At 64.2% G+C, this 57,457-nt stretch carries 49 protein-coding genes and 1 riboswitch (2 of these 50 cut by a window edge); of the genes, 35 read left to right on the top strand and 14 right to left on the bottom strand.

Annotated elements, in window-relative coordinates; all coding sequences use genetic code 11:
- Positions 1-2,271: the 5' portion of a trifunctional transcriptional regulator/proline dehydrogenase/L-glutamate gamma-semialdehyde dehydrogenase gene (gene putA, locus JKP78_RS06950; RefSeq protein ID WP_186684389.1), read on the bottom strand. The gene continues 1,683 nt to the left of window position 1, outside the view; only the first 2,271 of its 3,954 coding nucleotides appear in the window; its start codon is at positions 2,269-2,271; the stop codon falls past the left edge of the window.
- 357 nt (positions 2,272-2,628) lie between these two features.
- Here putA and putP point away from each other — a divergent pair, with 357 nt between their 5' ends.
- The 9 genes from putP (at position 2,629) to JKP78_RS06905 (ending at position 13,505) form a co-directional block, all read left to right on the top strand.
- On the top strand, positions 2,629-4,107 hold the full coding sequence (gene putP / locus JKP78_RS06945; protein WP_186684391.1) for a sodium/proline symporter PutP: 1,479 nt from the start codon (positions 2,629-2,631) through the stop codon (positions 4,105-4,107).
- 185 nt (positions 4,108-4,292) lie between these two features.
- Positions 4,293-5,129, top strand: a complete 837-nt coding sequence (locus JKP78_RS06940; RefSeq protein ID WP_200626351.1) for a 23S rRNA (adenine(2030)-N(6))-methyltransferase RlmJ — start codon at positions 4,293-4,295, stop codon at positions 5,127-5,129.
- A gap of 236 nt (positions 5,130-5,365) precedes the next feature.
- A complete protein-coding gene (locus JKP78_RS06935) occupies positions 5,366-7,123 on the top strand; it encodes a carbamoyltransferase family protein (protein ID WP_186684395.1) in 1,758 nt (585 codons plus the stop codon).
- Positions 7,107-8,237: a glycosyltransferase gene (locus JKP78_RS06930; RefSeq protein ID WP_200626349.1), complete on the top strand. Its 1,131-nt coding sequence runs from the start codon at positions 7,107-7,109 to the stop codon at positions 8,235-8,237. Before JKP78_RS06935 ends, JKP78_RS06930 begins: the two co-directional genes overlap by 17 nt.
- A complete protein-coding gene (locus JKP78_RS06925; RefSeq protein WP_170033086.1) occupies positions 8,237-9,133 on the top strand; it encodes an antimicrobial resistance protein Mig-14 in 897 nt (298 codons plus the stop codon). The genes JKP78_RS06930 and JKP78_RS06925 overlap by 1 nt, the downstream gene beginning before the upstream one ends.
- Positions 9,130-10,533 carry a PIG-L deacetylase family protein gene (locus JKP78_RS06920; protein WP_186684401.1) on the top strand — a complete coding sequence of 468 codons (1,404 nt, stop codon included), beginning with the start codon at positions 9,130-9,132 and terminating at the stop codon, positions 10,531-10,533. The genes JKP78_RS06925 and JKP78_RS06920 overlap by 4 nt, the downstream gene beginning before the upstream one ends.
- 46 nt (positions 10,534-10,579) lie before the next feature.
- Complete coding sequence (locus JKP78_RS06915; protein ID WP_200626347.1) at positions 10,580-11,536, top strand: glycosyltransferase family protein; 957 nt, start codon at positions 10,580-10,582, stop codon at positions 11,534-11,536.
- A gap of 66 nt (positions 11,537-11,602) precedes the next feature.
- Positions 11,603-12,376: a glycosyltransferase family 2 protein gene (locus tag JKP78_RS06910; RefSeq protein ID WP_200626344.1), complete on the top strand. Its 774-nt coding sequence runs from the start codon at positions 11,603-11,605 to the stop codon at positions 12,374-12,376.
- Between the two features lie 37 nt (positions 12,377-12,413).
- Positions 12,414-13,505, top strand: a complete 1,092-nt coding sequence (locus JKP78_RS06905; protein ID WP_200626342.1) for a glycosyltransferase — start codon at positions 12,414-12,416, stop codon at positions 13,503-13,505.
- Positions 13,506-13,508: 3 nt separating this feature from the next.
- On the opposite strand, the gene JKP78_RS06900 is transcribed toward JKP78_RS06905, so the two are convergent.
- A complete protein-coding gene (locus JKP78_RS06900; protein WP_200626340.1) occupies positions 13,509-14,114 on the bottom strand; it encodes a toluene tolerance protein in 606 nt (201 codons plus the stop codon).
- Positions 14,115-14,215: 101 nt separating this feature from the next.
- Between JKP78_RS06900 and JKP78_RS06895 the strand changes: the two genes are divergently transcribed.
- The 3 genes from JKP78_RS06895 (at position 14,216) to hldE (ending at position 18,767) form a co-directional block, all read left to right on the top strand.
- Complete coding sequence (locus JKP78_RS06895) at positions 14,216-15,391, top strand: O-antigen ligase family protein (protein ID WP_200626338.1); 1,176 nt, start codon at positions 14,216-14,218, stop codon at positions 15,389-15,391.
- A gap of 15 nt (positions 15,392-15,406) precedes the next feature.
- Positions 15,407-17,215: a lipid A export permease/ATP-binding protein MsbA gene (gene msbA / locus JKP78_RS06890; protein ID WP_200626336.1), complete on the top strand. Its 1,809-nt coding sequence runs from the start codon at positions 15,407-15,409 to the stop codon at positions 17,213-17,215.
- Positions 17,216-17,345: 130 nt separating this feature from the next.
- Positions 17,346-18,767 (top strand): bifunctional D-glycero-beta-D-manno-heptose-7-phosphate kinase/D-glycero-beta-D-manno-heptose 1-phosphate adenylyltransferase HldE, encoded by a 1,422-nt coding sequence (hldE, locus tag JKP78_RS06885; RefSeq protein ID WP_170033072.1) that lies wholly within the window; start codon positions 17,346-17,348, stop codon positions 18,765-18,767.
- A 138-nt stretch (positions 18,768-18,905) separates the two neighbouring features.
- On the opposite strand, the gene JKP78_RS06880 is transcribed toward hldE, so the two are convergent.
- The 4 genes from JKP78_RS06880 to JKP78_RS06865 all read right to left on the bottom strand — a co-directional run bounded on the left by JKP78_RS06880 (position 18,906) and on the right by JKP78_RS06865 (position 22,622).
- Positions 18,906-19,874 (bottom strand): metal ABC transporter ATPase, encoded by a 969-nt coding sequence (locus tag JKP78_RS06880; RefSeq protein WP_186684409.1) that lies wholly within the window; start codon positions 19,872-19,874, stop codon positions 18,906-18,908.
- A 52-nt stretch (positions 19,875-19,926) separates the two neighbouring features.
- Positions 19,927-20,739, bottom strand: coding sequence for an aldo/keto reductase (locus JKP78_RS06875; RefSeq protein ID WP_186684411.1), 813 nt, complete (start codon positions 20,737-20,739; stop codon positions 19,927-19,929).
- On the bottom strand, positions 20,736-21,911 hold the full coding sequence (locus JKP78_RS06870; RefSeq protein WP_170033066.1) for an NAD(P)/FAD-dependent oxidoreductase: 1,176 nt from the start codon (positions 21,909-21,911) through the stop codon (positions 20,736-20,738). Before JKP78_RS06870 ends, JKP78_RS06875 begins: the two co-directional genes overlap by 4 nt.
- 378 nt (positions 21,912-22,289) lie before the next feature.
- Positions 22,290-22,622 (bottom strand): DMT family transporter, encoded by a 333-nt coding sequence (locus JKP78_RS06865; RefSeq protein ID WP_170033064.1) that lies wholly within the window; start codon positions 22,620-22,622, stop codon positions 22,290-22,292.
- 86 nt (positions 22,623-22,708) lie between these two features.
- Between JKP78_RS06865 and JKP78_RS06860 the strand changes: the two genes are divergently transcribed.
- The gene (locus JKP78_RS06860) at positions 22,709-23,599 is read left to right on the top strand and encodes a LysR family transcriptional regulator (protein ID WP_186684413.1); all 891 of its coding nucleotides are present in this window, start codon (positions 22,709-22,711) and stop codon (positions 23,597-23,599) included.
- An 11-nt stretch (positions 23,600-23,610) separates the two neighbouring features.
- Complete coding sequence (gene waaA / locus JKP78_RS06855) at positions 23,611-24,882, top strand: lipid IV(A) 3-deoxy-D-manno-octulosonic acid transferase (RefSeq protein ID WP_200626334.1); 1,272 nt, start codon at positions 23,611-23,613, stop codon at positions 24,880-24,882.
- A gap of 165 nt (positions 24,883-25,047) precedes the next feature.
- Here waaA and JKP78_RS06850 read toward each other — a convergent pair whose 3' ends face one another.
- Positions 25,048-26,481, bottom strand: a complete 1,434-nt coding sequence (locus JKP78_RS06850) for a TolC family outer membrane protein (protein ID WP_200626332.1) — start codon at positions 26,479-26,481, stop codon at positions 25,048-25,050.
- A 159-nt stretch (positions 26,482-26,640) separates the two neighbouring features.
- A riboswitch (TPP riboswitch) is annotated at positions 26,641-26,747 on the top strand.
- A gap of 155 nt (positions 26,748-26,902) precedes the next feature.
- Between JKP78_RS06850 and thiC the strand changes: the two genes are divergently transcribed.
- Both thiC and cytX read left to right on the top strand, forming a co-directional pair.
- Positions 26,903-28,783 carry a phosphomethylpyrimidine synthase ThiC gene (gene thiC, locus JKP78_RS06845; RefSeq protein ID WP_170033056.1) on the top strand — a complete coding sequence of 627 codons (1,881 nt, stop codon included), beginning with the start codon at positions 26,903-26,905 and terminating at the stop codon, positions 28,781-28,783.
- Positions 28,784-28,958: 175 nt separating this feature from the next.
- Positions 28,959-30,242: a putative hydroxymethylpyrimidine transporter CytX gene (gene cytX, locus JKP78_RS06840; protein ID WP_186684419.1), complete on the top strand. Its 1,284-nt coding sequence runs from the start codon at positions 28,959-28,961 to the stop codon at positions 30,240-30,242.
- On the opposite strand, the gene JKP78_RS06835 is transcribed toward cytX, so the two are convergent.
- A complete protein-coding gene (locus tag JKP78_RS06835) occupies positions 30,211-30,957 on the bottom strand; it encodes an RsiV family protein (protein ID WP_170033052.1) in 747 nt (248 codons plus the stop codon). The two genes, cytX and JKP78_RS06835, sit on opposite strands and share 32 nt — an antisense overlap.
- Before the next feature lie 184 nt (positions 30,958-31,141).
- Between JKP78_RS06835 and JKP78_RS06830 the strand changes: the two genes are divergently transcribed.
- The 9 genes from JKP78_RS06830 to JKP78_RS06790 all read left to right on the top strand — a co-directional run bounded on the left by JKP78_RS06830 (position 31,142) and on the right by JKP78_RS06790 (position 40,462).
- Entirely contained in the window at positions 31,142-31,759 is a 618-nt protein-coding gene (locus tag JKP78_RS06830) for an NUDIX domain-containing protein (RefSeq protein ID WP_200626330.1), read from the top strand.
- Entirely contained in the window at positions 31,750-32,202 is a 453-nt protein-coding gene (locus tag JKP78_RS06825) for a DUF1249 domain-containing protein (protein ID WP_114170587.1), read from the top strand. The genes JKP78_RS06830 and JKP78_RS06825 overlap by 10 nt, the downstream gene beginning before the upstream one ends.
- Before the next feature lie 85 nt (positions 32,203-32,287).
- A complete protein-coding gene (gene cpdA, locus JKP78_RS06820; RefSeq protein WP_186684422.1) occupies positions 32,288-33,088 on the top strand; it encodes a 3',5'-cyclic-AMP phosphodiesterase in 801 nt (266 codons plus the stop codon).
- A 176-nt stretch (positions 33,089-33,264) separates the two neighbouring features.
- Positions 33,265-33,873 (top strand): YqiA/YcfP family alpha/beta fold hydrolase, encoded by a 609-nt coding sequence (locus JKP78_RS06815; RefSeq protein WP_186684423.1) that lies wholly within the window; start codon positions 33,265-33,267, stop codon positions 33,871-33,873.
- Between the two features lie 34 nt (positions 33,874-33,907).
- The gene (gene parE / locus JKP78_RS06810; protein ID WP_170033045.1) at positions 33,908-35,812 is read left to right on the top strand and encodes a DNA topoisomerase IV subunit B; all 1,905 of its coding nucleotides are present in this window, start codon (positions 33,908-33,910) and stop codon (positions 35,810-35,812) included.
- Positions 35,809-36,795: an esterase-like activity of phytase family protein gene (locus JKP78_RS06805; protein ID WP_186684424.1), complete on the top strand. Its 987-nt coding sequence runs from the start codon at positions 35,809-35,811 to the stop codon at positions 36,793-36,795. Before parE ends, JKP78_RS06805 begins: the two co-directional genes overlap by 4 nt.
- Complete coding sequence (locus JKP78_RS06800; RefSeq protein WP_186684425.1) at positions 36,792-37,310, top strand: retropepsin-like aspartic protease family protein; 519 nt, start codon at positions 36,792-36,794, stop codon at positions 37,308-37,310. Before JKP78_RS06805 ends, JKP78_RS06800 begins: the two co-directional genes overlap by 4 nt.
- Before the next feature lie 10 nt (positions 37,311-37,320).
- A complete protein-coding gene (parC, locus tag JKP78_RS06795) occupies positions 37,321-39,579 on the top strand; it encodes a DNA topoisomerase IV subunit A (RefSeq protein ID WP_186684426.1) in 2,259 nt (752 codons plus the stop codon).
- A gap of 172 nt (positions 39,580-39,751) precedes the next feature.
- Entirely contained in the window at positions 39,752-40,462 is a 711-nt protein-coding gene (locus tag JKP78_RS06790) for a PqiC family protein (RefSeq protein ID WP_170033037.1), read from the top strand.
- Positions 40,463-40,664: 202 nt separating this feature from the next.
- Here JKP78_RS06790 and JKP78_RS06785 read toward each other — a convergent pair whose 3' ends face one another.
- Complete coding sequence (locus tag JKP78_RS06785; RefSeq protein ID WP_186686436.1) at positions 40,665-42,122, bottom strand: AhpA/YtjB family protein; 1,458 nt, start codon at positions 42,120-42,122, stop codon at positions 40,665-40,667.
- A 133-nt stretch (positions 42,123-42,255) separates the two neighbouring features.
- Between JKP78_RS06785 and serB the strand changes: the two genes are divergently transcribed.
- Positions 42,256-43,470 carry a phosphoserine phosphatase SerB gene (gene serB / locus JKP78_RS06780; protein ID WP_200626328.1) on the top strand — a complete coding sequence of 405 codons (1,215 nt, stop codon included), beginning with the start codon at positions 42,256-42,258 and terminating at the stop codon, positions 43,468-43,470.
- A 148-nt stretch (positions 43,471-43,618) separates the two neighbouring features.
- On the opposite strand, the gene asd is transcribed toward serB, so the two are convergent.
- The 3 genes from asd to JKP78_RS06765 are packed head-to-tail and all read right to left on the bottom strand — an operon-like array spanning position 43,619 to position 46,881.
- Positions 43,619-44,482: an archaetidylserine decarboxylase gene (gene asd, locus JKP78_RS06775; RefSeq protein ID WP_186686439.1), complete on the bottom strand. Its 864-nt coding sequence runs from the start codon at positions 44,480-44,482 to the stop codon at positions 43,619-43,621.
- A 9-nt stretch (positions 44,483-44,491) separates the two neighbouring features.
- Positions 44,492-45,301, bottom strand: coding sequence for a rhodanese-like domain-containing protein (locus tag JKP78_RS06770; RefSeq protein WP_186686442.1), 810 nt, complete (start codon positions 45,299-45,301; stop codon positions 44,492-44,494).
- A 44-nt stretch (positions 45,302-45,345) separates the two neighbouring features.
- A complete protein-coding gene (locus JKP78_RS06765; protein ID WP_186686444.1) occupies positions 45,346-46,881 on the bottom strand; it encodes an HDOD domain-containing protein in 1,536 nt (511 codons plus the stop codon).
- 130 nt (positions 46,882-47,011) lie between these two features.
- Between JKP78_RS06765 and motA the strand changes: the two genes are divergently transcribed.
- Together motA and motB are read left to right on the top strand one after the other, a co-directional pair.
- Positions 47,012-47,863, top strand: a complete 852-nt coding sequence (gene motA / locus JKP78_RS06760) for a flagellar motor stator protein MotA (RefSeq protein WP_186686446.1) — start codon at positions 47,012-47,014, stop codon at positions 47,861-47,863.
- Positions 47,864-47,866: 3 nt separating this feature from the next.
- The gene (gene motB / locus JKP78_RS06755) at positions 47,867-48,880 is read left to right on the top strand and encodes a flagellar motor protein MotB (protein WP_200626326.1); all 1,014 of its coding nucleotides are present in this window, start codon (positions 47,867-47,869) and stop codon (positions 48,878-48,880) included.
- A gap of 176 nt (positions 48,881-49,056) precedes the next feature.
- Here motB and rsgA read toward each other — a convergent pair whose 3' ends face one another.
- On the bottom strand, positions 49,057-50,088 hold the full coding sequence (rsgA, locus tag JKP78_RS06750; protein ID WP_170033024.1) for a small ribosomal subunit biogenesis GTPase RsgA: 1,032 nt from the start codon (positions 50,086-50,088) through the stop codon (positions 49,057-49,059).
- 145 nt (positions 50,089-50,233) lie between these two features.
- Here rsgA and orn point away from each other — a divergent pair, with 145 nt between their 5' ends.
- Positions 50,234-50,776, top strand: coding sequence for an oligoribonuclease (gene orn, locus JKP78_RS06745; protein WP_170033023.1), 543 nt, complete (start codon positions 50,234-50,236; stop codon positions 50,774-50,776).
- A gap of 100 nt (positions 50,777-50,876) precedes the next feature.
- Positions 50,877-51,488, top strand: a complete 612-nt coding sequence (locus JKP78_RS06740) for a trimeric intracellular cation channel family protein (protein ID WP_170033022.1) — start codon at positions 50,877-50,879, stop codon at positions 51,486-51,488.
- Positions 51,489-51,627: 139 nt separating this feature from the next.
- Here the strand turns inward: JKP78_RS06740 and queG are convergent, their stop codons facing one another.
- A complete protein-coding gene (gene queG / locus JKP78_RS06735; protein WP_170034311.1) occupies positions 51,628-52,692 on the bottom strand; it encodes a tRNA epoxyqueuosine(34) reductase QueG in 1,065 nt (354 codons plus the stop codon).
- A 65-nt stretch (positions 52,693-52,757) separates the two neighbouring features.
- Here queG and JKP78_RS06730 point away from each other — a divergent pair, with 65 nt between their 5' ends.
- The 5 genes in view from JKP78_RS06730 to miaA are tightly spaced (at most 11 nt apart) and all read left to right on the top strand, a layout consistent with a single transcriptional unit that may run on beyond the window.
- A complete protein-coding gene (locus tag JKP78_RS06730) occupies positions 52,758-53,618 on the top strand; it encodes an NAD(P)H-hydrate dehydratase (protein ID WP_170033021.1) in 861 nt (286 codons plus the stop codon).
- A 2-nt stretch (positions 53,619-53,620) separates the two neighbouring features.
- A complete protein-coding gene (gene tsaE / locus JKP78_RS06725; protein WP_189665780.1) occupies positions 53,621-54,079 on the top strand; it encodes a tRNA (adenosine(37)-N6)-threonylcarbamoyltransferase complex ATPase subunit type 1 TsaE in 459 nt (152 codons plus the stop codon).
- Between the two features lie 11 nt (positions 54,080-54,090).
- Positions 54,091-55,521, top strand: a complete 1,431-nt coding sequence (locus JKP78_RS06720; protein WP_200626324.1) for an N-acetylmuramoyl-L-alanine amidase — start codon at positions 54,091-54,093, stop codon at positions 55,519-55,521.
- The gene (mutL, locus tag JKP78_RS06715; RefSeq protein ID WP_200626322.1) at positions 55,518-57,416 is read left to right on the top strand and encodes a DNA mismatch repair endonuclease MutL; all 1,899 of its coding nucleotides are present in this window, start codon (positions 55,518-55,520) and stop codon (positions 57,414-57,416) included. The genes JKP78_RS06720 and mutL overlap by 4 nt, the downstream gene beginning before the upstream one ends.
- Position 57,417: 1 nt before the next feature.
- On the top strand, positions 57,418-57,457 hold the beginning of the coding sequence (gene miaA, locus JKP78_RS06710) for a tRNA (adenosine(37)-N6)-dimethylallyltransferase MiaA (RefSeq protein WP_200626320.1). It continues 932 nt past the right edge of the window; 40 of the gene's 972 nt are visible here — the first part of the coding sequence; it begins with the start codon at positions 57,418-57,420; the stop codon falls past the right edge of the window.

Raw genomic sequence — 57,457 nt, 5'->3', positions numbered from 1 at the left:
GTTGCGTGCCTGCACCGCGTAGTAGCGCAGGAAGTCTACCGCTTCACGCACTTCGGCAATGGCGTTGGCGAAGGTCTTGCCGGCTTCGCGGATGAGCAGGCCCATCAGCGGCTGAATCTCGGCTTCCATCAGGTCGGCGGTGCGTTCCAGGATGGCAGCACGTTCGGCTGGCGGGGTGGCCTGCCAGATCGGTGCGGCATTCAATGCGCACTGGATGGCGTTGTCGACGTCGGCGACAGTGGCTTCCTGCACATGGCCGACCACGTCGCGGTGGTCCGCCGGGTTCAGCACGGCGACGGCAGCGCTCTCGCTGGCGGCGCAGGCCAGCAGCGGGGCGGCTTTCCAGTCGTTGTGGGCAGTGGCCAGCATGGCGCAGGACAGCGACGCCAGGCGGTGTTCGTTGGCCATGTCGATGCCGGCCGAGTTGGCCCGCTCGCTGCCATATAGCTCACGCGGCAGCGGGATGCGCGGGTGCGGCAGGCCGATGCTGCCTTCCTGGGTGCCCATGCGCTCGATGCTGGCGACCGGGTCGGCGACCAGCTCCTGGATGGAGATCGAATGGTCGGCGATGCGGTTGACGAACGAAGTGTTGGCGCCGTTTTCCAGCAGGCGACGCACCAGGTAGGCCAGCAGCGTTTCGTGGGTGCCGACCGGTGCATAGACACGGCACGGGCGGTTCAGCTTGCCTTCGGAAATCTTGCCGACCACCTGCTCGTACAGCGGCTCGCCCATGCCGTGCAGGCACTGGAACTCGTACTGGCCCGGGTAGTAGTTCTGCCCGGCAATGTGATAGATGGCCGACAGGGTGTGGGCGTTGTGGGTGGCGAACTGCGGGTAGATGGCTTCAGGCACGGCCAGCAGCTTGCGGGCGCAGGCCACGTAGGACACGTCGGTGTACACCTTGCGGGTGTAGACCGGGTAGCCTTCCAGGCCTTCGACCTGGGCGCGCTTGATCTCGCTGTCCCAGTAGGCGCCTTTTACCAGGCGAATCATCAGGCGGTGGCGGCTGCGCTTGGCCAGGTCGATGACATAGTCGATCACGTAAGGGCAGCGCTTCTGGTAGGCCTGGATGACGAAGCCGATACCGTTCCAGCCGGCCAGCGAAGGTTCGAAGCACAGGCGCTCGAGCAGGTCGAGCGACAGCTCCAGGCGGTCGGCTTCCTCGGCGTCGATGTTCAGGCCGATGTCGTACTGCTTGGCCAGCAGGGTCAGCGACAGCAGGCGCGGGTACAGCTCTTCCATCACGCGCTCGTACTGGGCGCGGCTGTAGCGCGGGTGCAGGGCCGACAGCTTGATCGAGATGCCCGGGCCTTCATAGATGCCACGGCCATGGGAGGCCTTGCCGATCGAGTGGATGGCCTGCTCGTAGGACGCCAGGTACTTCTGCGCGTCATGCTCGGTCAGTGCGGCTTCGCCGAGCATGTCGTAGGAATAGCGGAAGCCCTTGGACTCGAAGCGGCTGGCGTTGGCCAGGGCTTCGGCGATGGTTTCGCCAGTGACGAACTGCTCGCCCATCAGGCGCATGGCCATGTCGACGCCCTTGCGGATCATCGGCTCGCCGCTCTTGCCGATAATACGGGTGAGCGAGGCAGTGAGGCCGGATTCGTTGTGGGTGGAGACCAGCTTGCCGGTCAGCAGCAGCCCCCAGGTGGCGGCGTTGACAAACAACGACGGGCTGTTGCCCAGGTGTGGCTGCCAGTTGCCGGTGCTGATCTTGTCGCGGATCAGCGCGTCACGGGTGCCCTTGTCGGGGATGCGCAGCAGGGCTTCGGCCAGGCACATCAGTGCCACGCCTTCCTGGGACGACAGCGAGAACTCCTGCAGCAGGCCCTGGACGATACCGGCACGGCCACCGGCGCTCTTCTGGTTACGCAGTTTTTCCGCAAGGCCGGCGGCCATCTTGTTGGTCGCCTCGGCCAGCGGGGCGCTCAGGCGAGCCTGCTCCAGCAGCATCGGCACCACTTCCTGTTCGGGGCGGCGGTAGGCGGCGGTAATCGCCGAGCGCAGCACCGACTGCGGCAGGATGCTCTCGGCGAACTCGAGGAAGCACTGGTGGCTGTGGTCGGGCTGGATTTCGCCGGCGTCGTCGGCCAGGTTGCTGGCGTGACCGTTGAGTTCGGTCAGGGTGGCACCACCCTCGAGCTTCTCCAGGTAGTTGAAGATCGCTTGCTTGATCAACCAGTGCGGCGTGCGGTCGATGGACTGCGCAGCTGCCTTGAGTCGCTCACGGGTCGGGTCATCGAGTTTGACCCCAAGGGTGGTCGTCGCCATTTCTTATCCTCGTTATTGCCACGGCTGTGGCCTAAGCTGGCGCCAAGAGTAGCTGTAGGACAATTCGGGTGCAACCAGGTGCAACCCTAATTTTCGATGAAAAAGGTGCAACTCGTCAGCTGCTCGGCCGTGCCCGCTGAAAAGGCGTGTTTTCGGTGCGTTTTATTCTGAAAAACGCCCTCATTGCTCCAAAAAGGAGCAAAAAACGGGCTTTATCGGAAAATGCGCTGGCAGGTGCAACTTGCAGGTGAAAAATGGTTGCACCCGCTTCGCGTTGTTGCATAGCATTCGCCGCCTGGGTGCAACCGCCATGGCTGCGGTTGTGCATGAGATAAAAACAAACGCCAGGGCACACATATGGGCAACCCACTAACGATCACGTTCGTGATCTACATCGCGGCAATGGTGCTGATCGGCTTCGCGGCCTATCGCTCCACCAAGAACCTTTCCGACTACATCCTTGGCGGTCGCAGCCTGGGCAGCGTGGTTACCGCGCTCTCCGCCGGTGCTTCCGACATGAGCGGCTGGCTGCTGATGGGCCTGCCAGGCGCCATCTACTTCGCCGGTTTGTCCGAAGCCTGGATTGCCATCGGCCTGACCGTCGGCGCCTACCTGAACTGGCTGTTCGTCGCTGGCCGCCTGCGCGTGCAGACCGAGCACAACGGCGATGCACTGACCCTGCCGGACTACTTCTCCAGCCGTTTCGAAGACCACAGCGGCCTGCTGCGGATCATTTCGGCCATCGTGATCCTGGTGTTCTTCACCATCTATTGCGCTTCCGGCATCGTTGCCGGTGCCCGCCTGTTCGAAAGCACCTTTGGCATGTCCTACGAAACCGCCCTGTGGGCCGGTGCGGCGGCGACCATTGCCTACACCTTCATTGGTGGCTTCCTGGCGGTGAGCTGGACCGATACCGTGCAGGCATCGCTGATGATCTTCGCGCTGATCCTCACCCCGGTTATCGTGCTGATTTCCACCGGCGGCTTCGATCAGACCTTCGCCGCTATCGAGGCGGTGAACCCGGCTCACTTCGACATGTTCAAGGGCGCGACCTTCATCGGCATCATTTCGCTGATGGGTTGGGGGCTGGGCTACTTCGGCCAGCCGCACATCCTGGCGCGCTTCATGGCCGCCGATTCGGTGAAGTCGATCGCCAAAGCTCGTCGCATCTCCATGACCTGGATGATCCTGTGCCTGGCCGGTACCTGTGCCGTGGGCTTCTTCGGCATCGCCTACTTCTCGGCTCACCCTGATCTGGCTGGCCCGGTCACCGAGAACCACGAGCGTGTGTTCATCGAGTTGGCCAAGATCCTGTTCAACCCGTGGGTCGCCGGTGTGCTGCTTTCGGCCATCCTGGCCGCCGTCATGAGTACCCTGAGCTGCCAGCTGCTGGTGTGCTCCAGCGCCCTGACCGAGGACTTCTACAAGGCCTTCCTGCGCAAGAACGCTTCGCAGGTCGAGCTGGTGTGGGTCGGTCGCCTGATGGTGCTGGCCGTGGCCCTGATCGCCATCGCCATGGCCGCCAACCCGGAAAACCGCGTGCTGGGCCTGGTGGCCTACGCCTGGGCCGGTTTCGGTGCCGCATTCGGCCCGGTGGTGCTGATTTCGGTGCTGTGGAAAGGCATGACCCGTAACGGCGCGCTGGCCGGTATCGTGGTCGGTGCGCTGACCGTGATCCTGTGGAAGCACTTCGACACCCTCGGGCTGTACGAGATCATCCCGGGCTTCCTGTTCGCCAGTATCGCCATCGTCTTGGTGAGCAAGCTGGGCAGCCCTTCGAAAGCGATGGTACAGCGCTTCGAAACGGCTGATGCGGCGTATCACGCTGACAAGTAATACCGGTTGAATCGGCGGCGCCTGCTTCGCGGGCCTGCCCGCTCCCACAGGAACTCCACAGCATTTGAGATCTGTGCAGGCCGTGTGGGAGCGGGCAAGCCCGCGAAGCAGCCCCCGCCGATCGACAGTCAGGCCTGACTCCGCCTGCAAGGCAAGGTAAACTTGCCACCCCCGCAGGAGTTGCCATGAATTATCGTCACGCCTTCCACGCCGGCAACCACGCCGACGTCCTCAAGCACATCGTGCTGACCCGCCTCATCGCCCTGATGTCGCGCAAGGAGCAGCCGTTCGCCTACATCGATACCCACGCAGGGCTCGGCTTGTACGACCTGCAAGGTGACCAGGCAACCCGCACCGGTGAATACCTGGAAGGGGTGGCCCGCCTGTGGAATCGCGATGACCTGCCGGCCATGGCTGCTGACTACCTGCGCATCATCAAGCGCCTGAATGCTGATGGCGAGCTGCGCTATTACCCTGGTTCGCCCGAGCTGGCCCGCCGCCTGATGCGCCAGCAGGACCGCGCCCTGCTCAACGAGAAGCACCCTGAGGACGGGCCGCTGCTCAAGGACAACATGAAGAAGGACCCGCGCGTGGTCGTGCACCTGGGCGAAGGTTGGCATGTGCCGCGCGCCCTGCTGCCGGTGCAGGAAAAGCGCGCGATCATGCTGGTCGACCCGCCGTTCGAACAGGCTGATGAATTGAAGCGCTGCACCACGGCGATGAAAGAAGCGATCAGCCGCATGCGCCAGACGGTCGCGGCCATTTGGTATCCGATCAAGGACCAGCGCTCGCTGATCCGTTTCTACCAGGACCTGACCAGCACCGGCGCACCGAAACTGCTGCGGGTCGAACTGTACGTGCACCATCAGGACAGCCCGCAGGGCCTCAATGGTTCCGGCCTGGCCATCGCCAACCCGCCGTGGGGGCTGGAGGACGAGCTGAAAGAGCTGCTGCCCTGGCTGGCCAAGGAGCTGGCGCAGACCGCCGGCAGCTTCCGCATGGACTGGCTGATCGCCGAGTAGGCTGCACCGCGATCCCTGTAGGCGCGGCCTCGTGTCGCGATGGGCCGCAACGCGGCCCTGGCAGTTTTTGCTGCGAAGCTGAAAAACTTGGGGCCGCTTTACGGCCCATTCGCGACACAAGGCCGCTCCTACAACGACCGCGCAGTTCGTGATGTTTGCGTTATAATCCCGCCCTTTAGCCGCCACCCGCCCAATGGGCCGCTGGCGCATTTCTACCGAATGAAGAGGCTGATCCCTTGGCATTGACGATTCTTGGCCTGTCCGGCGCCCTTAGCCATGACCCTTCCGCGGCCCTGTACATTGACGGCAAGCTGGTTGCCGCCGCCGAAGAAGAGCGCTTCGTGCGTGACAAGCATGCGAAGAACCGCATGCCCTACGAGTCGGCGAAGTTCTGCCTGGAGCAGGCCGGCATCAAGCCATCCGATGTCGACGTGGTAGCCATCCCGTTTGCCCCGATCAGCCTGTTCGGCAAGGCACGCTGGCACTACGCCAAGCGTTACTGGTACGCCCCGGACCGGGCCCTCGACGCCATCCTGATGGGCAACCGCCGCTACAAGCGCTACCGCAAGAAGATCGTCTGGTGCCTGGAGCAGCTGGGCTTCGACCCGAAAAAGGTCAAGATCGAGCCGGTCGAGCACCACCTGGCCCACGCCTCCAGCGCCTACCACTGCTCGGGCTTCAAGGAAAAGACCGCGATCCTCGGCATCGACGGTAAAGGCGAGTACGCCACCACCTTCTTTGGCTACGGCGAAAATGGCAAGATCCACAAGATCAAGGAATTCTTCGATCCGGATTCGCTGGGTGGCCTGTACGGGGCAATCACCGAGTTCCTCGGCTTCGAGATGCTCGACGGCGAGTTCAAGGTCATGGGCATGGCGCCGTATGGCGATGCCAGCAAGTACGACTTCTCGCGCCTGGCCAGCTTCGAAAACGGCGAACTGGTGATCAACACCGAGTACGCCAACGTGATCGGCCTGCGCCGCTATAAAGAGAAGGGCAAGGGCTTCTACTTCTCGCCGAAGCTGATCGAATGGCTGGGCCCCAAGCGCGAAGGCGACATCGCCGACGAGCCCTACATCCATTACGCGGCCAGCATGCAGGCGCTGTTCGAGAAAATCGCCCTGCAGATGATCGACCATTACCTGGGCGACACCCTGCGGGAAACCGGCAAGCTGGCCTTCGCTGGCGGCTGCGCGCTGAACGTCAAGCTCAACCAGAAGATCATCGCCCGTTCCGATGTGAAGGAACTGTTCGTGCAGCCGGCCTCTGGTGACGCCGGTACTGCCGTGGGCGCTGCCGCCTACGTTTCCCACGCCCGTGGCGTGCCGGTCGAGAAGATGGAACACGTCTACCTCGGCCCGTCGTACTCCAACGAAGACGTGATCGCCGCCTGTGCCCGCCACCCGAACGCGCCGAAGTGGCGCAAGCTCGACGACATGCCGCAGCGCATCGCCCGGATCATGGTCGATGGCAACCCGGTAGCCTGGTTCCAGGGCCGTATGGAGTTCGGTCCGCGTGCCCTGGGTGGCCGTTCGATCATCGGTTGCCCGAGCGTGCCGGGCGTGGCCGACCGCATCAACGAGCAGATCAAGTTCCGCGAGCGCTGGAGACCTTTCTGCCCGTCGATGCTCGACACCGTCGCCCCGCAGATGATCAAGGTCGACCACCCGGCACCGTTCATGACCTTCACCTTCGAAGTGGCTGAAGAGTGGAAGACCCGCGTACCGGAAGTCGTTCACGAGGATGGCACGTCGCGGGCCCAGGTGCTCAAGCGCGAATACAACCCGCGCTACTATGACATGATGAAGGCGTTGGAAGACCTCACTGGCAACGGCGTGTCGCTCAACACCTCGCTGAACCGCCGTGGTGAACCGATGATCTGCTCGCCGACCGACGCCTTGAACATGTTCTTCGGCTCGGACCTGCAGTACCTGATCATGGAAGACATCCTGGTTGTGAAGGACGGTGCGGCCGCGTATGACCAGCCGCTCTGAACCGCGCATCCTGCAGTTCTGCCATGGCTATGACGGGCCGTTCCTGGACTGTGCCCGTCAATACGCCAGCCTGTTCCAGGGGCATGGCTACCAGGTGACCACGGTGTTCCTCACCGGTACTGCCGACCCGCAAGTGGCGGCTGGCTGTGCGTCGGACGAGGTACTGTTCCTCGAGTTCAGCTCCAAGGCCGTGCGTGGCCTGAAGCTCGGCGCTATCCGCGCGTTGCGGCGGATAGCGGCCGAGCGCAACTTCGCCTTCTGCATTGCCCATCGTTTCAAGCCGATCTATGTGGCGCTGCTCGGTACCAGCCTGCCGGTGATTGGCGTGCACCATGCCTTCGGCGACTATCAGCGCAAGGGCCGCCGGCTGTTCGCCAACCTGTTCAGCAAGCGCTTGAGCCTGCTCGGGGTGTCGGACGCCGTGCGTGATGACATGCGCCGCTGTCTGCCGCAGTGGCCGGCAGAGCGTATCCAGACCTTGTACAACCGCATCGATATCGACGCCCTGCAAGCGGCCCTGGCGCCGCGCGCCGAGGCTCGCCAGGCCCTGGGCCTGGATGCGCAGGCGTGGATTGTCGGCAATGTCGGGCGCCTGCACCCGGACAAGGACCAGGCCACCCTGTTGCGTGGCTTTGCCGAAGCGCTGCCGGGGCTGCCGACTGGCGCACGCCTGGCGATCCTCGGCAAGGGCCGCCTGGAGGCCAGGCTCAAGGCGCTGGCCGCCGAGCTGGGCATTGCCGGGCAGGTCGATTTCCTTGGCCAGGTGCCGGACGCGCGCCGTTATTTCCAGGCGTTCGACGTGTTCGCCCTCAGTTCCGACCATGAGCCGTTCGGCATGGTCCTGCTCGAGGCCATGGTTGCCGGTGTTCCAGTGCTGGCCACGGCCTGTGGCGGTGCGCGCGAAGTGGTCGAAGGGGTTGGCGTGCTGTTCCCGCTCGGCGATGCCGGGCAGCTGGCCCAAGGCCTCAAGCACCTGGCCGTGCTCGATGTGGCGCAGCGCCAGGCCTGTGCCGAACACATGCTGCAGCGCCTGCGTGAGCGTTTCTCCGACCAGGCGGTGCGCGAGGCCTTCTGGCAACTGCCACAGGTCCGCTCACTGGTAGGGAAGGCCTGATGCTCAACCGTATCCAGGCTTTCCGCGAGCGCGGTTGGCAAGCCATCGACGCCACGGCCTACGCCGAGGCATGGGCGCGCTTTGGCGGCAGTGTCGCCACCCATCCGCGGGTCGTCGAACAGTTGGCCGACCTGGCGCAGATCCCGGTGCGTTATCTCGGCTGGTACCAGGCCGGCGAGCTGAGGGCTGCCATCCCGACCTGGGGGCGCCACCTGGCGCTATCCAAGGAGGTGCTCAAGCGTGCCGGCAAGAAAGCCCTGTTCGACCTGGGCAATGCCGAGATCATCCTGCCGGCGGCGGCCGATGCCGCGGCGCCGTTGCGCCATGCGGCGCGCTACCTGTCCGAACTGAACCAGGGTCGTTTCAGTGGCCTGAAGGTGCAGAAGGAACAGCTGGCCATGGCTCGCGCCCCGGAAGACCTGTCGAAGAAGTTCCGCTACAACCAGCGCCGCGAGCTGCGCCTGCTGGAGGAGGCGGGCGGCGTGGTGCGCCCGATCAGCGACTTCACCGCGCAGGAAATTGCCAGCATGTACTGCGAGCTGTTCCAGCGCCGCTGGGGCTTCCCGGCCACCGGTGCCGAGCGCATGGCTGACGTACTGGAACGCCTGCACGAGCTGCTGATCGGCTCGGTGCTGCTGCTGGACGGCAAGCCGATTGCGATCCAGCTGGTATACCGTGTCGAAGCGCCGGAGTGGCTCAGCGTGGAGTACATCAATGGTGGCGTCGACCCGGAAACCAAGGCCTTCAGCCCTGGCAGCGTACTGAGCTTCCTCAATACCCAGGCCGCCTGGGAGGACGCCCGTGCGCGCAACAAGCCGCTGCGGTTCTCGTTCGGCCGTGCCGATCGCGAATACAAGGACCGCTGGTGCAACCCAGTGCCGGTGTATCAGGCGTGAGCCGCAAGCAGCAGTTGCTCAAGCGCCATCGGCGCAACAAGCGCCTGGGCTTGCTGGTGGGCCTGGTCGCGCTGGTTGCGCTGGGCGCGTTCACCTGGTGGTGGCTACCGCTGCTGCTGTTGCCGCTGTTGTGGGCGGGTCATGAAGCCTGGTTTGCCGACCATCTGTTCTATGCGCCTGGCGAGGATTACGCCTACGACTTCGGCGATCAGGCCCGGGCGGTTGCCGCCAGCCTGGACGCTGGCCTGCTCAAGGCCGATTGCGCGCTGCAGGGCAACGAAACCTTGGTCCTCGAATTGCACGTGAAAAGCACCTGGCTGGGGCGCTTCTTCGACCCGTGGGTCGAACTGCTGGCTACCGGGCAGGACGACCGGCAAACTTTCGAGCGCGGTGTCGATGGCCTGCGCTTTCTCAACCTGAGCGGCCTGGCCGCGCCCCTGCAAGCCGGTTCGTTGCGCCTGCGTGGCCGTCATTGCCGGTTGCAAGGCCAGCCGCGCCTGTGGATAACCCCGCCGGTCGAACTGCAACGGCGTCGGGTCATGGTGATCGCGCCGCATGCCGATGATGCCGAGCTGGCCGCTTACGGTCTCTACAGCCAGGCCGACGAAGCTTGGGTGGTGACACTGACCGCCGGTGAAATCGAGGCTGAGCACTACCAGCAGATGGGCCTGGCCAAGGCCGAGGCTGCGCGATTGAAGGGCCGTCTGCGGGCCTGGGACAGTATCGCCGTGCCACGCTGGGCCGGTGTGCCGCAGTCGCGTTGCGTGCAACTGGGCTATTTCTGCCTGCAACTGCCTGCCATGCAGGCCGCGCCAGACCAGCCGGTTGCCTCTCGTGAGGCCGAGCTCGCCGATGTCCGTGTATTCCGCCAGTTCAACCCGTTCCCGCTGCCGGCCGACGCTGATGGTGCACCGACCTGGCAAAACCTGCTGGCCGACCTGCGGGCCGTGCTGGAAATGGCCAGGCCGCAGGTGCTGGTGATGCCACACCCGCAGCTCGACCCGCACCCTGACCACATCTGCGCCCAGGCGGCAGTGCTGGAGGCCTTGCAAGGCCTGGCCTGGCAGCCGCAAACCGTGCTTTGCTACGCCAACCACCTGCATGACAACGACCGCTGGCCGATGGGCAACAGTGGCGATGGCGTTGCCTTGCCACCGCAGTTGCGCACTGATCAGGCCTGGGCACCCTGCAGCCTGGTGCTGGACCTGCCGACCCAGCGTGACAAGGCCATGGCCTTGGGCATGATGCACGACCTGCAGCCGCCAGCGCCGTTCAAGCGCCGTGTGCGCCGCTTGTTGCAACGCTGGCTGGCCGGGCGGCGGCCATCGCCTTATGGGGAGAACGAATTCTTCCGCAAGGCCGTGCGCCGACATGAACTGTTCTGGCGGCGTGAGCTGTAGCTTCCCCATGGTTGACCGCGATGGCGCAGAGCGCCCAAGGAAAGCAATGAAAGTCCTATTTCTGGTGCAGAAGGAACAGCGGGCGATTCTTGACCGCCTGTACGATGGCGTCGCGGCCAACTGCGAATGCGACCTGCGCTGGCTGACCAGCGAAGACCAGCGCAACCTGCGCCGCTATTTCAAGCGGGAAGTGCAGGTCGAGCGCTATGACCGCATCGTGTTCTTCCTGCGTTTCAAGCAGGAGATTCGCCAGGCGGCGTTCATCCGCACGGTGCCGAACCTGGTCATCCTCGAGCATGACGCCTACCAGAACTACATCCCGTGCAAATACACCGGCAAGTTCAGTGCGCACTACCGTAAGCTGCCATGGGCGCGAGTGATCAGCTCTGGCTACATGGTCAGCGAGCGCCTGCGCCAGGAAGGTTTCGATGCCGTGTTCGTGCCCAAGGGCTACGACGAGCAGTTGCTGAGTGACCAGGGGCGTGAGCGTGACATCGAACTGGCCTTTGTCGGCAGCACCAACAGCGTGGCCTACAGCGGCCGCAAGGCGTTGCTGGACGAGCTGGGCCGGGTCGAGAACCTGGTGGTGACCCGCACCAAGTCGGGTGAGGACTACTGCAACACGCTCAACCGCATCCGCTTCTTCGTCAGTGCCGACGTCGGCATGGGCGAATACATGATCAAGAACTTCGAAGCCATGGCCTGTGGCTGTGTGTTGCTGGCATATGACCAGGGCGAGCAAGAGAACCGCGCGCTGGGCCTGCAGGACATGCACAACGTGGTGTTCTATGACAGCATTCCGACCTTGCAGGAAAAGCTCCGCCGCTTGCGCGCGGAACCTGAACTGGCCCGGCGGATTGCTGAAAATGGCCGCCATCTGGCGGTTTCCCGTTTTAGTTTCGCCGCAGTTGGACGTAGCATCGTCGACCATATGCGTCCGGCGCTCAGGCCTCACCCGCCGTTGTCTGCATGGCAGCGGTTGCGCCTGAAGCTGGGCATCTAACATAAGAGCTTTCGCACCTACGGAGCGGGTGTTGAAAGTTGATAGTCGCAAGGCGGAGGGAGTCCGGTGCGCTTTTCAAATGAGAGTGACGTCACGCTCGTCGTGACCAGTTGTGGGCGGTTCGATCTGCTCAAAGATACCCTTGAGAGTTTCGACCGCTGCAACACTGCGCCGATTCGTGAGGTATTCATCACCGAAGACTCCGGTGACGATGCCGTGCATGCCGCTGTGCCGGAGCACTGGAAACCGCACTGCAAGGTGTTCGTGAACCGGCCCAAACGCGGCCAGTTGCCGTCTATCGACCTGGCCTACAGCCATGTCAAGACGCCCTATATCTTCCATTGTGAGGACGACTGGCATTTCTATCGCCAGGGTTTCGTCGAAGATTCCCAGGCCATTCTGGATGTCAGCCCTGAGCTGTTACAGGTCTGGTTGCGCAGCCATGCTCATGATCTGGCCATCCATAGCCCATACATTCACCTTGGTGATCGCCAAGTGATCGCCGGTGTGCCTTGTTACCCGTTGCTCTCCGATAAGGCCGAGTGGCAGGCGTTTTCGCTTAACCCCGGGCTGCGTCGTTTGAGCGATTACCAGCGCTGCGCACCATTTGCCGCCTATGCTGGAGAAAAGGCACTTTCTCGACGTTACGCTGAACTAAATCTGACAGCGGTCACCTTGGAGGGTGACGCAGTATTGCACACTGGATTTGGTAATCATGTGACCTTGCCCATTGAAGTGGAGCGCAAGACCAAACGCCGTAAACGTGATCGCATAAAGTTGGCATTGACGCTGGTGGCGGGTGCCGTGATCGGCATGGGAATCACCATTCTTGTTCAATGAAGTCGCTGTCCCACCTGACGTGAGCGGGAGAGGGCCCATGAACATCGTCAATATGATGTGGGCGGGTGGAACGCCGTACCTGTCCATCCACAAGGTACATCGGCAGGTGCTGGCGCATGCAGGCGTCGATGCCCGGATCAGTAACTGGCTGCTGCTGGGTAGCGGCCTCTGCTGTGGACTCGGTTCTACCCGGGAGTGGCACATGCCGTCGCGGGCATTGAAGGGGCGCCATCTCTGGCGCCTGTTGCGCCCATGGTTGCGCATGCGCTTGCGCAGGGCATTGTACGAGGCCCAGGCGGAAGTCGTGCTGCTCGACGGTGTCGGAGTGGCACGGCTGGTGCTGCCGTTGTTGCATCAGGTTACGCACCTGCGTGCCAAGGTGCTGTTTCATGGCAAGACGCGCCTGAGCGCCAGCGATTTGCGCTTACTGCGCAGTTTTCCGACAGAGCGGCTGAGCATCGCTGCCGTTTCGCAGACGCTTGCCACATCGCTCGAGCATGAGCTTGGCAGGCCGGTGCAGACTTTGCGCATGGCCCTTGATCCGCTGGCTTTCGCCGAGCTGCTTTTGAGCCGGGAGGCTGCCAGGCAGGCCTTGCAGTTGCCACAGGCAACCGGGGTGACGCTGGGCGCGGTGGGGCGGCTGGTTGAGAGCAAAGGCTTCGAGATGTTGATCGAGGCGTTCGCCAAGGCCAGTGTGGGCCGGTCGGACCTGCAATTGGCAATCATCGGCGAAGGTCCCCAACATGCCCTGTTGCAGGCCCGTATCGACGCACTGGGTCTGGCCGGGCGTGTTCATCTCAGCGGGCACCGCGACGACCTGCAGCAGTTGTACCGGGCATTCGATTGGCTTTTGGTGCCTTCACGTTCCGAAGGCCTGGGGCTGGTGGTGCAGGAGGCTGTCATGGCCGACGTGCCGGTGATATGCAGCGACCTGCAGGTGTTCCGCGAACAGTTGCAGGATACCGGCGGTTATTTGCCCATTGCCAATGAAGACGCCTGGGCAGAGGCAATCGAGCGTTGTACTGCGCTCAATGCCTCGGCGGTAGCTGCCCGGCAGCGTAAGGCGTTGGCTCCGGAGCAGGCCTGGCAGGCGTTCCGCAACGGATCGCAGAGCCTGCTGCGCAGTTAACCCTCAGCGCACCAGCAGGGCTGCCTCGAAGGCAGCTAGGGGGAAGCGGTCACCGAGATTCTCTCGTTCGATATAGCGCACCATGTGCTGGACGTTGCGCCGAATCATGCGCCCTGACAGCGGCGGACGCAGGAAGCGCATGTCAGCCACGTCGATCAGCCCCAACTGCTGGTCGGGCGTGACCACTACATTGCCCAGGTGCAACGAGCGGAAGTACACCCCGCTGCGGTGCAGTTGGTGAACCAGTTCGATCAGCTGCGGCAGATAAGCGTCCCAACTGAACCCTTCATCACGCGACATCTGCAACAAGGTGCGTCCTGGCAGCGGCCGATACAGCACGGCGGTACGGCCAGGCAGGTCGAGCTTGTGCTGGCTGATCACCTGCAAGGTGGGAATACCCATTTGCGCCAGGCGCGCGGCGTTGTCGACGAAGCGTTGCGAGTATGGACGCAGCAGTGCAGATGAAATCAGTCGCTTCCTGCGAAAAACCTTGAGGAAATTACCATCCGCGAGCAGGTAGACTTTGGCGCCATGGCTATCCGCCTCTAGCACCTGGGCGCCTAGTGTCAGCTGATCGAAGTCGACCTGGTTGAGCCGGGAGCATTGCATGAAAAGAGCCTTGTCATCGGGCGAACGAAATGACCGGCAATAATGCCGAAAATAATGTTGTTGCACCATTGGATGGTGTATTTGATTCATCGGGGGAAAGGATGTTGTATCAGAAAAGCTGGGCGAAGGCCTGGTTGGGCTTTGGTCTGGTCTGGTTCCTGGCAGCGATTGCCCTGGCGCCGAGCAACAAGGTCTATCAGCAAGGCCTGGTGTTGTTCCTGTGGTTGCCGACGCTGGTCCTGGCATGGTCTGCCAGGCAGGTATTGGTGCAGGCCTGGAAGCTTCAGCCCGCTTTATGGGGGAATGTGCTGTTGCTGTTGGCGTGGAGCGCGCTGAGCCTGGCATGGTCGGTGGGCGAAGAGCCGGGACGTGAGGCCAAGCGCCTGCTCTACATTCTGGTCTTCCTGTTGGCGTTTCCGTTGCTCGCGCAGCTTGGCCAGGCACGCATTCGCCAGTTGTTGTTGGTCGGTAGCGCGTTGCTGGCCGTTGCCGCGCTGGTTTCGGTAATTCGTTTCTACGGCATGCAGGGCTACCCTTTGCTGGCTCGCCTGCAAGGCATCGGCGAAATATCGCACCCGATCCTGGGCGCCTACGTCATCGGTTCGGCGGTGTTATTCCTGCTTTATCAGCCGCCGCAGCAGCGCGGCTTGCAGCTATTGTGGCTCCTGGCACTGGCTTGCCTGGGCTTTTTTGTCATGCTTAGCCAGAGCCGTGGGGCGGTCCTGGCTCTGGTACTCACGGTGATCTTGGCCCCGCTGTGGTTCCGTGACCGTAATAGTCGAATATTTTCCATCCTGGCGGCTATCGCCACCGGCCTGGCCTTCTATTTCATCTATGACCTGATTGCCGAGCGCGGCTCCTCCTACCGGCCGGAAATCTTCCATTCCGCGATCGACATGATTGCCGCGCATCCCTGGACCGGCCTCGGCCTGGGTGCAGCCTACGAGGTAACCGCCGTGGGCAAGCACTTCGACCATACACACAATATGTTCACCCATGTCGCTGTTGAGCTGGGCCTGCCCGGCATGCTGCTGTGGGTCATGGTATGGCTGTACACGCTGGGTGAAATCGTGCGGGCACGTGGCACCCTGTTCGGCAAGGTCCTGCTCGGTTTCTGGGTGTACTCGACGCTGGCCATGCAATTCGATGCCGCCAGCCTCACCGGTACGCCGCGTGCCGAATGGTTCATCAGCTGGCTGCCGGTGGGCCTGGTCATGTTGCTGCCATGGGGGCGTGCCGAAAATGATGCCTGTGGTAAAATTTCCGGTTCAACCTGAACAGCGAGCTCGATAATGGCCGAAACACCGCGACCGGCGGAACACACCTCCAGCCTGAAGATCTACTTCCGGCTGTTGAGCTATGTGAAACCCTATGTCGGCATTTTCCTGCTGAGCATCATTGGTTTCGTGATCTTTGCCTCGACCCAGCCCATGCTGGCCGGCATCCTCAAGTATTTCGTCGATGGGCTGAGCAACCCCGAAGCGGTGTTGTTCCCCAACGTCCCCTACCTGCGCGACCTGCAACTGTTGCAGGCGGTGCCGCTGCTGATCATCCTGATCGCCGCGTGGCAGGGCCTGGGTTCGTTCCTCGGCAACTACTTCCTGGCCAAGGTGTCCTTGTGCCTGGTGCACGACCTGCGCGTGGAGTTGTTCAACAAGTTGCTGGTACTGCCCAACCGCTACTTCGACAACCACAACTCCGGGCACTTGATCTCGCGCATCACCTTCAACGTGACCATGGTCACCGGTGCGGCCACCGATGCGATCAAGGTGGTGATCCGTGAAGGCCTGACGGTGGTGTTCCTGTTCGCCTACCTGCTGTGGATGAACTGGCACCTGACCTTGGTGATGGTTGCCATCCTGCCGGTGATCGCGGTAATGGTCAGCGTCGCCAGCAAGAAATTCCGCAAGCAGAGCAAGAAGATCCAGGTGGCCATGGGCGACGTGACCCATGTTGCCTCGGAAACCATCCAGGGCTATCGCGTGGTCCGCAGCTTTGGCGGCGAAGCCTACGAGGAGCAGCGTTTCGCCAAGGCCAGCCAGAGCAACACCGACAAGCAGCTGCGCATGACCAAGACCGGCTCGCTGTACACGCCGATGCTGCAACTGGTGATCTACTCGGCCATGGCTGCGCTGATGTTCCTGGTGCTGTTCCTGCGCGGTGAGTCCACTGCCGGTGACCTGGTGGCCTATATCACCGCCGCCGGCCTGCTGCCCAAGCCGATTCGACAGCTTTCCGAGGTCAGTTCGACCATCCAGAAGGGCCTGGCCGGTGCCGAGAGCATCTTCGAGCAACTGGACGAAACGCCTGAAGTGGACACCGGTACCGTCGAGAAGGAGCGGGTGGAAGGGCGCCTGGAAGTGCGCAACCTGAGCTTCACCTACCCCGGCACCGAGCGCGAAGTGCTCAGCGACATCAGCTTCGTCGCCGAGCCTGGGCAGATGATCGCCCTGGTCGGCCGCTCGGGCAGCGGCAAGTCGACCCTGGCGGCGTTGATCCCGCGCTTCTATCATCACGACCAGGGGCAGATCCTGCTCGATGGCGTGGAGATCGAGAACTACCGCCTGCGCAACCTGCGGCGCCACGTTTCGCAGGTGACCCAGCACGTCACCCTGTTCAACGATACCGTGGCCAACAACATCGCCTACGGCGACTTGGCCGGGGCACCGCGCGCCGACATCGAAGCTGCTGCGGCCGATGCCTATGCCAAGGAGTTCGTCGACCGCTTGCCGAAAGGCTTCGATACCGAAGTGGGCGAGAATGGCGTACTGCTCTCCGGCGGCCAGCGCCAGCGCCTGGCCATCGCCCGGGCATTGCTGAAAAACGCACCGCTGTTGATCCTCGACGAAGCCACCTCGGCGCTGGACACCGAGTCCGAGCGGCATATCCAGGCTGCCTTGGACCATGTGATGCAAGGCCGTACCACGCTGGTGATCGCCCACCGCCTGTCGACCATCGAGAAGGCCGACCAGATCCTGGTAATGGATCAGGGCCGTCTGGTCGAGCGCGGCACCCATGCCGAGTTGCTCGCGGCCAATGGCCATTATGCCCGCCTGCATGCCATGGGCCTGGATGAGCCGGCCAAGGCCGATATCACCTGAACCTTCGTTGATCGGGGCCGTCACGGCCCCGATTGTCACGGGAATTTTCCTGGGCTGATATGGCCGTAAAGCCGTCGCCAACCCTGTGCTAATATCCTGCCCCTGTTCATTATTTTCATATGGGTTGCCCATGAAGTTGTCCATGCCGCGTTTCGATCAAGCCCCGGTACTGGTGGTCGGCGATGTCATGCTCGACCGCTACTGGCATGGCGGTACTTCGCGTATCTCGCCTGAAGCGCCGGTCCCGGTGGTCAAGGTCGATCAGATCGAGGATCGCCCCGGCGGCGCGGCCAACGTTGCCTTGAACATCGCCGCCCTGGGTGCACCGGCGGCGCTGATCGGCGTTACCGGCCAGGACGAGGCTGCCGACAGCCTGGCCAACAGCCTGCAGGCTGCCGGTGTGCGCTCGGTGTTCCAGCGCATCGCGCACCAGCCGACCATCGTCAAGCTGCGGGTCATGAGCCGTCACCAGCAGCTGCTGCGCATCGATTTCGAAGAACCGTTCGCCACCGACCCGCTGTCGCTGGGGGCCGAGGTCGACAACCTGCTCGAAGGCGTCAAGGTGCTGGTCCTGTCCGACTACGGCAAGGGCGCACTGAAAAACCACCAGAGCCTGATCGAGGCGGCACGGGCCAAAGGCATTCCGGTGCTCGCCGACCCCAAGGGCAAGGACTTCTCCATCTACCGTGGCGCGAGCCTGATCACCCCGAACCTCAGCGAGTTCGAGGCCATCGTCGGCCGTTGCGCCGATGAGGCCGACCTGGTCGCCAAGGGCCTGCAACTGTTGCAGGATCTGGACCTGGGCGCCTTGCTGGTGACCCGTGGCGAGCACGGCATGACCCTGTTGCGCAGCGGCCAGCCGGCGCTGCACCTGCCGGCGCGGGCGCGGGAAGTATTCGACGTGACCGGTGCCGGCGATACCGTCATCTCCACCCTCGCGGCAGCCATCGCTGCCGGTGAGGACCTGCCGCACGCGGTGGCCCTGGCCAACCTGGCGGCGGGCATCGTGGTCGGCAAGCTGGGTACGGCGGCAATCAGCGCCCCTGAACTGCGCCGGGCCATCCAGCGTGAAGAAGGCTCCGAGCGCGGTGTGCTGGGCCTGGAGCAACTGCTGTTGGCGATCGACGACGCGCGGGCGCACAAAGAGAAGATCGTCTTTACCAACGGTTGCTTCGACATCCTGCATGCCGGGCATGTCACCTACCTGGAGCAGGCCCGTGCGCAGGGCGACCGCCTGATCGTCGCGGTCAACGACGATGCCTCGGTCAGCCGCCTGAAAGGGCCGGGCCGGCCGATCAACAGCGTCGACCGGCGCATGGCCGTACTGGCCGGGCTGGGCGCGGTGGACTGGGTGATCAGCTTCCCGGAGGGTACCCCGGAGAACCTGCTGAGCCAGGTCAAGCCGGATGTGCTGGTCAAGGGTGGTGACTACGGCATCGACCAGGTGGTTGGCGCCGATATCGTCAAGGCCTATGGCGGTACCGTGAAGGTGCTGGGGCTGGTCGAGAACAGCTCGACCACGGCGATCGTCGAGAAGATCCGCAAGCACTGACCTGCCCTTGGGGGTCGCTTCGCGGCCCATCGCGACACAAGGCCGCTCCTACAGCAGGCAGCGCAACGCCCAGGTTTGCGCGGTCCCCTGTAGGAGCGGGCTTGTGTCGCGATGGGCTGCGCAGCAGCCCCCTGGATCCTACTTGTGCAGCGAAGTGCGCGCCCGCTCCAGCAGCGCCCGCGCCTTGTCTCCAAAGCGCTGCAGGTGCGAGGCCCGCACCGGCTTGCTTTCCACCAACCCCTGCTGCTTCACCCAATCCTTCCAGCGCACCCGCTCTTCCTTCACCACCCAACCCTCCTGGTGAGCAAAACTCTCAGCCAGGTGTATCCCCCGCGTGCTTGCCGGTACCAGCTCATCCTTTTTCAGCGTATACAGCTCGGCCAGTGGCTGGCCGTCCTGCAAAGGCATCAGGTACAGGTCCGGCCGTTTGCGGTTGAGCCGCGCCACCAGTTGGTCACCTTCGAGCCGCTCATCGACGTGGAACAGGCTGAGCTTCTTGGCCTCCCGAGGTACCTGCAGGCGCATGTCATAGATCAGCTGCAACGAAGCGGTAGGCAGGTGTACATAGGCTCGTGGCCGCTCCAGCAGCATCAGTTTGCCGCAATGCACCGGGCGCGCAGCACCGGACTGCGGCGTCAGCACAAAGTGTGGGTTTTCGCGGTAGTGCAGGGCAGCGGCGTAGGGCACTGGCAGCCAGGTATCGTTGAAGCGCCCGCCCAGCCAGCCTTCCGGGGTTTCCAGCAGGCATTCCTCGGCCACTTCCTGCACCGCAGTGTGCAACGGCAGGTTCAGTTCCTGCGCCGGCACGTAACCGGAAATCAGCTTCAGCACCACATCGCCTCGGTCCTGCCGGCGCTGGCGTACCAATACCCAGTAGTCACGGTTCTGCCAATGCAAGGTCAGTCGCACCGACACGCCCAGGTTGGCCAGTTCCACCACGAAGCGCTGCGCGTCGGGCAACTGGATGGCCTTGCGCCGCTGTTGGGTCTGGGCGAAATTCAGCGGCATGCCGATGCTCTGGTAGATCAGCCCCTCGGGCGTGGCCTCGACATGCAGCGGCAGGGTCTTGAAGTTGCTCGGGTTCTTGCGGATCAGCGTACGCGCCACGAGGCTCCTCCTTGCGTCGGGTCAGTCTCCAGGCCAGTAGGCCAGGGGCAACTCAATGCCGGCCCAGAATACGGGCGACGGTCGCCACGTTATGGGCCAGGTGCAGCGGATTGATGGTGCCGACGATAGCACTGCTGACACCCGGATGGGCAAACAGCAGCTCGAAGCTGGCTTGCACCGGGTCCACCCCTGGGGCCAGGCAGATATGCCCGCTGGCCAAGGCCTTCTTCACCAGAATGGCCTTGCCGTGCTCGGCAGCGTAGTCCAGCACCGGGCGTTCTGCCTGCTCGTTGAGGTTGTAGGTGACCATGGCGCAATCGCCTTGCTCCAGCGCCTTCAGGCCGCCGGCGACAGTCTTGCCGGACAGGCCATAGCCGAGGATCTTGCCCTCCTGCTTGAGCTCGGCGAGGGTCTGGTACACCTCCTGCTGTTCGAGTATGGCCAGGTCGTTGCCGTCGGAGTGCACCAGCACCAGCTCGATGCGGTCGGTTTCCAGGCGCTGCAGGCTGCGCTCGACCGAACGGCGGGTGTGGGCAGCACTGAAGTCGAAGTGTGACTGGCCGTTGTCGAATTCTTCGCCAACCTTGCTGACGATCACCCATTCATCACGCTGGCCGCGCAGCAGCGGGCCCAGGCGCTCTTCGCTGCGGCCGTAGGCAGGTGCGGTGTCGATCAGGTTGATACCCAGCTCGCGGGCCTGGGCCAACAGCAGGCGGGCGTCGTCATCATCGGGGATGGTGAAGCCGGTGGGGTACTTGACGCCCTGGTCGCGGCCCAGCTTGACCGTGCCCAAGCCCAGCGGCGAAACCTTGAGGCCAGTGCTGCCCAAGGGGCGGTGGAAGTCGTGCAGGGTTGGCAGGCTCATGGCAGCAGTTGCTCCCAGGCCGGTACGCCCAGTGGTGGGCGTGGCAGGTCGGGCAGGTCCGCCTGGGCCTGTGGGTGGATGCCGTCACGCTCCAGGTGGGCGATTACCCGGTCGCTGAAGTCCGGCGCCAGGGCCAGCTTGGTCGGCCAGCCGACCAGCAGGCGTTGCTGGTCGGCGAGGAAGGCGTTGTCGGGGCGCACCAGGCCAGATTGTGCTGGTTCCGCGCGGCTGACCCGCAGGGTGGCCCAGCGCACCTGGCTCTGGTCGACCCATGGCAGCAGGCTGGCGATTTCCTTCTGTGCCGCCGCGATTTGCGCCGACGGCTCGCGGGCGACGCCATCGGCCTCGGCCAGGTCGCCGCCCAGGTACCAGACCCACTGGCCATCGGCGGCCGGATGGGTGGTGACGGTCACCCGCGGCTTCGGCCCGCCACCCAGGCAGTGGGCATAAAGCGGCTTCAGGTTGGCGCCTTTGGCCATGACCATGTGCAGTGGGCGGGTCTGCATGGCTGGCTGGTTCAGGCCCAGGGCATGCAACAAGTCTTCGGTGCCGGCGCCAGCGCTGAGCACGATGCGCTGGGCGCGGATGTCGCGGCCATCCACGCACAGGCCGACCAGCTCGTCAGCCTCGCGCAACGGTTCGATGCGCTCGCCGGCCAGCAGGCTGTCACCCGCCAGTTCGGCCAGGTTGGCCAGCAGGCTGGGCACGTCGACGACCAGTTCGGCCAGGCGATAGACCTTGCCCTTGAAGGCGCGGTCCTGCAGTGCCGGTGGCAATTGCTCGCCCTTCACCTGATCGACCCGGCCGCGCACGGCCTTGCTGGCGAAGAAGCTGGTGAGGTTGCCGGCCAGGGTGCCTGGCGACCACAGGTAGTGGGCGTCGGACAACAGGCGGGTATGGGTAAGGTCCAGCTCGCCGCTGCCATTCAGCGCTTCGCGCCAGCGGCGCGGCATGTCGGCGATGGCTTCCGAGGCACCGGTGAGGGCGCCGTGCAGGGCGTATTTGGTACCGCCATGGATGATGCCCTGGGACTTGATGGTCTGCTCGCCGCCAAGGCTGGCGCGCTCCACCAGCACTGTCGAATAGCCCAGGCGACGCAGGCGGGCATTGAGCCAGAGGCCTGCGACCCCGGCGCCGACGATCAGCACGTCAGTGGAAATGGCGGATGGCATGGCGGTACCTCGAAGTCTGGGACAGCTGGCAAGTATACAGGGTCGGGCACAAGGGGGGCTGCTGTGCAGCCCTATCGCGACACAATGGGCGTGTACAGCCTCGGGGTTTTCTGAAATTGCCTTGAATGGCTGGCCGGAATGAGGATGGTCGAGACGATACTCGATGGCATCGAGTAGCCGTCTGAGCCGCAGAAGAAGGTGTCAGGCTGGGGGGCTTGGCTGGGATTGTGTGAGGGCTGACAGGGGCCCGCCTTGATGCTTGCTGCGCCTGTGAAATCGAGCGCCGCCCGCGCGGCGCTCGATCTACGCGACACCATAAAAATCAAGGCAAGCACCTGGCAGCTCTGACCCAACCTCCCGCCAGGCACAAGGCAACCATCAATGCCCAGCCGTCTTCGAAAACAGCTGGATCACCACCACCCCACCCACGATCATCGCCATGCCCAGCATGGCCGGCACATCCAGCTTCTGCCCATAGATCACCAGCGCCGCTACACTGATCAGCACGATCCCCAACCCAGACCAGATGGCATAGGCGATCCCTACCGGAATGCTACGGACTACCAGGGTCAGCATCCAGAACGCGATGGCGTAGCCAATCACCATCAGCAACAGCGGCAGCGGCGTGCTCAGGCCTTTCACCGCTTTCATCGAGGCGGTGGCAATGACTTCGGCGCAAATGGCGATGGCGAGGTAGGTGTAGGCATTCATGACGGGATCCTCCGGTAACAGGCCGCAGATTCTAGACTCACCCTGGATGGGGTAAAGTCATTACCTATCAACAGTGGAGATAGGTGATGGCCGAACAGTGGAACCTCGAACAGTTGCGCACGTTCCTGCGGGTCGCCGAATTGCGCTCGTTCTCGGCCGTGGCCCGCGAACAGCGCAAAGCCCAGTCGGCGATCAGCAGTGCGATTGCCATGCTTGAAGCCGACCTCGGGGTCACCTTGTTCGAGCGCAGCAGTGGGCGCCAGCCCAAGCTGACCGAAAACGGTAGCGCTCTGCTGCAAGACGCCCGTGAACTGTTGCGCCAATGCGAGCGCCTGGATGGGCGCGCGCTGGCGCTGATGCGCGGGCAGGAGGCCTTGCTGCGGGTGGCCCAGGACGAAGCCATGCCCTACCAGCCGGTCATCGACAGCCTCGACGAACTGGCCAGCCGCTACCCGTTCCTGGAAGTGCAACTGGCCAGCGGCGCGCAAGGCGATGTCGCGCGCAAACTGGTGGAGCGACGTGCCGACCTGGGGCTGTTTTTCAATCACGAAAGCATCCCGGCCTCGTTGGACCGGCGTGCCTTGGGCAGCGTGGAAATGGTTACCGTGTGCGCGGTCGGCCACCCGCTGGCAGGCGAAGGCCGGGTCACCCGCCAGCAACTGGCCCGCCACCGGCAGTTGCTGATCACCCCGCAGCAAAGTGGCTACCCGGGCGGTGAGGCGATCAGCCCGCAGGTGTGGCGCGCCGACAGCTTCTACGCCATGGCCGAACTGTTGATGCGCGGGCTGGGCTGGGCCTGGCTGCCGCGACACGTGGTGCAATACCCGACCTACCAGGCGCACATGGTCGAACTGGACAGCGAGTGGCGACCGCCGGCCCTGGTGGCGGAACTGGCCTGGCGCCGTGACGCGCCCTTGGGCCCGGCCGCACAGTGGTTGGCCGAGCGCTTTGCAGTGCACCTGCGCGCGATCGGGTAAACTCCGCCGCCATGAACAGAACACTCTATACCTTGCTGTTTCACCTGGGCCTGCCGCTGGTTGCGCTGCGCCTGTACCTGCGCGCGCGCAAGGCGCCGGCCTATGGCCAGCGCATCGGCGAGCGCTTTGCCTGCAAGCTGCCGGCCATGCACCGGGGCGGCATATGGGTACATGCCGTTTCGGTGGGCGAGAGTATCGCTGCGGCGCCGATGGTGCGTGCCTTGCTCAAGGCCTACCCTGGGCTGCCGATTACCCTGACCTGCATGACGCCCACCGGTTCCGAGCGTATTCGCGCCCTGTTCGCCGACGAACCACGCGTGCAGCATTGCTACCTGCCGTACGACCTGCCTTGGGCGGCGGGGCGTTTCCTCGACCATGTGCGGCCGAAGCTGGGCATCATCATGGAAACCGAGCTGTGGCCCAACCATATCCACCAGTGTGCCCGGCGTGGCATCCCGGTGGCCTTGGCCAACGCGCGTCTTTCCGAGCGTTCGGCCCGTGGCTATGGGCGCTTCGCCAAACTGACCCGGCCGATGCTGGCCGAGATGAGCCTGATCGCCGTGCAGACCGAAACCGAGGCCCAGCGCTTCCGTGAGCTGGGCGCGCGCCCCGAGTGCGTGCAGGTCACCGGTTCGATCAAGTTCGACCTGAAGGTCGACCAACAACTGCTGCCACGGGCCAGGGCATTGCGTGAACAGTGGGGGGCCGAGCAGCGACCAGTGTGGATCGCCGCCAGCACCCACGAAGGCGAGGATGCCTTGATCCTGCAGGCGCATCGGCAGTTGCTGCAGGTACATGGTGATGCGTTGCTGATCCTGGTACCGCGTCACCCCGAGCGGTTCGCTGCGGTGCACGCGCTGTGCAGCGAACAGTTCACCAGCGTGCGTCGCTCGGCCGGTACCCCGGTCGATGCGCAGACGCAGGTATTGGTCGGCGACACCATGGGCGAGTTGCTGTTCCTCTATGCACTGGCCGACATTGCCTTCGTTGGCGGCAGCCTGGTAGCGACCGGTGGGCACAACCCGCTGGAGCCCGCAGCGCTGGCCTTGCCGGTGCTGATGGGGCCGCATGTGTTCAACTTCCTCGAGATCAGCGCCATGCTGCGCGAGGCGGGGGCGTTGCAACAGGTGGACGATGCCGACGGTTTGGCCGAGGCCGTGCGCCGGTTGATTGAGCTGCCGCAGGATGCCCAGCGCATGGGCGAGGCGGGCAGGGCGGTGATGCGAGCCAATCAGGGGGCGTTGCAGCGGCTGCTCGATGGCCTTGGCAATCTCATCAACTGATTTCCAGATAGATCCTCACAGCGAAGCGATTCCTGTAGGAGCGGCCTTGTGTCGCGATGGGGCGCGCAGCGGCCCCGAGTACAGCAAACCCGGTCCATCTCAACGACCGAATGTGCTTTCCCAGGGCCGCTGCGCGCCCCATCGCGACACAAGGCCGCTCACGCTTCAGGGGCGCCGTTCGAAGTTCTTCGCCGCCGCCGCAGCCAGGTCCGGCGGCAGGAAGTCCTTGTCCGGGTTGTAGTCCGGTTTCAGGTACTGCTTGAGGTCCTGCAGGTCCTGCGGGCTCAGGGTGCCGGCCGCCTGCTTCAGGCTCAGGTTGTCGAGGATGTAGTCATAGCGGCTGTTGTTGTAGTCGCGCACCGAGGTATACAGCTGGCGCTGGGCGTCGAGCACGTCGACGATGTTGCGGGTACCCACCTGGTAGCCGATTTCGGTGGCTTCCAGTGCGCTCTGGTTGGAGATGATCGACTGCTTGCGCGCCTGCACCTGTTCCACATCGGTGTTCACCGCGCGATGCAGGTTGCGGGTGTTCTCCACCACCTGGCGGCGCAGGCTCTCGCGTTGCTGCTCGCTCTGGCTCAGGCGCTGGTAGGCCTCGCGCACCTGCGAGCTGGTCAGGCCGCCGCTGTAGATCGGGATATTCAGCTGCAGGCCGACGCTGGTCTGCTCGACATCACCGCTGTAATGCACCCCTGGCAGGGAAGGGTTGGTGAAACCGAGGCTGTCGTTATCACCTTTCTGGTACTTGGCCACCGCATCCAGCGTCGGCGCATGGCCGGCCTTGCGCTGGCGCAGCGTCTCCTCGGCAGCGGCAACCGCATAGTTGGTCGCCAGCAGGTTGAGGTTCTGGCGCCCGGCAGTCTCGACCCAGGCCTTGGCGTCGTTCGGGGTAGGTACCTGCACCGGCAATGTGTGGACCACGCCCTGGATCGACGTGTAATCACGGTTGGTCAGCGTCACCAGGGCCTCGAAGGCATCCTGTACCTGGCGTTCGGCAATGATCCGGTTGGCGCGTGCAGTGTCGTAGCTGGCCTGCGACTGGAGGACATCGGTCTTGTCCGACAGGCCCACATCGAAGCGTTCGTTGGATTGGTCCAGCTGGCGCTTGAACGCGGCTTCCTCGGCCTTGGTGGCGGCCAGGTTGTCCTGGGCCCGAAGGACGGCGAAGTAGTTCTGCGCAGTTTGCAATATCAGGTTCTGCTCGGTGGCCGACAGCTCCAGTGCCGCTTGTTCGTTGACGGCTTCGGCGGCCTGCAACTGGAACCAGCGGTCAGCGCGGAAGATCGGTTGGGCCAGGGTTGCGCTCCAGGCGTTGCCGCTGCGGTTGGAGGTCATCGATGGCTCATCCAGCTTGGTGCGGGTGTTCATCATCTCGGCACCGGCCGACAGGTTCGGCAGCAACCCCGCACGCGCCTGCGGCACCACTTCGCGACGGGCGCCGTAATCGGCGCGGGCGGCGGCCAGGTCAGCGTTGTTGTCCACCGCTTCCTGGTAAACGCTGACCAGGTCGGTTTTCACTGTAGAGGGCACGTCCGCTGCCCAGGCCACTCCGTTGGACGCACAAGACACGGCTATTGCCAGTGAGAGTTTGCGCAGCATAGAGGCAATCCTTGTACGAAGTTTAATTACTGAACTGTTGAGTATCGAGCGACGGGCCAGTGTAGTGCCATGCGCACCCGGCAACAATGCTCGGCGTACCTTTCATCATCCGCGCATTTACCCGCTTGGCTTTGCCGACCACTCCAGTCTAGACTGCGCATGTTCTTGTCGGGGTGCCTTGAAGCAAAGGCTGAGATCGCAAAGTTGCGGATCCCGTTGAACCTGATCAGGTTAGCGCCTGCGTAGGGAACAAGATTGCTCGCCTTCCCGGCCAGCCTCTTGTGCCAGGTCCGGGAATGTCACAGCTGCGTGCAGCTTCAGGCACCCCCATATCCGGCACTGCACCCGTAAAGGGGTGCGTCCGCGCCTTTCAGGTTCACCCCGACATTCCACTGCCCGGAAGCCGTCTGGAGAGCCTGTGATGACCAAACAAGAAAAAGCGATAAACCTCAGCGAATCGGCACAAGTCGATCAGCAGTCCGTACAACCGTTCCCGCGCTCGCGCAAGGTATATGTCGAAGGCTCGCGCCCTGACATCCGCGTACCTATGCGTGAAATCAGCCTGGACGATACCCCGACCGATTTTGGTGGCGAAGCCAATGCCCCGGTGCTGGTCTACGATACTTCGGGCCCGTACACCGACCCCAACGTGGTCATCGACGTGCGCAAGGGCCTGGCCGATGTGCGTTCGGCGTGGATCGAAGCACGCGGTGATACCGAACGCCTGGACGGCCTGAGCTCCAACTTCGGGCAGCAGCGCCTGAACGATGCCGAGCTGGCCAAGCTGCGTTTCGCCCACGTGCGCAACCCGCGCCGTGCCAAGGCCGGCGCCAACGTCTCGCAGATGCACTACGCCCGCCAGGGCATCATCACCGCCGAGATGGAATATGTGGCCATCCGTGAAAACATGAAGCTGCAGGAGGCCCGCGCCGCTGGCCTGCTGAACGAGCAGCACGCCGGCCACAGCTTCGGTGCCAATATCCCCAAGGAAATCACCCCCGAATTCGTTCGCCAGGAAATCGCTCGTGGCCGCGCGATCATCCCGGCCAACATCAACCACCCGGAACTGGAGCCGATGATCATCGGCCGCAACTTCCTGGTGAAGATCAACGGCAACATCGGCAACAGTGCCCTGGGTTCCTCGATCGAGGAAGAAGTGGCCAAGCTGACCTGGGGCATCCGCTGGGGTTCGGACACGGTCATGGACCTGTCCACCGGCAAGCACATCCATGAAACCCGCGAGTGGATCATCCGCAACTCGCCGGTGCCGATCGGCACCGTGCCGATCTACCAGGCCCTGGAAAAGGTCAATGGCGTGGCCGAAGACCTCACCTGGGAGCTGTTCCGCGACACCCTGATCGAGCAGGCCGAGCAGGGTGTGGACTACTTCACCATCCATGCCGGCGTGCTGCTGCGTTATGTGCCGCTGACCGCCAAGCGCGTCACCGGTATCGTCAGCCGCGGTGGCTCGATCATGGCCAAGTGGTGCCTGGCGCATCACAAGGAAAACTTCCTGTACACGCATTTCGAAGAGATCTGCGAAATCATGAAGGCCTACGACGTCAGCTTCTCGCTGGGCGACGGCCTGCGCCCGGGCTCGATTGCCGACGCCAACGATGCTGCGCAGTTCGGTGAGCTGGAAACCCTCGGTGAACTGACCAAGATCGCCTGGAAGCACGACGTGCAGTGCATGATCGAAGGCCCCGGCCACGTGCCGATGCAGTTGATCAAGGAAAACATGGACAAGCAGCTGGAGTGCTGCGACGAGGCGCCGTTCTACACGCTCGGCCCGCTGACCACCGATATCGCCCCAGGCTACGACCACATCACCTCGGGCATTGGGGCCGCGATGATCGGCTGGTTCGGTTGCGCCATGCTCTGCTACGTCACGCCCAAGGAGCACCTGGGCCTGCCGAACAAGGATGACGTGAAGACCGGCATCATCACCTACAAGATCGCTGCGCATGCTGCCGACCTTGCCAAGGGCCATCCGGGCGCGCAGATTCGTGACAATGCCTTGTCCAAGGCGCGCTTCGAGTTCCGTTGGGAAGACCAGTTCAACCTGGGCCTGGACCCGGACACCGCCCGTGCCTTCCACGACGAGACCCTGCCGAAGGAATCGGCCAAGGTCGCGCACTTCTGCTCGATGTGCGGGCCGAAGTTCTGTTCGATGAAGATCACCCAGGAAGTACGTGAATACGCTGCCAAGATCGAGACCGTGGACGTGACGGTCGAGCAGGGCATGCGCGAGCAGGCCGAGCGGTTCCGCCAGGAAGGCAGCCAGCTGTACCACAAGGTCTAAGCCGCAGCGCTAACCCTGTAGAAGCGGCCTTGTGTCGCGATGGGCCGCAAAGCGGCCCCGGCAATTTCAGTCGCGAAGCTGAAAACCCGGGGCCACTTTGCGGCCCTTTCGCGACACAAGGCCGCTCCTGCCACGACCGCGTCCAATCAAACTACCTTGCCGAGAGCCTGCAAGCATGACATCACCCAGCCAATTCTCCCCCGAACACCCGGTCCCCACCGCCCAGCGCATCTTCGGCGCCCGCGACCTGTTCTCGCTGTGGTTCTCCCTGGGCATTGGCCTGATGGTGTTGCAGGTCGGCGCCATGCTGGCGCCTGGCCTGGGCCTGGCCAGCGCGATGCTGGCGATTGCCCTGGGCACTGCTGTCGGGGTGTTGTTGCTGGGCGCCGCCGGGGTCATCGGTAGCGATACTGGCCTGTCGGCCATGGGCACCCTGAAACTCAGCCTGGGTGGCTACGGCGCGCGCTTGCCGGCGCTGCTGAACCTGTTGCAGCTGGTAGGCTGGGGCGCGTTCGAAATCGTCGTCATGCGCGATGCCGCCAGCCTGCTGGGCGCGCGCGCATTCGGCGACGCCAGTGCCTGGAACAGCCCGATGCTCTGGACCCTGTGCTTTGGCGCCCTGGCCACCTTGCTCGCGGTCAGCGGGCCGCTGGCGTTCGTGCGCAAGGTGTTGCGCGCCTGGGGTATCTGGCTGCTGCTGGGCGCCTGCCTGTGGCTGACCTGGAACCTGTTCGCCAAGGCCGACCTGACCGAGTTGTGGCAGCGTGCCGGCGACGGCTCGATGTCGCTGGCGGTGGGCTTCGACATCGTCATCGCCATGCCGTTGTCCTGGCTGCCGCTGATCGCTGACTACTCGCGCTTCGCCCGCAACGGCAAGCATGTGTTCGGCGGCACGGTAGTGGGCTATTTCATCGGCAACACCTGGCTGATGAGCCTGGGTGTGGCCTACACCCTGGCCTTCGCCGCCAGTGGCGAAGTCAACGCCTTGCTGCTGGCCCTGGCGGGCGCAGGCATGGGCATTCCACTGCTGCTGATCCTGCTGGACGAGGCGGAGAAGGCCTTCGCCGACATCCACTCGGCGGCAGTCTCCACAGGCGTGCTGGTGCGCCTGAAGGTCGAGCACCTGGCGCTGATCATTGGCGTGCTGTGTACCCTGATCGCCCTGCTGGCGCCACTGGCACAGTACGAGAACTTCCTGTTGCTGATCGGCTCGGTGTTCGCACCGCTGTTCGGCGTGGTGCTGGTGGACCATTACCTGATCCGTCGTCGGCGCCTGCCGGTACAGGTGCGCAACCTGCACTGGCAGGCGTTGCTGGCGTGGGTGGTGGGCGTGGCGGCATATCATGTGATCGCCGCACAGGCGCCGGACCTGGGGGCGACCCTGCCGGCATTGCTACTGGCAGGGCTGGTGCATGGGCTGCTGGGTTTCAGCCGCGGCCGGGAAACAGCTCAGGCTTGAGTACGCCATTCAGGCGCGGGTAGGGGATTTTCAGTTCCACGTGGCCCATGGAGTAGGGCGCGATGGCGTAGACCTCGTACTTCACCACCACCGCGCCGTAGGTCAGGGCGATGTGCGGCGAGTGCTTGAATGGCCAGGTCTTGATGAATTCGGCGTCCTTGTCCATGCCCACGCTCATCAGCCAGGCACGGTGCGATTCCTCGACGGTTTTCCAGAAGGTGTCTTCCTGGCCGGGCAGCAGCATGTCCTGCAGGGTCAGTACCTTGTCGAGCTTGCGCGAATAGTTGATGAAGCCGCGACCGGGCATGCCGTGGGCGCCGCCGCTGTCCAGGTAGCTGGACAACTCGATGATCACCAGTCCGTCATGCTGTTCACGTACCTTGGCCTGCAGGTAGCTGCTGTTGCGCTTGTCGGCAGTGGCCAAGTATTGCTGCTCGTAGGCTTGCAGGGTAGTCGGCGTGTTGCCGTGCTGGTTGTCTTCGGTCAACTGCAGCAGGCGTTTTTCGACGATGCCATCGAGTTTGGGCAGGGCTGGGAAGTGGATGGTGTCGATGTTCACCAGCGGGCAGTCACTTTCGCTGCAGCCGGGTTTGACATGCTCCCAGGCATCGCGCTTGACCTCGAGCGGCGCCCGGTAATTGGGCGTGAACAGGCTCTGGCAGGCGCCCAGGGCCAGGGCCAGCACGGCCACGGAAGTCAGTTTGACAAGTGTCATGGTGATCCTTGCAGAACAGGGAAAGTCGGCCTTTGACCGTCTGCGCGGCCTTCAGTTCGCCACTAAGCTAACAGAGAGCGAGCGCGCTGTCCCGACTGCGCGAACGGTAACCGGAAAGGGGTGAAACCCGCTGGCGTGCGGAGTAGGATGGCGCGATGCTGTAAACGAGGTAATGAGGATTTCCATGTCAGACACGTTGAACTCAGTGCCCAAGGCGATCGAGATCGTCAAGCGGGATAACTGCTTCCAGGGCTTCTACCGGCTCGACAAGGTGCACCTGCGCCACGAGTTGTTCGCCGGGGGCATGGGCCGCGAGATCAGCCGCGAACTGTTCGTGCGCCATGATGCGGTGTGCGTGCTGCCCTATGATCCGCAACGCGATGAAGTGGTGCTGATCGAGCAGTTCCGGGTAGGGGCCCTGGGCAAGATCGACAACCCCTGGCTGATCGAGATGGTTGCCGGGTTGATCGACAAGGACGAGCAACCTGAACAGGTCGCCCACCGCGAAGCCGAAGAAGAGGCCGGCCTGGCCTTCAGCGCGCTGTGGCCGATGACCCGTTACTTCCCGTCGCCCGGTGGCAGTGACGAATACGTCCACCTGTACCTCGGCCGTTGCAGCAGCGAAGGCGCGGGTGGCCTGCACGGCCTGGAGGAAGAAGGCGAAGACATTCGCGTGCGCGTGTGGTCGTTCGAGGATGCCATGCAGGCGGTGCGCGACGGGCGCATCTGCAACGCGGCGACCATCATCGGCCTGCAATGGCTGGCGCTGAACCGTGACGAAGTACGAGGTATGTGGAAGTGAACCTGCTGCGCGAGCGTTATCGGGTCGACCTGGTCGGGCTGCAGGCAGCCTGCGAGGCCAACTACGCCCGGCTGATGCGCCTGTTGCCAGACATGCGCACCACCCAGAGCTCGCGTCGCATCGGCATGACCCAGGGCGACCAGATGCTCGGCGTACTGGTGCTCGACGTGGTGCTCGCGTGCCCGTACACCACCACCCTGCACGTGCGCCAGGAGCACAGCCTGCCATGGTTGCCGGTACCGCACCTGGAAGTGCAGGTGTACCACGATGCACGCATGGCCGAAGTGGTCAGCGCCGAGCATGCCCGGCGCCTGCGCAGCATCTACCCCTATCCCAACGCGGCCATGCACCAGCCGGACGAAAAGGCCCAGCTCAACCTGTTCCTGGGCGAATGGCTGAGCCACTGCCTGGCCTGCGGCCACGAGCTCGCAAGCGTTCGCTGAATTGTGACGTGGTTTGGCTGCGGGTGTTTGCTCGCAACCGTTGTACCGCCATAATCCGTGCTGAATCCGTTCGAGGAGACGGCCGTTGCCGCAGCCAGATCAATCGCGCCCCGTGCATGTGGTGCAACTGACCGATGCCCACCTGTTCGCCGACCCGGCCGGCAGCATGCTGGGCCTCAATACCCGCGACAGCCTGCACCATGTAGTAGCCCAGGTGCGCCGCGAGCAAACACTTGTCGACCTGCTGTTGTGCACCGGTGATCTGTCCCAGGACGCCAGCGTGGCGTCGTATGAAGCGTTTCGCCAACTGACCGCGCCGGTCGCCGTGCTCACTCGCTGGTTGCCAGGCAACCATGACGAGGCGCGGCTGATGGCGCAGGTTGCCCCCGAGCTGATGCAGGCGGTGACCGATATCGGTGCGTGGCGCATCGTCATGCTCAACACGGCGGTGCCCGGGGCGACCCACGGGTGGTTGCAGGATGATCAGCTGGCGCTGCTGACAGCGGCCTTGGCGTCGGCGGGCGACCGGCACTGCCTGGTGTGTTTGCACCATCAGCCGGTGGACATCGGCTGCGCCTGGATCGCGCCGATCGGCTTGCGCAATGCGCAGGCGCTGTTCGCTATCGTCGACGCTTATCCACAGGTGCGGGCGCTGCTCTGGGGGCATGTGCACCAACCCTGGGATGAAATGCGCGCGGGTCGCCGTTTGCTGGCCACGCCGTCCACCTGTATTCAGTTCGCGGCAGGCAGCGAGGACTTCAAGGTCAGTGAAGAGCAGCCTGGGTACCGCTGGTTGCGCCTGCACGCCGACGGGCGGCTGGAGACCGGAGTGGAGCGGGCGTTGGACTTCGAGGTGAAGCTCGACTTCGATAGCCCGGGGTATTGAGGATCTTGCGGCTGCTGCGCAGCCGATCACCGGCGATGGGCGCGCAGCGACCCCGGCGCTCTTGACGAAATTGTTGCGAAAGCCGTGACACTGCGTCAAAACCCGGCGAACGCGCTACACTGCGCGTCCCTGCGCCCGCATCATCAGGCGCCAAGCCACAGATAACCGGGGGCAGCATGTCGGGTTCCATCCTCTATATCCATGGCTTCAACAGCTCGCCACTTTCGACCAAGGCGCGCCAGCTCGCGGCTGTCATGCAGCAGCTCGGCATGGCCGACCAGTTGCGCGTGCCCGCCTTGCACCACCACCCGCGCCAGGCCATCGCCCAGCTCGAAGCGGCCATCGCCGAACTGGGTGCGCCACTGCTGGTAGGCAGTTCGCTCGGCGGCTACTATGCCACCCATCTGGCCGAGCGCCATGGCCTCAAGGCCCTGCTGGTGAACCCGGCGGTAGCGCCGCACAAGCATTTCGACGGGTACCTCGGCACCCAGCGCAATCACTACAGCGGTGAAACCTGGGAACTGACCCATGATCACGTGCAGGCCCTGGCCGAGCTGGAAGTACCGGCCCCGGTGGACGCCAGCCGCTATCAAGTGTGGCTGCAGACCGCCGATGAAACCCTGGACTATCGCCACGCCGAACGCTATTACCTTGGCTGTGCCCTGCGCATCCAGGCTGGCGGCGACCACAGTTTTCAGGGCTTCGCCGAGCGCCTGCCGGCACTGCTGGCCTTCGCCGGCATTGCCCGTGGGCAGTATGCAGCGCTCGATTTTTCTGTATTTTGACTTTTTGCATTCACCAGACTGACGACGAGACCCCATGGCCAATCCCAGCGCTAGCGCCTATAACGCAGACGCCATCGAAGTCCTCTCGGGCCTTGACCCGGTCCGCAAACGGCCGGGCATGTACACCGATACCAGCCGCCCCAACCACCTGGCCCAGGAAGTCATCGACAACAGCGTCGACGAAGCCCTGGCCGGGCACGCCCGTTCGGTGCAGGTCATCCTCCATGCCGACCACTCGCTGGAAGTCAGCGACGATGGGCGCGGCATGCCGGTGGACATCCACCCGGAAGAGGGCGTGTCCGGCGTCGAGCTGATCCTCACCAAGCTGCACGCCGGCGGCAAGTTTTCCAACAAGAACTACCAGTTTTCCGGCGGCCTGCATGGTGTGGGCATCTCGGTGGTCAACGCCTTGTCGACCCAGGTGCGCGTACGCGTCAAGCGCGACGGCAACGAATACCAGATGACCTTCGCCGATGGCTTCAAGGCCAGCGAACTGGAAGTGATCGGCTCGGTTGGCAAGCGCAACACCGGCACCAGCGTGTACTTCAGCCCCGACCCCAAGTACTTCGATTCCCCCAAGTTTTCCATCAGCCGCCTGAAGCACGTGCTCAAGGCCAAGGCCGTGCTGTGCCCGGGCCTGCTGGTCAGTTTCGAGGACAAGGCCAGCGGCGAGAAGGTCGAGTGGCACTACGAAGACGGCCTGCGTTCCTACCTGGTCGACTCGGTCAACGAATTCCAGCGCCTGCCCGACGAGCCGTTCTGCGGTAGCCTGGCGGGTAACAAGGAAGCCGTCGACTGGGCCCTGCTGTGGCTGCCCGAAGGTGGCGACAGCATCCAGGAAAGCTACGTCAACCTGATTCCCACCGCCCAGGGTGGCACCCATGTCAACGGCCTGCGCCAGGGCCTGCTGGACGCCATGCGCGAGTTCTGCGAATTCCGCAACCTGCTGCCGCGTGGGGTGAAGCTGGCGCCGGAAGACGTCTGGGAACGCATCACCTTCGTGCTGTCGATGAAGATGCAGGACCCGCAGTTCTCCGGGCAGACCAAAGAACGCCTGTCGTCGCGCGAAGCGGCGGCGTTCGTTTCCGGTGTGGTCAAGGACGCCTTCAGCCTGTGGCTCAATGCCCACCCCGAGCTGGGCATGCAACTGGCGGAGCTGGCCATCAGCAATGCCGGGCGCCGCCTCAAGGCCAGCAAGAAGGTCGAGCGCAAGCGCATCACCCAGGGCCCGGCGCTGCCCGGCAAGCTGGCCGACTGTGCCGGCCAGGACCCGATGCGGGCCGAGCTGTTCCTGGTCGAAGGTGACTCGGCCGGTGGTTCGGCCAAGCAGGCACGCGACAAGGAGTTCCAGGCGATCCTGCCGCTGCGTGGCAAGATCCTCAACACCTGGGAAGTGGACGGCGGCGAAGTACTGGCCAGCCAGGAAGTGCACAACATCGCCGTGGCCATCGGCGTCGACCCGGGTGCCACCGACCTTGCACAACTGCGCTACGGCAAGATCTGCATCCTCGCCGACGCCGACTCCGACGGCCTGCACATCGCCACGCTGCTCTGCGCGCTGTTCGTCCAGCACTTCCGTGCCCTGGTCGAGGCTGGCCATGTGTACGTGGCCATGCCGCCGCTTTACCGCATCGACCTGGGCAAGGAAATCTACTATGCCCTCGACGAGGCCGAGCGCGATGGCATCCTCGACCGCCTGGTGGCCGAGAAGAAGCGCGGCAAGCCGCAGGTCACCCGCTTCAAGGGCCTGGGCGAAATGAACCCGCCTCAGCTGCGTGAAACGACCATGGACCCGAACACCCGGCGCCTGGTGCAACTGACCCTGGACGACGTGCAGGCCACCTGCGAGCTGATGGACAAGCTGCTGGCCAAGAAGCGCGCGGGCGACCGCAAGAGCTGGCTGGAAACCAAGGGCAACCTGGCCGAGGTCATGGTTTGATTCGGTGGCTTCTGGCTGCCTGCCTGGCGCTGCTTGCCCTGCCGAGCCTGGCGGGCAACTGGCCAGAGCTGAAAATGAGCGGCGAACACCCAATCGACGGCATGCGCGGGGGCAACCTGTCCGGCCTGGTGGAATGCCGGGGCGGGTTGTGGGGCGTGTCCGACCGCGACGACGATCGCATCTACCGCTTCGACCGGCAGGATGCGACCTGGCGTGCGCAGCCGCTGGCCTTCACCGCGCCGCCGGTGCCGGAAAGCGGCCTGCCCTGGGGCCTGAAGTCGCGCAACTGGGCGGCCTCGTATATTCGCGGCGGTGAGCTGGACTTCGAGGGCATCACCTGCGACCAGGCGGGTAACCTGTATCTGGTCAGCGAGGCCCATGCCGGCGTACTGCAGCTGCCGCTGGACGGCCAGGTGGATTGGCTGAAGATCGACCCGGCCATGGTCCGCCAGGCCCGAGCCAGCGGCATGCTGCTGAACTTCAATGCCTTGTTCGAAGGCCTGGCCATCAACCCGGCAGGTGACCGCCTGTGGCTGGCCGCCGAACGTGAGCGGCGTGGCCTGGTGGCTATCGAGCGCCAGCAGTCGGTGTGGACCTGCGGGCGCAGCTGCGTCCTGCTGAGCGAAGCCGGGGTCGAGATGCAACCGCCACAGATGCCCGATGCCCAGGCCCAGTCGCGTGACTTTGCCGACCTGGCCTGGTTCGAGGGCAAGTTGTTCACCCTCGAACGCAACGCCTACCGCATCTGCCGGCGTGCTGCCGACAACGGTGAAGTCGAGCGCTGCTGGTCGTTCGCTGCCGACGCGCTGGTCGAGTCGCGCCGCTATCAGCAACCGTACGGCCTGGCCGAGGCATTGGTAATCGATGCCGAAGGTGCCTGGATCGGCGTGGACAACAACAACGGCGCCCGCGCTGATGGCGAGACGCGACCGATCGTCTGGCGTTTCGATGCACCGCAGGGCGGCTGGAGCGCCAAACCATGAGCCAGGCACCGGGCAAGCGGGCTGGCAAGGTACTGATGATCGTCGCCTGGGCGGCGGCGCTGTTCCTTGCCACGCGCTTCTTCGGCCAATGGGAAGACCGCCAGCGCAACCCCAATGCCCAGGTGCAATCGTCGCATGGCGAAGGCTTCATCGAAGTGCGCTTGCTGGGTAACGGCCAGGGCCACTTCGTGATGGATGGCGCGATCAACGGCCAGCTCGTGCACTTCATGCTCGACACTGGCGCCACCGACGTGGCGATCCCCGAGGCGTTGGGCCGCGAGCTGGGCCTGGAGCGCGGCAGCCCGGTGCAGCTCAGTACCGCCAACGGCCGCACCGAAGGCTACCGGACGCGCCTGGCCAGCCTGCAGCTGGGCGATATCCGCCTGCAGGACGTGCGCGCTATCGTGGTGCCGGGCCTGGATGGGCAAACCGTATTGCTGGGCATGAGTGCCCTGAAACAACTTGAATTTACCCAGCGCGGCGGCACCATGCTGCTGCGCCAGAACCTGAAATGACGAGGCCCGCATGAGCGACTCACTGGAACTCAGCCTGGACGGCGTCGAACGCCGCTCGCTGGCTGACTTCACCGAACAGGCCTACCTCAACTATTCCATGTACGTGATCATGGACCGCGCCCTGCCGCACATCGGCGATGGCCTGAAGCCGGTGCAGCGACGCATCGTCTACGCCATGAGCGAGTTGGGGCTCGATGCCGACGCCAAGCACAAGAAATCGGCGCGTACCGTCGGCGACGTGCTCGGCAAGTTCCACCCCCACGGCGACTCGGCCTGCTACGAGGCCATGGTGCTGATGGCGCAGCCGTTCAGCTACCGCTACACCCTGGTCGACGGCCAGGGCAACTGGGGTGCGCCGGATGACCCGAAGTCGTTCGCCGCCATGCGCTACACCGAGGCGCGGCTGTCGCGCTATGCCGAAGTGCTGCTCAGCGAAGTCGGCCAGGGCACCGTGGACTGGGTGCCGAACTTCGATGGCACCTTGCAGGAGCCGGCCGTACTGCCGGCGCGCCTGCCCAACATCCTGCTCAACGGCACCACCGGTATTGCCGTGGGCATGGCCACCGACGTGCCGCCGCACAACCTGCGGGAAGTGGCCACGGCCTGTGTGCGCCTGCTTGACGAGCCCAAGGCCAGCATCGAGCAGCTGTGCGAGCACATCCAGGGGCCGGACTACCCGACCGAGGCCGAGATCGTCACGCCGCGGGCAGAAATCCTCAAGATGTACGAAAGCGGCCGCGGTTCGATCCGCATGCGTGCGGTGTACCGCGTGGAAGACGGCGATATCGTTGTCACCGCGCTGCCGCACCAGGTTTCCGGGGCCAAGGTGCTGGAGCAGATTGCCGCACAGATGCAGGCCAAGAAGCTGCCGATGGTCGCCGACCTGCGCGACGAGTCGGACCATGAGAACCCGTGCCGCATCGTCATCATCCCGCGCTCCAACCGCGTGGATGTCGACGAGTTGATGCAGCACCTGTTCGCCACCACCGACCTGGAAAGCACCTACCGGGTCAACGTCAACATCATTGGCCTGGACGGCCGCCCGCAGCTGAAGAACCTGCGTGCGCTGCTGCTGGAGTGGCTGGAGTTCCGCACCGCTACCGTTCGTCGCCGTCTGCAGCACCGTCTGGACAAGGTGGAGAAGCGCCTGCACCTGTTGGAAGGTTTGCTGACCGCGTTCCTCAACCTGGATGAAGTTATCCACATCATCCGTACCGAGGACCAGCCAAAGCAGGCCCTGATCGCCCGTTTCGAATTGACCGAGATCCAGGCCGACTACATCCTCGAGACCCGCCTGCGGCAGCTGGCGCGCCTGGAAGAGATGAAGATCCGCGGCGAGCAGGACGAGCTGCTGAAAGAACAGGCCAAACTGCTGGCCCTGCTGGGTAGCGATGCCAAGCTGCGCAAGCTGGTACGCAGCGAGCTGATCAAGGATGCCGAGACCTATGGCGACGACCGTCGTTCGCCGATCGTCGAGCGCGCCGAAGCCAAGGCCCTGTCGGAAAACGAGCTGATGCCGACCGAGCCAGTCACCGTGGTGCTGTCGGAAAAGGGCTGGGTACGCTGCGCCAAGGGTCACGACATCGATGCCACTGGCCTGTCGTACAAGGCTGGCGATGGTTTCAAGGCCGCAGCCACCGGGCGCTCCAACCAGTTTGCCGTGCTGATCGACTCCACCGGGCGCAGCTACTCGTTGGCCGCCCACAGCCTGCCGTCGGCGCGGGGCCAGGGTGAGCCGCTGACTGGCCGCCTGACGCCGCCGGCAGGGGCTACGTTTGAATGCGTGCTGTTGCCGGATGACGACGCGCTGTACGTGGTGGCCTCTGATGCCGGCTACGGCTTCGTGGTCAAGGGCGAAGACTTGCAGGCCAAGAACAAGGCCGGCAAGGGCTTGCTCAGCCTGCCCAACGGTGCCAAGGTCATGACCCCACGCCAGGTCGCCAACCGCGAGCAGGACTGGTTGGCGGCAGTGACCACCGAAGGCCGCCTGTTGGTGTTCAAGGTCAGTGACCTGCCCCAGCTGGGCAAAGGCAAGGGCAACAAGATCATCGGGATCCCCGGCGATCGGGTGGCCAGTCGTGAAGAATTTGTTACCGATCTGGCGGTGATTGCCGAGGGTGCGACACTTGTATTGCAAGCCGGCAAGCGTACCCTATCCCTGAAAGCGGACGACCTGGAGCATTACAAGGGCGAGCGTGGACGGCGCGGCAACAAACTGCCGCGAGGGTTCCAACGAGTCGACGGATTGCAGGTGGAAGTGCCGGCATAACCGGCTGAAATGTCTGGAGCGGCAATTTCAGCGCCGTTCCGGGCAGAAATGCTGGAGTCGGACGGTTATTTCGCGGATGATATGGCCCTTGCGGTGCCGGCGTGGCCGTGTGCCCGTTTGAATTTATATGTATCACTGCGGTTGGCCTGTTGGCGGCCGCCTGGATGGGATGATGAAACTTCTGCGCCTTCCATTTGCGCTGTTGATGACTGGCCTGCTGGGCCTGGGCGGGTGCACCATGCACCAGCCGGTTGCCCTGTACCAGCTTGACAGTGGTGATCCTGGCCAGCCTTCGCAGAGTGCAGGCATGGCCGTTGTGCTCGGCCCGGTATCGGTAGCCGATTACCTGCAACGCGAAACATTCCTGCAGCGCCAGGCCGACGGCAGCCTCAGTTCGGCGACCGACGGTCGTTGGGCCGGTAGCCTTTCGGCGGATATCGACCAGCTGCTGGTGCGCCAGCTTGCCTGGCGCCTGGACAGCCAGCGTGTGGTACTGGCGCCGGCGACCGCCGGCTTCACCCCGGACGTGCAGGTGCTGCTGTCGATCACGCGTCTGGATTCGGGCAAGGATCAGCCAGCCATCCTGGACGCCCAGTGGCGCCTGCTGGACCGCCGTGGCCATGTACGCGACAACCGCATCGTCCACCTCGAGCAGCAGCACGAGGGCAGCGAGGCGTCGCAGGTGCAGGCGCAGGGCCAGTTGTTGCAGAAGCTGGCCGAGCAGTTGAGCTCCGCAGTGAAGCCGTTGGCCAACCAGCCTGCCATTGCCGAAGAGGCGCCGAAGAAGGCAGCTGCACCGGTGCAGGTGAAAAAGGCTCCGGAGAAGTCCAAGATCCCGATGGCTGCGCCGATTCGTACCGATATGGAAGTCTATCGGTTCTGATCGAACTGCCAGCCACAAAAAAGCCCGCATCGTTGCGGGCTTTTTTGTGGCTGCAAGGTTGGCGCCGTCCTGTAGGAGCGGCCTTGTGTCGCGATGGGCTGCGCAGCAGCCCCAGCAATCTTCGCGACACCAATGAATCTGGGGCTGCTGCGCAGCCCATCGCGACACAAGGCCGCTCCTACAGCGCGTCAGCCTGTGCCGGTCAGGCCCGGTGCTCGTGCATCCGCGCCAACTGCCGTTCCAGCATCGACGGGTAGGGCTCCATCAACCGCTCCACGCAGCAGGCGCCTTCCGGGCTGGCAATCGGGCGAATGCGGGCGCGCTGGCGAATCAGTGTGTCATCGCTGATCTGGCGCTCCACCAGCAACAGGTTGCGGCTGTGCTGCGACAGCGCCAGCGCGTCCTGAGCCTTCTCGGCCATCAGCAGGTCCACCAGTTCCAGCCCTTGCAGGTCGTTACCCAGGGCCAGGCCCAGTTGCAACTGCAAGGTGATGCCGCTGTCCGCCACTTCGATCTGCAGGGCATGCCCCAGGGCGCGCAGCAGCTCGCCGCAGCAGATGGCGTTGGTCAGGTAGTCCTCGCCACAGTCGCGGCTGTGGAACAGCACCAGGGTGCTGCCGTCGTTGAGCGTGTGGGTTTCACCGTCGTAGAGCGAAGCAGCGTGCTCCAGGCAGTCGCGGTAGCGCTCGGTCAGCTCGGTCAGGCGCGTGCGTGGCAGGCGGCGCAGCTGTTCCTGCGAACCCAGCTGCACGGCCAGCACGGCACTGTACTGCGGCTCGTCGGACTCGACGACCGAGGCCTTGGGCATGTTGTCGTCGTCGAGCAGGCCGGCGAAGGCCTCGTCGTCATCCTCGTGCGCCTGGGTGGCAACCCTGGCGCGCGGTGCGGCCTTTGCCGCCGGGGCATCGCCGTGCAGGTCATCGAACGGCTCGTCGTCGTCTTCCTCTGGCTCCGGCTCGGGCGGCGGTGGCGGGGCCAGGCGCGCGTGCAACTGGCGGGCGATATCGCCGATTTCGTCCTGGCGATCGGTGGCCGGCGTGTAGGGTTGCGGGTCACGCAGCCACACCCGCAGTTGCAGCAGCGGCAGGGTGATGAAGCGGCCCTGGCGCAGGCTCAGGGTCAAGGCCAGCACCAGCAGGATGGCGGCAAGGATGCCCATGCTCTGCAAGCTGATCAGCATCGGCTGCTGGAACTGGCTCATGTCCAGGCTGATGCGCAGTTGCCCGGCGGTCACGTCCTGGAAGGTGATCTTGGTCTGGTACAGGCCCTCGGCCTCGCCCAGCAGGCTGTTGCGCGGGCGCTGGCCGGCTTCGGCGAGGATGCGGTTGTCCACGCTATAGATGGCGGCATGGGCTACCAGCGGGTTCTTCACCAGGTTACCCAGCAGCACGTTGAGGCTGAGGATATCGTTGGCCACCAGCAGCTCGGTCGCCGAGGTGGCGGTCTGGGTGGTCAGGCTCTGGCCCAGGGCATCGGCCTGTTCGTGCATGGCCTGCTTGAATTGCAGGCCCATCACACAGGCATAGATCACCAGCGCCAGCGCCACCAGGAAAATGTTGGTGCAGGCGATGCGCAGTGCCAGTGGCACGCGACGTTGACTCAGGGCACGATAGATCATCAGGAAGAAGTTGTCTGGTTTGACGGGCGTGGGCCGGTTCACTGAGCTCGGCTCTTAATGGCATGAAGTGTGGGGAGTATAGCGAGCCGGGTTTTGTCGGCAAAGTATCGTTGGCGCCCGATGGTCACGGAAAATCGGTAGAATGCGCATTTTTCATCGAAGTCGGAGCCAGGTTGTGCGCGAAATCGTCCTGATCAACATCACCGGTGAGGACCGTCCCGGTCTCACTGCGGCCATCACCGGCGTCCTGCTGCAGGGCGGTGTGAGTATCCTCGACATCGGCCTGGCCGTCATGCACGGCACCCTGTCGTTCGGCATCCTGGTCGATATCCCGGACAACGAAGTGGCTACCGCCCTGCTGCAAAGCGTGCAGGCCAAGGCCCACGAACTGAACCTGCAGGCCCGCTACACGCCGATTTCCGAGGCGGACTACCAGCACTGGGCCGACGGCCAGGGCGAGGCGCGCCACATCGTCACCCTGCTCAGCCGCAAGATCACCCCCGAACAACTGCAGCGGGTGAGTGCGGTGATCAGCCAGTACGGCCTGACCATCGAGCGTATCGAGCGCCTGTCGGCCCGTGTGGCGCTGGACGCCCACGTCGACAAAGGCAAGGCGGCTATCGAGATTTCCGTGCGTGGCGTGCCGAGCGATGGCCAGGCCCTGCGTGCCGATTTCTTCGCCCTGGCCGAGGAACTGAGCATCGACATCGCCTTCCAGAAGGACGACCTGTTCCGCCGCAACCGCCGCCTGGCGGTGTTCGACATGGACTCGACGCTGATCGAAGCCGAAGTCATCGACGAACTGGCCAAGGCTGCCGGGGTAGGCGAGCAGGTGGCGGCCATCACCGAGCGCGCGATGCGCGGCGAGCTGGATTTCCGTGCCAGCTTCAAAGAGCGCATGGCACTGCTCAAGGGCCTGGATGTGGGGGTATTGGACGAGATCGGCGCGTCGCTGCGCCTGACCGAGGGGGCCGAGAACCTGTTCGCTGAACTCAAGCGCCTGGGTTACAAGACCGCGATCCTGTCCGGTGGCTTTAGTTACTTTGCGCGCCAGGTGCAGGCGCGCCTGGGTATCGACTACGTGTTCGCCAACGAGCTGGAAGTGGTCGATGGCAAGGTGACCGGCGTGGCCGTGGAGCCGATTGTCGATGCCCAGCGCAAGGCCGAGCTGCTGCAGAAGCTGGCCAGCGAAGAAGGCCTGGAACTGGAGCAGACCATCGCCGTGGGCGATGGCGCCAACGACCTGCCGATGCTGTCGTTGGCTGGCCTGGGCGTGGCGTTCCGCGCCAAGCCGCTGGTACGCCAGTCGGCCAAGCAGGCGATTTCCACCCTGGGGCTGGATGGGGTGTTGTACCTGCTGGGCGTACGTGACCGCGACGCGCGCGGCTGATTCGAGAGTCTTGGGGCTGCTTCGCAGCCCTATCGCGACACGAGGCCGCTCCTACAGGGCAGTGCAATATTTGAAACTGCGAAAATCCTGTAGGAGCGGCCTCGTGTCGCGATAGGGCCGCAAAGCGGCCCCAGGTTCTATCAGGCAATCAAGCCTGCGCAGGCATCGCCAACTGTTGCCCCATGCGCACCGCAGAGCCGGCCCCCAGCGTCTCGGCCCATTTCACCTGCTCTGGCCCGAACAGCACGATAGCGGTCGAGCCCAGCTTGAAGCGGCCCAGCTCGGCGCCTTTTTCCAGGTGGATCGGCGCGCGGCTGGCTTCGTCGTAACGGAAGGTCTTCAGCTCGCGCTTGGGCGGCGTCACCAGCCCGGCCCACACGGTTTCGATCGAGGCGACGATCATCGCCCCCACCAGCACCACGGCCATCGGCCCGCGTTCGGTATCGAACAGGCACACCACGCGTTCATTGCGGGCGAACAGCTCGGGGACGTTCTCGGCGGTGGTCTGGTTGACCGAGAACAGGCGGCCCGGCACGTAGACCATTTCACGCAGGGTGCCAGCCAGCGGCATGTGCACGCGGTGGTAGTCCTTGGGCGACAGGTAGATGGTGGCGAACTCGCCGCCCATGAATGGCGCGGCCATCGCCGGGTCGCCGCCCAGCAGTTCCTGCGCGCTGAAGCCGTGGCCCTTGGCCTGGAAGATGCGGCCGTGCTCGATCGGGCCAAGCTGGCTGACGGCACCGTCGGCCGGGCACAGGATGGCACCCGGGGTTTCATCCAGCGGGCGCGCGCCTGGCTTCAGGGCACGGGTGAAGAACGCGTTGAAGTGCTCGTAGGCGCTCAAGTCTTCGACCAGGGCTTCGGCCATGTTCACCTGGTAGCGCTTGGCGAACCAGGCGGTAAAGGCATTCTTGAACCAGCGCACGCGGCATTCGGCGATGCAGCCGGCCAGGCGCGACAGCAGATGGTGCGGCAGCAGGTACTGGCTGATGATGAACAAACGGGATTTCATGCAGGTTCCTTAAACTTCTACAGGCGTGTCCGGGTGGTTGCCCCATTCGCTCCACGAGCCGGCGTAGGCCTTGACGCGTGGGTAGCCGAGGGCCTTGGCCACCAGGTAGGTGAAACCGGAGCGGCGGTGGGATTGGCAATGGGTGATCACTTCCTTGTCGGGGGTGATCCCCAGGTTCAGCAGGACTTCGGCGATGTCCGGGCGGATGCGCAGGTGGTCGTTGAGGTCCATGCCGGCTGTCCACTCGAAGTTGATCGCGCCGGGAATATGGCCGCCCCGAGCTGCCAGCACCTTCTCGCCGCGAAACTCCTGCGGACCACGGGCATCCCAGATGACCAGGTCGTGCGCGCCCAGGCGGCTTTGCAGGTACTCACGGGTGGCGGTGGGCGCCGTGTCGATGCGCAGCTGCACAGGGGAATTACCGCTGGCGGGCACTTCGGTGGAGAGCTTGTCGGCCGGCCAGGCCTGAATGCCGCCATTCAGGTAGTGATAGTGCTTATGGCCGATCACATCGAGCAGCCAGATGAAGCGCCCGGCCCAGCCACCGCCTTCGTCGTCGTACACCACGTATACCGCGTCGTCGCGGTGGCCGAGTTCACTGAACAGCTTCTCCAGATCGGCCTGGGCCGGCAGCAAGCCGGGCGCAGGCGGCTGGCCGAGCTGGGTGCGCTTGCCTTCGACGAAGCGTGCGCCGGGGATATGCCCGCTGACATAGCGGTTGCTGCTGCTCAGGTCGACCAGGATCAGCTGTTTCGAGTCCAGGCGTGGCAGCAGGTCTGCGGCTTCGATCACCAACGGCAGGCCGGAAAAGTCAGTCATCCACGGTCTCCAGTGTGGAAAGAGGGGCGATTGTAGCGCAAGGCTCAGGCCTTGCGGTTGGCGAACACCGACAGCGCCCGCTCGGTGCATTGTGCCGTCTTGCCGAAGGCTTGCACGCTGACATCGGCCAATGGTCGGCTGCCTTGGTCGGCTACCACCAGCATCAACACTTGGTCATTGACCGCCAACGAGCGTAGCAGTGCGTGTTCGCTGTTGAACAACGCCCGCAGCGGGGCCGGCAGCAGCGCCGAGAGCTGGCTGTGGTTTTCCGGGGTGATGCGCAATTGGCCGGCCTGGGCCAGCAGCTTTTGCAGCAGTTTGTTCTCTGACACTTGCAGGGCAAGCGCCCCGGCCTCCTTGGGCAGGCCGGCGAACTGCTGCACACGCAGCTGATCGCTGGCCTTGTCCAGGCTCAGCAGCAGGACGCGCTGCATGCCGCAGGCCAGCAGGGCCTCGAGGGCCTGGGTGGCCAGGTGCACGCTGTTGGTGAACGGGCTGGGCTGGGCCAGCAGGTGCTGGCACAGCTTGCGCCAGCGTGTCAGCTCGTCGTTGCTGGGCGGTGGCGGTGCCAGCATGTCCGGGTGCGGACGGCGCTGGTGCCAAGGCCAGATCAGCGCTTCGGCCGGGTGGAACAGGGCGTGCTGGGCGTGGCGACGCGCACTTGCCGCAGCCTGCTGGTGCACCTGTTGCTGCACGTCTTCCAGCGAGGTCTGCAGGTACAGTGCGGTTAATAGCTGCCAGCGCAGCAGGTGCGGGTTGTCCCAGCCCACCTGCGCCGCCAGGGCCAGGTTGTTGGCCAGCAGCACGGTGTTGGCCGGCTGGTTGAACCAGCGGCGCAGGCCAGGCTCGGCGTCCAGGCGATGCTGTTGGCTGAGCAGGTCCGGGTCGCGGGCGATGGCAAGCACCTGGGCCAGTTGTTCGCGCTCGTCCAGCAGCAGGTGATAACCCTGGGTCACCCATTGTGGCAGGCGCCAGAACTCTGCCATGGCCTGGCACAGCGTGAGAATGCGCACGCCAAACAGCTCCTGCTCGACATGGGCGGCGTCCTCGCCCTTGTGGATAACCCGCAGTTCCCAGGTGTCGAGCAACTTGGGGTAGGCCAGCGCCAGCGGCCAGAGTGGCGACAGGAACAGCAGGCTGCCCCAGTGGATTTCCTGCCACAGCCGTGCCAGGCGGCTGGCGAACAGGCCGCTGGCCTGCTGCGAGGCGTGCTGGCTGATCAGCTGGAACTGGCACAGTACCGGTGGGATCTCTTCGGCGGGCACCGCCGGCAGGCGCTTGAGCAGCTGTTCGCTGCGCTCCAGGCCGAGGCGGTTGAGGGCGATTTCCAGGCTCTCGGCCGGTTCGGCGAGGCTGGCGTTGGTGGGGTGATTGGCTTCGCGCATCACCGACAGCACCAGTGCCGGGCTATCCTGCATCAGTTCGGCGATATCGCGCAGCGAGCGGCGGCTATCGTGGATGGCGTTCATGACCCGGTCGTAGCTGTGCTTCGGCACGGGGATGCGAATACTCTCGAGCAGCTTTACCCAGGCCTCTAGCGTACGCGGGGCCTGAGCGGGCACCTTGGTTTCAATTGTCATTTTGACATCAGTCCGAACTGGCTTTTCGCAATGAGTGGCTATAGTCTGGCGCAGTTCTGCCGATAAGTAGAAGAAGAGTTTTCAGGCTCCCGTCTCTTCCCCTGACCACGACAGCAAGTGCTTTGAACCTATGGCTAAAATTATCGGCATCATCGTCGTATTCGCGAGCGTGCTCGGCGGATACGTACTCTCCCACGGTAAGATCGCGGCACTGATCCAGCCGTTCGAAGTACTGATCATCGGCGGTGCGGCCTTCGGTGCATTCCTGCAGGCCAACCCTGGCCACATGACCATGCACGTCATCAAGAAGTCGATGAAGATGTTCGGCTCGCGCTTCAGCCATGCCTTCTACCTGGAAGTGCTGGGCCTGGTGTACGAGATCCTCAACAAGAGCCGTCGTGAAGGCATGATGGCCATCGAGGCCGACATCGAGGATGCCGCAGCCAGCCCGATCTTCGCCAAGTACCCGACAGTGCTGGCCGACGAGCGCATGACCGCATTCATCTGCGACTACCTGCGCATCATGTCCACCGGCAACATGGCGCCGCACGAGCTCGAAGGCCTGTTCGACATGGAGCTGTTGAGCATGAAGGAAGAGCTCGAGCATCCGTCGCATGCGGTGAATGGCATCGCCGACGGCATGCCAGGCTTCGGTATCGTTGCGGCGGTACTGGGCATCGTGGTGACCATGGCCTCGCTCGGCGAGGGTGACCAGGCCTCCATCGGCCTCCATGTGGGTGCGGCGCTGGTAGGTACCTTCTTCGGTATTCTGGCGGCCTACGGCTTCTTTGGCCCGCTGGCCAAGTGCCTGGAGCACGATGCCAAGGAAGAACTGAACCTCTACGAATCGATCAAGGCTTCGCTGGTGGCCTCGGCCTCGGGCATGCCACCTTCGCTGGCGGTGGAATTCGGGCGCAAGGTGCTGTACCCCAAGCACCGTCCAAGCTTTGCCGAACTGGAACAAGCGGTTCGCGGTCGCTGAGTCATGGAGAACAATCAGCCCATCATCGTCAAGCGCGTCAAGCGTTATGGCGGCGGCCATCACGGCGGCGCCTGGAAAATCGCCTTTGCCGACTTCGCCACGGCGATGATGGCGTTCTTCCTGGTGCTGTGGCTGTTGTCCACGGCCACGCCGGAACAGAAGATCGCCATCGCCGGTTACTTCAAGGACCCGATCGGCTTCTCGGAAAGCGGTACGCCCTACATCATTGACCTGGGTGGCTCGCCGCAGCTGGCGCCGGAAAAGACCATCAACCCCGAAGCCAAGTCCGAGCCGACGCCTGATACCAGCATCCAGCTGGACAAGGACCAGGTCGAGACCATGGCCGAGCAGGTCGAGCGCGAGCGCCTGGAGTTGTTGCTGCAGGAGCTGCAGAACAAGGTCGAGGAAAACCCGCAGCTGCAGAAGTTCAAGGACCAGATCCTGTTCGAGATCACCCAGGACGGCCTGCGCATCCAGATCATGGATGCCGAGAACCGGCCAATGTTCGACATCGGCAGCGCGCGCCTGCAGCCGTACTTCGAAGACATCCTGCTGGCCATGGCCGACACCATCAAGGCGGTGCCGAACAAGATCAGCATCAGCGGCCACACCGATGCCAAGCCGTATGCAGGCAGTGGTGAGTTCGGCAACTGGGAGCTGTCGGCCAACCGCGCCAACGCCGCGCGTCGTGCGCTGGTGGCCGGTGGCTATCCGGATGGCCAGGTGGCGCGGGTGGTGGGTTATGCCTCGTCGTCGCTGTTCGACCGCAACAACCCGTTCAACCCGGTCAACCGCCGCATCGACATCATCGTGCTGACCAAAAAGGCCCAGCGCAACATCGAGGGTGAGCAGGGCGCGCCAGAAGCACCGGCTGCCGAGCCTACACCTCCGGCCACTGCGGCACCGGCTGTGCCAGGGGGGACCGAGCAGGCACCCATGCAGCCGCGTGAACTGCGCCAGAAGCTGAACATCTTCGAAGAGGGGACGTTGAAGATGGATGAGTCCAAGGAGCAGTAAACCCTACAGGATCGCGCTGTAGCTGAAGCAAGCGCGGAACCTGTGGGAGCGGGCTTGCCCGCGAACACGGGCGAAGCCCGTGCCAACCACCGCGGTGCCTGCTTCGCGGGCACGCCCGCTCCCACAGGATCGGCGTGGCCCTTGAGCCTTGTGTAGTACCTGCGGGAGCGGGCAGGTCAGTAAGCGTCTTCCGGCAGGCTGGCAATGATGGAGCGGTAGCTGCTCATGCGCTGCGGCTTGATGCGCCCCTCATCCAGCGCCTTGAGCAGCGCACAGCCCGGTTCGCGATCATGCTTGCAATCGCGGAAGCGGCAGGTGCCGAACAGGTCGCGGAACTCGATGAAGCCATCTTCCACATCGCTGCGGCTGACGTGGCCGAGGCCGAATTCGCGGATGCCCGGTGAGTCGATCAGGTCCCCGCCATTAGGGAAGTGGTACAGCCGCGCGGTGGTGGTGGTGTGGGTGCCCTGGCCAGACCATTCCGACAGGTCGCCGACGCGGGTACCGGCGTCCGGCAGCAGGCTGTTGACCAGCGACGACTTGCCCACCCCCGACTGGCCGACGAACACGCTGATGTGGCCGTCGAGCATCTGCTGCAGGCGTTGCATGCCGTCACCCTGGTGTGCCGATACTTCCAGCAGCGGGTAGCCCAGCTCGCGGTAGACCTCCAGCAACGCCTGCAGGCCCGGGCCGTTCTGCTCATCGATCAGGTCGGCCTTGTTCAGCAGCAGCAGCGGGCGAATACCGGCGTGCTCCGCCGCGACCAGGTAACGGTCGATCAGGTTGGGGTGCGGTTCGGGAGCGGGAGCGAAGACGATCACGATCAGGTCGACGTTGGCCGCCACCGGCTTCAACTGGCCGTGGTTGTTCGGCCGACACAGCTCGGTGCTGCGCGGCATCTGCGCGACGATCACGCCGATGCCCTGGTTGCCCGCGCGCCAGACCACGCGGTCGCCGGTGACCAATGCCGGCAGGTTGGCGCGCAGATGGCAGCGGAACACCTGGCCTGCGGCTTCGCCGTCCTGAGCCTCCACTTCTACCTGCACACCGAAGTGCGCGATCACCAGGCCCAGCTGCTCCGGCCCCAGGTCGCCACCCTCCAGTTCCTGCAGCACGTGCTGCTCGCGTTTGGCCGCACGCGCGGCGCGCTCGTTCTGGATTTTTTCGATGCGCCAGTTCTGGCGGCGGTTGAGCTGGCGTTTGGCCATGAAGGTTCCGTGCGTGGTGGGGCGGGTTGAAAACGGCAGGCAGTTTAGCACGCCAGGCAGCGGATCATTTCGCTGGCCTTCGTGCCGTGAATGGGCGCGCCCTGGCCACTACGCTACTATGAACGCCTATACGAGGAGCCCCTGCATGCAAAACCCACAGAACCTGATCTGGATCGACCTGGAAATGACCGGCCTGGATCCGGACAGCGACGTCATTATCGAGATGGCCACCATCGTTACCGACAGCGAGCTGAACACCCTGGCCGAAGGGCCGGTGATCGCCATCCACCACAGTGATGAAGTGCTGGCACGCATGGACGAGTGGAACACCCGCACCCATGGCGCTTCGGGCCTGACCCAGCGCGTGCGCGAGAGCAAGGTGGGCATGGCTGAAGCCGAGGCGCAGACCATCGCCTTCCTCGAACAGTGGGTGCCAAAAGGCAAGTCGCCGATCTGCGGCAACAGCATCTGCCAGGACCGGCGCTTCCTCTACCGCCATATGCGCAACCTGGAAAACTACTTCCACTACCGCAACCTGGATGTCTCGACCTTGAAGGAGCTCGCTGCACGCTGGGCGCCATCGGTGCGTGACAGCTTCAAGAAAGGCAACACCCACCTGGCGCTGGACGACATCCGCGAATCGATCGCCGAGCTGCGCCACTACCGCGAGCACTTCATCAAGCTGTGAGTCGAAAAGGCGCAGATATTCTCTCTGCGCCCCCTTTTGGTGCCATGTGCAACTGGTTAGACTGCGCGCCTTTCTCGCCTGCCCGCACGGACCCCGCGCCATGTTGTTGATGCTCTACCTGATTGCCATCACCGCCGAAGCCATGACCGGTGCGTTGTCTGCCGGCCGTCGTGGCATGGACTGGTTCGGCGTGGTGCTGATCGCCTGCGTCACCGCCCTGGGTGGCGGCTCGGTGCGTGACGTGCTGCTCGGGCACTACCCGCTGACCTGGGTGAAGCACCCGGAGTACCTGGTACTGACCAGTTGTGCAGCGCTGCTGACCATTTTCATCGCGCCGATGATGCGCCGCTTGCGCTCGCTGTTCCTGGTGCTCGATGCCCTGGGGCTGGTGGCCTTTACCCTGATTGGCTGCATGACTGCGCTGGAGATGGGGCAGGGCATGCTGGTGGCATCCCTCAGTGGGGTCATTACCGGGGTGTTTGGCGGGATCCTGCGGGACATCTTCTGCAACGACATTCCCTTGGTGTTCCGTCGCGAGTTGTACGCCAGTGTCTCGTTTGCGGCGGCCTGGTTCTACCTGGGCTGCGTGTACTTCAAGGTGCCGGCGGAGCAGGCGATGCTGCTGACGTTGTTTGGCGGCTTCCTGTTGCGCCTGCTGGCGATCCGCTTCCACTGGGAAATGCCCAAGTTCCACTACAACGACCAGCAGTAACGCAGTTCTGGCACAACATGGCCCCTGTGGGAGCGGGCGTGCCCGCGAACACCGGCAGAGCCGGTGCCATCCACCGCGTTGTCTGATTCGCGGGCACGCCCGCTCCCACAAGGGTGGCGTAAGCTCTGGGGCTGGTTCGCTATTGAACGCCGTGCTGCGCCAACGCCCACTCCACATGTTCGCGCACCAGCTCCGAGGCATCCTCGCGCCGCGCTTTCAAGGCTTCGATGACCGGGATCGTCGACGGCGCATTGCCCAGCCCCACCGCCAGGTTGCGCAACCAGCGCTCGTACCCGGCCCGGCGCAGCGGCCCGCCCTCGGTCTTGCGCAGGAAGGTCCGTTCATCCCACAGGAACATCTCGGCCAGTTCGGCGTTTTCCAGGCCATGGCGTGGCTGGAAGTCCTGCTCCTGGCTGGGCCTGGCAAAGCGGTTCCACGGGCAGACGATCTGGCAATCATCGCAACCGAACACCCGGTTACCCATCTTGGCGCGCAGTTCGACCGGGATCGGCCCCCTCAGCTCGATGGTCAGGTAGGAGATGCAACGCCGTGCATCGAGCACATAGGGCCCGACGAATGCCTGGGTCGGGCAGATGTCCAGGCAGGCCTGGCAACGCCCGCAATGCTCGCTGGCAGTGGCCTCGTCCACCGGCAGCGGCAGGTCGACGAACAGTTCGGCGAGGAAGAAGTAGCTGCCTGCCTTGCGGTTGAGCAACAGCGTGTTCTTGCCGATCCAGCCCAGCCCGGCCTGCTCGGCCAGGGCCTTTTCCAGCACGGGGGCGCTGTCGACGAAGGCGCGGTAGCCGAACGGGCCGATGGCTTCCTGGATGCGGTCGGCCAGGAACTGCACGCGTTTGCGCACCAGCTTGTGGTAGTCCCGACCCAGGGCATAGCGTGACACGTAGGCTTTTTCCGGCTGTGCCAGGCGCTGCGCCATCTGCGTGTCGCCGGGCAGGTAATCCATGCGCAGCGATACCACACGCACCGTGCCGGGGATCAGTTGCTCCGGGTGTGCGCGTTTGCTGCCATGGGCGCCGAGGTATTCCATCTCGCCCTGGTAGCCGGCATCGAGCCAGCGTTGCAGGTGATGTTCGTGCTCGCCAAGGTCGACCCCGGCGATGCCAACATGGGCAAAACCGAGTTCTTGGCCCCAAATCTTGATGGATTGGGCCAGTTGGGCGAGGTCAGGCGTACAAGCGGACATGGATGGGCAAGGCATAACGGGCTCAGGTGCGTATAATTCTGCCAGACATTGGAGCCTTTGACCGCATGCCGCAGACCAAACACCCCAGCCATGCCCCGCAACTGCTCAGCAGCGTGAGCGTCGCCCGCCTGCCGGCGCGGCAGGCGCAGGCCCACAAAGGCGACTTCGGCCATGTGCTGGTGGTCGGTGGCGACCTCGGTACCGGGGGCGCCGCGTTGCTCAGTGCCGAAGCCGCGCTGCGCTGTGGTGCCGGCCTGGTCAGTGTGGCAACCCGCCCTGAACATGTTGCTGCCGGCCTGACCCGCATGCCCGAGGCCATGTGCCTGGGGGTCGAATCGGCCAACCAGTTGATGGCGGTGCTGGAGCGTGCTTCGGTGCTGGTGGTCGGCCCCGGCCTGGGCCAGGCGGCCTGGGGCCGCAGCCTGCTGTCGGCGGTGGCCAATGCCGAGCGCCCGCAGGTGTGGGATGCCGATGCCCTGAACTTGCTGGCGCGCACCCCGCTGGCCTTGCCCAGTGGCAGCATTCTCACCCCGCACCCGGGGGAAGCGGCGCGGCTGCTGGGGATTTCTACCGAGGCGGTGCAGGTCGACCGCCAGGGCGCCGCGCGCAAGCTGGCGCGGCGTTACAACAGTGTCTGCGTGCTCAAGGGCGCTGGCACGCTGGTCGCCGACCCGGCCGGGCAGCTGCTGCTGTGCGAGCGCGGCCACCCGGCCATGGCCGGTGCCGGCCTGGGCGATGTGCTGACCGGCGTGCTGGCGGCGCTGTTGGCCCAGGGCCTGGATGCCTGGCAGGCCGCTGGGCTGGGGGTATGGCTGCACGCCTGTGCGGGCGAACGCCTGGGCGTCAAAGGTAGAGGCCTGGCCGCCAGCGATCTGGCACCGGTCATTCGAGAGTTGTTGGAGGAGCATTCTGCGTGTCTGGCTTAAACCTGTTTCTGGCCGATGAAGCGGCCACGGTCAAATTCGGCGCACAACTGGCCGAGGTGACCGGCGGTCACGGCGTGATCTTTCTGGAAGGTGACCTGGGCGCGGGCAAAACCACGCTGTCGCGTGGCCTGATCCGTGGCCTGGGCCATACTGGTGCAGTGAAAAGCCCGACCTTCACCGTGGTCGAACCCTACGAAATCGGTGAGGTCCGAGCTTTCCACTTTGACCTGTACCGCCTGGTCGATCCGGAAGAGCTGGAATTCATGGGCATTCGTGACTATTTCGAGGGCGACCCGCTGTGCCTGTTCGAGTGGCCACAAAAGGGTGCGGGCGTTTTGCCAAAGCCTGACCTGACCATTACCATAAGCCCCCAAGCGGGCGGACGCTCGCTGAACCTTTCGCCGCAGGGGGCTCGCGGCGAGGCCTGGTGCGTGGCACTGGCCGAACATCATAAACAGTAAGTGGGGTAGGTATGCGCATACGCGCACTGGTCGCCATCGTTGGGCTGCTGCTGACAACGGTGACCGTTGACGCTCTGGCCGTCACTCAAGTCAAGAGCATGCGCCTGTGGCGCGCGCCAGACAACACGCGGCTGGTCTTCGACCTGTCTGGCCCCGTGCAGCATAGCGTCTTCACCTTGAGCGCACCGGATCGCCTGGTTATCGACATCAATGGTGCGACCCTGGCCGCGCCATTGAACGTGGCCACCTCCAACACGCCGATCAGCAGCGTGCGTTCGGCCCAGCGCACCCCGACCGACCTGCGTGTGGTGGTCGACCTGAAAAAATCGGTCACCCCGAAAAGCTTTACCCTGGCGCCCAATGCCCAGTACGGCAACCGCCTGGTGGTCGACCTGTACGACCAGGAAGCCGACGCTATCGCCGCCACCGCGCCAACCCCGCCGCCGACGCCGGTGCAAGCGCCTGCAACCACGCCAGCCGTGCCGGTCACCCCGGCCCAGCCTGCCATCAAGCTGCCGCCGGTGCCCAACGGCAAACGCGACATCGTGGTGGCCATCGACGCCGGCCACGGCGGCGAAGACCCGGGCGCTTCCGGCTCGCGTGGCCAGCATGAGAAGGACATCGTGCTGCAGATCGCCAAGGAACTGCAGCGCCAGATCAACAGCGAAAAAGGCTTCCGGGCCGAGCTGACCCGCACCGGCGACTATTTCATCCCGCTGCGCAAGCGCACCGAGATCGCCCGCAAGAAGGGCGCTGACCTGTTCATCTCGATCCATGCCGATGCCGCGCCGTCCCGTGCCGCCTTCGGTGCCTCGGTATTCGCCCTGTCCGACCGCGGCGCCACTTCCGAAACCGCGCGCTGGCTGGCCGACACGGAAAACCGTTCCGACCTGATCGGCGGTGCCGGTAACGTCAGCCTCGACGACAAGGACCGCATGCTCGCCGGGGTATTGCTCGACCTGTCGATGACCGCCACGCTCAGCTCCAGCCTCAATGTCGGGCAGAAGGTGCTGGGCAACATGGGGCGTATCACCTCGCTGCACAAGCAGCGTGTGGAACAGGCCGGCTTCATGGTGTTGAAGTCGCCGGACATCCCGTCGATCCTCGTTGAAACCGGGTTCATCTCGAACAACAACGAAGCCGCCAAGCTTGCTACCGCGAGCCACCAGCAGGCCCTGGCCCGTTCGATCCACACCGGTGTGCGCCAGTACTTCCAGCAGAACCCGCCGCCTGGCACCTACATTGCCTGGCTGCGCGACACCGGCAAGATCGCCGCAGGCCCGCGTGAGCACACGGTCCGTCCTGGCGAGACCCTGGCGATGATCGCGGTCCGCTACCAGGTCAGCGTGACCAGCCTGCGCAACGCCAACAGCCTCAAGAGCGATGAGCTGAAGGTCGGCCAGCGCCTCGATATCCCTGCCACCACCTTGGCCGCGCAATGAGTGGCGGTTCGCGCATCCAGCTGCTCAGCCCGCGGCTGGCCAACCAGATTGCCGCCGGCGAGGTTGTCGAGCGGCCGGCTTCGGTCGTCAAGGAGCTGCTGGAGAACAGCCTGGACTCTGGTGCCCGACGCATTGATGTGGAAGTAGAGCAGGGCGGCGTCAAGCTGCTGCGGGTGCGTGACGATGGCAGCGGCATTTCCGCCGATGACCTGCCACTGGCCCTGGCCCGCCACGCCACCAGCAAGATCCGCGAGCTGGAAGACCTCGAAGGGGTATTGAGCCTGGGCTTCCGCGGTGAGGCCCTGGCCTCGATCAGCTCGGTGGCACGCCTGACCCTGACCTCGCGTACCGCCAGTGCGAGCGAAGCCTGGCAGGTGGAAACCGAAGGCCGCGACATGACCCCACGGGTGCAGCCGGCGGCGCATCCGGTAGGCACGTCGGTGGAAGTGCGCGACCTGTTCTTCAACACCCCGGCGCGGCGCAAGTTCCTCAAAGCCGAGAAAACCGAATTCGACCACCTGCAGGAAGTCATCCGGCGCCTGGCGCTGGCGCGCTTCGATGTCGGCTTCCACCTGCGCCACAACGGCAAGAGCATTCTCAGCCTGCACGAAGCCCACGACGAAACCGCCCGTGCACGGCGGGTAGGCGCCATTTGCGGCCCAGGCTTCATGGAGCAGGCGCTGCCAATCGACGTAGAGCGCAATGGCCTGCGCTTGTGGGGCTGGGTCGGCCTGCCAACCTTCTCACGCAGCCAGGCCGACTTGCAGTATTTCTTCGTCAATGGCCGTGCGGTGCGCGACAAGCTGGTCGCCCACGCCGTGCGCCAGGCCTACCGTGACGTGCTGTTCAATGGCCGGCACCCCACCTTCGTGCTGTTCCTGGAGCTGGAGCCCAACGGCGTCGACGTCAACGTGCACCCGACCAAGCATGAGGTGCGTTTCCGTGAAGGGCGCTCGGTGCACGACTTCCTCTATGGCACCCTGCATCGCGCCTTGGCCGACGTGCGCCCGGAAGACCAGCTGGCCGCGCCTGCCGCCGTGCCTGAAATCATCCGCCCAACCGGGCCGCAGGCTGGTGAGTTCGGCCCTCAGGGCGAAATGCGCCTGGCCTCGCCGGTGCTCGAACAGCCACGTGCCCCGCAGCAGTCATACGCCGGTGGCGGCGGTGGCGCGGGTTACCAGTACCAGTACACCCCGCGCCCCGCGCAACCGCTGCCGGCCGCCGAGGCGCAGGCGGTGTATCGCGAGTTTTACAAACCGCTGGATGAAGGCGTGGTTCCGGCGTCGACGCTGCCCGAAAGCCAGGGGGATATCCCCCCGCTGGGCTACGCGCTGGCGCAGCTCAAGGGCATCTACATCCTGGCCGAGAACGCCATTGGCCTGGTGCTGGTGGACATGCACGCGGCTCATGAGCGCATCATGTATGAACGCCTGAAGGTGGCCATGGCCAGCGAAGGCCTCAGCGGCCAGCCGCTGCTGGTGCCCGAGACCCTGGCTCTGAGCCAGCGCGAAGCCGATTGCGCCGAAGAACACGCGCAGTGGTTCCAGCGCCTGGGCTTCGAACTGCAGCGCCTGGGCCCGGAAACCCTGGCGATTCGCCAGATCCCGGCGTTGCTCAAGCAGGCCGAGGCCAACCGCCTGGTGCAGGATGTGCTCGCCGACCTGATGGAATACGGCACCAGCGACCGTATCCAGGCGCACCTGAACGAGCTGCTCGGCACCATGGCTTGCCATGGGGCCGTGCGCGCCAATCGGCGCCTGGCGATCCCCGAGATGAACGCCCTGCTGCGCGACATGGAAAACACCGAGCGCAGTGGCCAGTGCAACCACGGCCGTCCCACCTGGACCCAGATGGGCCTGGACGACCTGGACAAACTCTTCCTGCGCGGTCGATGACATGAGCGGCAAGCCCCCTGCAATATTCCTGATGGGCCCGA

Source organism: Pseudomonas sp. LAM2023 (assembly GCF_016620375.1).
Classification (GTDB): domain Bacteria; phylum Pseudomonadota; class Gammaproteobacteria; order Pseudomonadales; family Pseudomonadaceae; genus Aquipseudomonas; species Aquipseudomonas anuradhapurensis.
The sequence above is the reverse complement of the archived record's forward strand: the minus strand, read 5'-3'. Positions and strand labels throughout refer to the sequence as shown.

What these genes read in the sequence shown, in the direction of transcription:
- JKP78_RS06770 (WP_186686442.1), bottom strand. Translation starts at nt 45,301, where the DNA reads ATGACTGACTTTTCCGGCCTGCCGTTGGTGATCGAAGCCGCAGACCTG.
- msbA (WP_200626336.1), top strand. Translation starts at nt 15,407, where the DNA reads ATGGCCGAAACACCGCGACCGGCGGAACACACCTCCAGCCTGAAGATC.
- JKP78_RS06940 (WP_200626351.1), top strand. Translation starts at nt 4,293, where the DNA reads ATGAATTATCGTCACGCCTTCCACGCCGGCAACCACGCCGACGTCCTC.
- JKP78_RS06830 (WP_200626330.1), top strand. Translation starts at nt 31,142, where the DNA reads ATGTCAGACACGTTGAACTCAGTGCCCAAGGCGATCGAGATCGTCAAG.
- JKP78_RS06870 (WP_170033066.1), bottom strand. Translation starts at nt 21,911, where the DNA reads ATGCCATCCGCCATTTCCACTGACGTGCTGATCGTCGGCGCCGGGGTC.
- JKP78_RS06720 (WP_200626324.1), top strand. Translation starts at nt 54,091, where the DNA reads ATGCGCATACGCGCACTGGTCGCCATCGTTGGGCTGCTGCTGACAACG.
- JKP78_RS06835 (WP_170033052.1), bottom strand. Translation starts at nt 30,957, where the DNA reads ATGACACTTGTCAAACTGACTTCCGTGGCCGTGCTGGCCCTGGCCCTG.
- JKP78_RS06905 (WP_200626342.1), top strand. Translation starts at nt 12,414, where the DNA reads ATGAACATCGTCAATATGATGTGGGCGGGTGGAACGCCGTACCTGTCC.
- parE (WP_170033045.1), top strand. Translation starts at nt 33,908, where the DNA reads ATGGCCAATCCCAGCGCTAGCGCCTATAACGCAGACGCCATCGAAGTC.
- JKP78_RS06875 (WP_186684411.1), bottom strand. Translation starts at nt 20,739, where the DNA reads ATGAGCCTGCCAACCCTGCACGACTTCCACCGCCCCTTGGGCAGCACT.
- JKP78_RS06730 (WP_170033021.1), top strand. Translation starts at nt 52,758, where the DNA reads ATGCCGCAGACCAAACACCCCAGCCATGCCCCGCAACTGCTCAGCAGC.
- waaA (WP_200626334.1), top strand. Translation starts at nt 23,611, where the DNA reads ATGAACAGAACACTCTATACCTTGCTGTTTCACCTGGGCCTGCCGCTG.
- JKP78_RS06930 (WP_200626349.1), top strand. Translation starts at nt 7,107, where the DNA reads ATGACCAGCCGCTCTGAACCGCGCATCCTGCAGTTCTGCCATGGCTAT.
- JKP78_RS06865 (WP_170033064.1), bottom strand. Translation starts at nt 22,622, where the DNA reads ATGAATGCCTACACCTACCTCGCCATCGCCATTTGCGCCGAAGTCATT.
- JKP78_RS06800 (WP_186684425.1), top strand. Translation starts at nt 36,792, where the DNA reads ATGAGCCAGGCACCGGGCAAGCGGGCTGGCAAGGTACTGATGATCGTC.
- hldE (WP_170033072.1), top strand. Translation starts at nt 17,346, where the DNA reads ATGAAGTTGTCCATGCCGCGTTTCGATCAAGCCCCGGTACTGGTGGTC.
- JKP78_RS06900 (WP_200626340.1), bottom strand. Translation starts at nt 14,114, where the DNA reads ATGCAATGCTCCCGGCTCAACCAGGTCGACTTCGATCAGCTGACACTA.
- orn (WP_170033023.1), top strand. Translation starts at nt 50,234, where the DNA reads ATGCAAAACCCACAGAACCTGATCTGGATCGACCTGGAAATGACCGGC.
- JKP78_RS06790 (WP_170033037.1), top strand. Translation starts at nt 39,752, where the DNA reads ATGAAACTTCTGCGCCTTCCATTTGCGCTGTTGATGACTGGCCTGCTG.
- mutL (WP_200626322.1), top strand. Translation starts at nt 55,518, where the DNA reads ATGAGTGGCGGTTCGCGCATCCAGCTGCTCAGCCCGCGGCTGGCCAAC.
- motB (WP_200626326.1), top strand. Translation starts at nt 47,867, where the DNA reads ATGGAGAACAATCAGCCCATCATCGTCAAGCGCGTCAAGCGTTATGGC.
- JKP78_RS06765 (WP_186686444.1), bottom strand. Translation starts at nt 46,881, where the DNA reads ATGACAATTGAAACCAAGGTGCCCGCTCAGGCCCCGCGTACGCTAGAG.
- rsgA (WP_170033024.1), bottom strand. Translation starts at nt 50,088, where the DNA reads ATGGCCAAACGCCAGCTCAACCGCCGCCAGAACTGGCGCATCGAAAAA.
- JKP78_RS06860 (WP_186684413.1), top strand. Translation starts at nt 22,709, where the DNA reads ATGGCCGAACAGTGGAACCTCGAACAGTTGCGCACGTTCCTGCGGGTC.
- parC (WP_186684426.1), top strand. Translation starts at nt 37,321, where the DNA reads ATGAGCGACTCACTGGAACTCAGCCTGGACGGCGTCGAACGCCGCTCG.
- cytX (WP_186684419.1), top strand. Translation starts at nt 28,959, where the DNA reads ATGACATCACCCAGCCAATTCTCCCCCGAACACCCGGTCCCCACCGCC.
- JKP78_RS06925 (WP_170033086.1), top strand. Translation starts at nt 8,237, where the DNA reads ATGCTCAACCGTATCCAGGCTTTCCGCGAGCGCGGTTGGCAAGCCATC.
- JKP78_RS06815 (WP_186684423.1), top strand. Translation starts at nt 33,265, where the DNA reads ATGTCGGGTTCCATCCTCTATATCCATGGCTTCAACAGCTCGCCACTT.
- queG (WP_170034311.1), bottom strand. Translation starts at nt 52,692, where the DNA reads ATGTCCGCTTGTACGCCTGACCTCGCCCAACTGGCCCAATCCATCAAG.
- JKP78_RS06915 (WP_200626347.1), top strand. Translation starts at nt 10,580, where the DNA reads ATGAAAGTCCTATTTCTGGTGCAGAAGGAACAGCGGGCGATTCTTGAC.
- thiC (WP_170033056.1), top strand. Translation starts at nt 26,903, where the DNA reads ATGACCAAACAAGAAAAAGCGATAAACCTCAGCGAATCGGCACAAGTC.
- asd (WP_186686439.1), bottom strand. Translation starts at nt 44,482, where the DNA reads ATGAAATCCCGTTTGTTCATCATCAGCCAGTACCTGCTGCCGCACCAT.
- JKP78_RS06850 (WP_200626332.1), bottom strand. Translation starts at nt 26,481, where the DNA reads ATGCTGCGCAAACTCTCACTGGCAATAGCCGTGTCTTGTGCGTCCAAC.
- JKP78_RS06895 (WP_200626338.1), top strand. Translation starts at nt 14,216, where the DNA reads ATGTTGTATCAGAAAAGCTGGGCGAAGGCCTGGTTGGGCTTTGGTCTG.
- motA (WP_186686446.1), top strand. Translation starts at nt 47,012, where the DNA reads ATGGCTAAAATTATCGGCATCATCGTCGTATTCGCGAGCGTGCTCGGC.
- JKP78_RS06740 (WP_170033022.1), top strand. Translation starts at nt 50,877, where the DNA reads ATGTTGTTGATGCTCTACCTGATTGCCATCACCGCCGAAGCCATGACC.
- putP (WP_186684391.1), top strand. Translation starts at nt 2,629, where the DNA reads ATGGGCAACCCACTAACGATCACGTTCGTGATCTACATCGCGGCAATG.